This is a genomic window from Streptomyces sp. NPDC090021 (assembly GCF_044748225.1).
GTDB lineage: Bacteria > Actinomycetota > Actinomycetes > Streptomycetales > Streptomycetaceae > Streptomyces.
Genome location: NZ_JBIVFO010000007.1, coordinates 106737 through 160853, shown reverse-complemented (window position 1 = coordinate 160853; position 54117 = coordinate 106737). Strand labels below are relative to the sequence as shown.

The window sequence follows — 54117 nt, the reverse complement described above, 5'->3', positions numbered from 1 at the left end:
TAGCCGCATCCCGGACCCGGGCCGTAGCCCCGAGGCGTGCGGCCGGCTCGACGTCCGCCGGAGCGGCTGCCGGGACGGCCTCGCGCCCGGCCTCCGGCCCGGCCGTGTGCCCGGCCGTGTGCTCGGCAGCCGCTCCGGCGGCCTGCTCGGCGACCCGCTGCGCGTCCCAGGACGCCAGCAGGCGCAGGGCGTCCTCGGAGGCCGAGCCCGGCTCCGCGTGGAAGGTGACCAGGGCCTGCGTCGGATCGTCGGGGAGCGTCAGCGTCTCGAAGGACAGGCGCATCTCCCCGACGAGCGGATGCCTCAGCAGCTTCACCCCGTGCGTCTTGTCCGCCACCGTGTGCGCCGCCCACAGCCGCCGGAACTCCTCGTTCTTCACCGACAACTCCCCGACCAACGCCGACAACTGCTCGTCGTCCGGATGCTGGCCCGCGTACAGCCGCAGGTTGCTGACGACCCAGCACGCCTGGCACTCCCACTCCCCGTAGAGCTCGGCGGTCGCCGGGTCCAGGAACATCAGCCGGACCAGGTTGCGTTCCGCCGCGGGCAGCGCCCCGAAGTCCCCGAAGAGCGCCGCCGCCAGCCGGTTCCAGCCGATGACGTCCTGACGGTGCCCCACCAGGTACGCCGGTACACCGTCCATCGCGTCCATCAGCGTGCGCAGCGCCGGCCGCACCTGCTGGGGCCGCCGGCTCGGGCGGCGCCTGCGCGCCCTCGGCCGCGCCAGGTCCATCAGGTGCGCCCGCTCGGTGCCGTCCAGCCGCAGGGCCCGCGCGATGGCGTCCAGCACCTCCGCCGACACGTTGTGCCCGTCGCGCTGCTCCAGTCGCGTGTAGTACGCGACCGACACCCCCGCCAGTTGTGCCAGTTCCTCACGGCGCAGCCCCGGTACCCGCCGACGGCGCCCGTAGTCCGTCAGGCCCACGTCCTCCGGGCGCAGCCGTGCGCGGCGGGAGCGGAGGAACTCGCCCAGGCACGCTCGCTGATCAAGCTGGTCCATGCCGCCCAGTATCGCCGGGCGGGACACCGCACGGACGGCGTCAGCCTGACCCCACCAGTAGTAGGTTCGCCAGTCCTAGGAAGCACAGGGGGATGGGTGCCGGCGCGACGGACCGGCAGCGTGGTGCGTACCGCAGACACCACGGCTTCGAGGAGCACGCACCCCATGTCCGCCACCGCCACCGCCGCCCCGTACGCCCGGGTCGCCGCGTACGCCGCGCCCGCCCCGGGCGCCCCGCTGGAGCGCACCACCGTCCCGCGCCGCCCCGTCGGCCCGCACGACGTCCTCATCGACATCAAGTACGCAGGGATCTGCCACTCCGACATCCACCAGGCGCGCGACGGATGGGGCGAGGGCATCTACCCGATGGTCCCCGGCCACGAGATCGCCGGAGTCGTCGCCGAAGTCGGCGCGGACGTCACCCGGTTCACCGTCGGGGACCGGGTGGGCGTCGGCTGCATGGTCGACTCCTGCCGCGAGTGCGAGTACTGCCGCACCGGCCGGGAGCAGCACTGCGTACAGGGCATGACCGGCACCTACAACGCCCTCGACCGGAGCGGCGAACCCACCTACGGCGGCTATTCGGCCCGTCTCGTCGTCGACGAGAACTACGCCGTCCGCATCCCCGACGGCCTCGGCCTCGCCGAGGCGGCCCCGCTGCTGTGCGCCGGCATCACCCTCTACTCGCCGCTGAAGCACTGGCAGGCGGGCCCGGGCCGGAAGGTCGCGGTCGTCGGCCTCGGGGGCCTCGGCCACATGGGCGTGAAGCTGGCGCACGCGCTGGGCGCGGAGGTCACCGTACTGTCGCAGACCCTCCGCAAGGAGGCCGACGGCCGGCGGCTGGGCGCCACCCACTTCCACGCCACCGAGGACGAGTCCACCTTCGAGAAGCTCGCCGGGAGCTTCGACCTGATCCTGTCCACCGTCTCCGCCCCGCTCGGCCTGGACGCGTACCTGGGCCTGCTGAAGGTCGACGGCGCGCTGGTGAACGTGGGCGCCCCGGAGGAGCCCGTCTCCCTGAACCTCTTCTCCGTCATCGGCGGCCGCAGGACCCTCGCCGGATCGATGATCGGCGGGATCGCCGAGACCCAGGAGATGCTGGACTTCTGCGCGGAGCACGGCCTGGGCGCGGAGGTCGAAGTCATCGACGCGGACCGGATCAACGAGGCCTACGCCCGCGTCCTGTCCAGCGACGTCCGCTACCGCTTCGTGATCGACACCTCGACGATCTGAGCCCGTCCGCCTGCCGGCCGACCCGGCAGGCCGGTGGGCGGACGGGCGGGGCAGGGCAGGTCGGGAGCGGCACGGTTCGGCGTGCACGTCACGAGGGCGACGGAGTGGAAGACAGTGCCCTTCAGGTAGTGGCCGAGGGACACGTCCCACTTCCTCGCTCACGCCTATGGCAGTGAGGACCAGGTCCACGTCCTGGACGGTCGGTCGTACCTTGCCGGTCTCGATCTTCGAGAGCTTCCCGGCAGACATGGAAGCCCTGCGGGCCACCGCGTCACCCGTGAGTCCGGATGCGTCGCGCAGCGCCCGCAGGGCTTTCCCGATCGAGTCGGCGGTCAGTGGTGCCGCTCCCGGTAGTCCGCGAACGGCACAGCTTCGGCCAAGGCGCGGTCTCGGTAGTCCTGATACTCGGCAAGGCAGTGGGCAGGAAGCAGGTCGGCGCCGGTGAACGCACCTTCGGGCGTGTAGTGCATCCGGTACACGTCCTGGTCGTCGAACAACCAGAAGTCGTGATCGGGCAGGCCGGTCACGGTCTGCTCTGACAGGTCGATGATTCCGATGGTCTCGCCGGCCGCGATGTTGCCCGGATAGGCGGCCAGTTCGTACCGCAGGTAGTCGGTCAGCGGAGACCGGAGGACGTGGACGCGTGAGACCTGCTTGCCCTTGTCGGTCATCGACCGCACCCATGGGTTGTCGTACCAGTCAGGGCCCATGTCCCCGCCGGCCAGGAAGCGTTCGTACTCCTCGCGCTCCTCCTCCACGCTGTAGACGGAGAGCGTCTCCAGGCGGAAGGCGGTCCGCTCGAAGGTCTCGAAGAGACGGCCGAACTCCTCACCGCCCAGCACGGAAGTACTCCTCCAGCACCGCGGCCGGGATTCCGTTCCTGCGCTCCGGGTCACCGGACAGCTTCCGCAGCATCCTCGCCCCCACATGTCGGCGTACGCCTGTCGCGTTCGATGCTCCCGAGCTGGTTGCGGTGGGGTCAAGCACTGGTCCTTTCCAGAACGGGAAAGCAGCCCGCTCGGTGGGAATCGAGGATGCGCCGGGGTGTACGCGGCGGCTACAACGGCAGCATGACCGTCTTCCTGTGTGCCAAGTGCGGCGTCAGCCTCACGCCGGACCTGACGCCGCTGCCTGCCGTTCCCTCGGCGCCCGACGACGAGGAACGGGACAAGGGGAGCCGACTGGCGCCGGCCACCATGCCGCAGGGGCGCTACGCGATCGAGACCGACCCCTGGGGCGCTCCGTACGTGCCGCATCCGGACCAGGAAGAGGGCGGGCCCGCGCAGCCGCGTGGACCCTGGCGCAGTGACGAAGGGGTGCTCATGATCTCTGCCGGGCCGCTCGGCAACATCGTGATCCACCCCGAGGACGCGCCGGGCATCCAGCCGCTGCCGGACTGGGAGAACAGCGGCGGATGCTGCGGACCGTCAGGAGACAGCGGACTCAACCGTGCCTGCCCCTGTGGCGCCCGGGTGGCCACGCTCGCCGCGGACTGCTGGGGCCCGTACGAGCTCCATCTGGACGCGAAGCGGGTCTACGGCTACGACCCGTCCTGATCAGTACCCGGGTCAGCCGCTCGTGCGCCGGGTCCGGGAGCAGCGGGTCGCTCACTCCCCGGGGGCCGCGGCCACGCCGATCGGGCAGGAGACGCCCGTGCCGCCGATGCCGCAGTAGCCGCCCGGATTCTTGTCCAGGTACTGCTGGTGGGCCGCTTCCGCCGGCCAGAAGGGCCGCTCGGCCGCCGGGAGCACGGTTGTGGTGATCTGCCCGTAGCCCGAGGAGCCCAGGACCTGCTGGTAGGCCGAGCGGGAGGCCTCCGCCGTCGCCTGCTGGGCGGGGGAGTGCGTGTAGACCGCCGAGCGGTACTGGGTGCCCACGTCATTGCCCTGGCGGAAGCCCTGCGTGGGGTCGTGGGACTCCCAGAACAGCTTGAGCAGGGCCGCGTAGGAGACCTGCGCCGGGTCGAAGACCACGCGGACGACCTCGGTGTGGCCGGTCAGGCCCGAGCACACCTCCTCGTACGTCGGATTCTCCGTGAAGCCGCCCTGGTAGCCGGCCAGCGTGGTCCACACCCCGGGGGTCTGCCAGAACTTGCGCTCGGCGCCCCAGAAACAGCCCAGCCCGAAGTCGGCGACCTCCAGGTGGGCCGGATAGGGGCCGGCCAGCGGGTTGCCCAGCACGGTGTGCTTCTCGGGCAGGGCGAACAGCGGCTCCGCGCGGCCCGTCAGGGCCTCCTCGCGGGTGGGGAGCTCGGGCGTACGGCGGTACGAGAACATGGATTCCCTCCTTGTGGGAGGGACAACGCACGGAGGGCGGGCCGGGATTCCCCGGCCCGCCCTCCGCGCGTTGTCACGGTTCCATACCCGGCGTGACCTCGCGCACCGCCCAGTCCCGTGCGTGCACGTAGCGGGACTTCGGCCAGTAGTACCAGGGCATCGCCCCGATGTACCCGTCGATGTGCCGGAACTGCTCGACCGCCTCCGCGTCCCGGTCCTGCCAGAACAGGAACCAGGCGAGCAGGTGCCGCAGCCGGACCGTCCGCCGGTCGTCCGGGTCGGCCGCCGCCAGGTCCACGAGGGCCGCCTCCACCGCCGCGGCGACCTCCGGCTCCTTGAAGAAGGTCTCCGGCCTGAGGTCCGACTCGTGCAGTTCCTGCTCGACGTAGGCGATGAGCGGCAGCGCGGACAGCAGCTCACCCGGCTCGGCCCCGGCGGCGCACGCGCGGGCGAAGGCGAGCGCCCGCTCGTGCGAGCCGCGCCATTTCTGGCTCCAGTACTGCATGGCGTTGGTGTGGGCCGACAGGTTCTTCGGGTCACGCTTCGTGATCTGCGACCACAGCTGCTGGTACTGCTCGTGCGGGTACCCGAGGCCCAGGCTGACGGACTGCTCCACCATGTACGGAACCGGGTCCGCGGGATCGGCCAGCCGCTGGGCCTCCCACGCCTGCTCCTGGGCCTTGGCCAACAGCTCGTGGAAGATCCGGAACTGCTCCTGGGTGGTGTGGCTGGCCCGCGCGGAGCCCCGTACGTTCCAGGCCACCAGGACGCCCGTGTCGGCGTTCACCAGGGCCGCGGTCGCGTCGGCCGGCCGGGCCGCACGCCAGGCCAGCAGCCAGGCGTCGTCCTCGGCCGCCACCTCGGCCAGGGCGCGGACCCGCTGCCAGCGCTCCTCCCAGTCCTTCCCGCACGCCTCGACGTACGTGGCTCCCGCCTCCCAGTCGCCGCCGCGGACCGCGTCGAGCGCGGCCCTGCGCTCGGGCGGGACGGGCAGGGCGTTGTCGGTGTCGAGGTCCTCCTCGGCGACGAAGCCCAGCGCGACGACCGCGGCGGCCTGCCGGGCCTTCTTCTCGGCCTCGGCGGCGGCGGTGCGGCCGTCGGAGGCCACGGTCCGGCCCTCCAGGGCGGCCACCTCCGCCTCCAGCCGCTTCGCCTTGCGGATGTAGTAGACGCCGCGCAGCACCTTGAACGCGCCGAACAGCAGCATGGCGCCGAGGATGTACAGGCCGATCACGGGGCAAGCACCAGCTTCCGCAGGGGTTCGGTGTCGGGTACGTCGGCGACGACCGCGTCCAGGGCCAGGCGGAGCTGCTCCTCGAAGCCCTCGACCGGGTAGTGCAGCGAGGCCGAGTCGGACCACGACAGCTGCCAGCGGGCGTGTCCCCGACCCGTCAGCTCCACGGTGACCAGCTGGTTCAGGGCGCGCCGGACGACCGGGCGGGCGAACTCGCGGGCCGTGCGGCCCGTGGCGGCCGCGGCCTCCTCCGACTTCGGGAGGCGGTCGGCGATGCGCCAGCGCACCGCCGGGTCGGCGTCGACCGCGTCGAGGAGGGCGGGCAGCTCCGGGCCCGCGCCCTCGGCGGCGAAGGCCTCACGGATCTCCTCCGCGCCCTGGCCGACGTACCGCGTCATCGACTCGTGGACCAGGTCCTCCCAGTCCAGCCGCCGCAGGCCGAGGGCCTCCGGGGTGAGGACGGCCTGCTCCAGGGCGGCCAGCGCGGCACCCGCGTCGGTCAGCAGCGCCAGGGCGGGACGGGCGCTCTGCCCGGCGCGGCCGTCGTCGGGCAGGGCCTCGATACGGGCGACGCGCTCGGCGAGCGGGGGGTGCGAGTCGTACGGGGAGGCGGGCTCGGTCGACAGGTCCCGGCGCAGCCCGTCCAGCTCCTCCGCACGGGCGTCGAGCAGCTTGCGCAGGCCGCCGAAGACCTCGCCGGGGCGGGGCAGCAGACCGGCGCCGACGCCGAGGGTGGCGTAGGAGCTCATGTAGAAGCCGTGCGCGGAGTCGAGGGCGTTCAGCTCGCGCAGCGCCGAGGCGGCGGAGTCGCGGCCGGCGACGCGCACCGAGGCGAGGTCGGCGGCGAGCTCCTGGCGGCGGCCGGCGGTGTGGGTGGCCCGCATGTAGAAGTTGCCGTACGCCCTGTAGATCTTGGCCATGGCGCGGTACGTCGCGCCCTGGCCCGCGGTGTCGACGCCCTTGGCGCCCTTGCCCTTGGCGAGCCGCTTCTCGTCCCGCTTCTCCTGGCGGGCCCGCTCCTTGGCGACCTTGTTGTCGGCGCGCTCGTGGAAGTGGTCGATCGTACGGATCAGCTGGGCGCGGCCGCGGGCGATCAGCGGGGTGAGACGGGTGTCGAAGTTGGCGTAGTGGCCCATCTCGTGGGCGAGTACGGCGCGCAGCTGCATCTCGTCCAGGCCCGTCATCAGGGGCAGGCCGAGGTAGAGGCGGCGGGTACCGGGGCGCAGGCCGAGCAGCCGGGCGTCCTCGGCGACGGCCGCGTTCACCTCGTCGATCAGCACGATCTCGTCGGGGGCGCGGGTGCCGACCTGCTGCGCGACCTCGCGTACGGTCTGCCACAGCACGGGCTCCTGCGCCTCGGTGACGGTGACACCGGCCGGCGGCTCGCCCTTGGGGGTGCGGAGCATGAACAGGCCACGGACGATCGGGACGGCGAGGACGACCGACACGATGATGATCTTGAAGGCGGCCGGGCCGTGCAGCCAGGTGACGACGGCGAAGTCGATGCCGACGAGGGCGGCGAGCAGGATGACGCCGAGCAGGTAGAAGCCTGCGAGCAGGACGAGCGCGCGCACGGCGCGCAAAGAAGCGCCCATATGGACAGATCCCCCCACGGGATGAAGAAGAGCGGTGCTCAGACGCGTGGCGGGGGTCGACGGCCGCCACGCCGCATGATGCGGCTCAGAGAGTGTTTACGGCAACCTTATTCACCGCTCGCCGCCGCCGGCCGTGGGGGTACCCGCGGGTAGGGCTCGCGGGCGGAGCCGGCGGGCAGGCACCGCCTTCCGGTGCGGACGCCGGGTGCGGATGCCCGGCGCGGATGCCGGGCGGGCCGGCCCACGGACGTCCCGGCGGATGCTCCGGCGGGCGCCCCGGCGGGCGGACCGCCACCCGCCGGGACGGTGACCGGCTACCGCGCCGGGACGGTGACCGGCTACCGCTCCGGGACGGTGACCGGCTACGCCGCCGGGACGGTGACCGGCTACCGCGGAAGCGTCGCCGGGGAGCCGCCGTTGGCCTCGTAGCCCGCGACCGCCAGCGCCCGGTACACCGCGTACTGCGCCGCCGGGTCCTCCGCCGCCGACCACGGCAGGGCGCCGACGTAGCCGTCCACGTGCCGGACCTGCTCCATCGCCTCCGCCCACCGCTCCATGTTGACCAGGAACAGCAACAGCAGGTGCCGTACGTGCGCCAGCATCGGGTCGTCCTGGCGGGCCGTGTGCACCGAGTACAGCGCGCCCTCCACCGCCCGCGTCACGGCCTCGCTCCGGTAGAAGCCGGTGCTCAGGATCACGTCCGGCAGGTTCTCGTACAGCGCGAACAGCGGCAGCGCCGCCAGCAGCGAGCCCTGCGGGGCACGCGCCGCCGCGGCGTGCGAGAAGGCGTCGGCCTTCTCCCTCGAGCCGTGCCACTTCGCGCACCAGTAGTGCAGCGCCGCCAGATGCGCGCCCATGTGCTCCGGCGCCCGGTCGATGACCTTCGCCCACAGCTCGTCGAACTCCGCCTCCGGGTACGCCAGACCCCGGGCGATCGACAGCTCCGTGATGTACGGGACCGGGTCCCCCGGCGCCAGCAGCGCGGCCCTGCGGCACGCCTCCCGGGCCTCCTCCAGGATGATCCGGTGGTCCTCGGACCCGACACCGCCCGAATGCCGCCACGCCTGCTGCACCAGCAGCTCCGCGTGCACCTGCGCGCCGCCGGCATCCTTGTCCGCCTCCAGCCGCCACGCCTTCAGCCACTGCGCGCCCACCCCGGGCTGCGCCACCAGCTCCAGCGCCGCCGACCCGCCGAACGCCTGCACGCGCTGCCAGCGCAGCTCACCCTCCCGCGGGGTCCCGGCGAGCAGCTGCGAGGCCGCCTGCCACTGGCCGGTGCGCCGCACGTTGTCGAGCGCGTCGATCAGATCCTGGTCGGGTCCGGGGAGGCGGATGTCGAGGTCCTCCTGCCGGTCGAATCCGTAGTTCGCCGGGTCGGCCGCGTCAGGGCTGCCCGGCGCGACCAGGCGGACGCCGCCGCGGCGGCGCCGGACGTACGGTCCGACGATGAACACGATCATGAGCACCGCGAACAGCAACCACAGAATCTCCATGCCTCCAGCGAACCAGACCGAGGGGGGAAGAGGCGAACAGGGGGGTGCACGCCGGACCGGGGCATAGCATCTGACCATGAGCGACGACAGCCACGAGCACCAGAGCTTCGAGACCCGCGCGATCCACGCGGGCAACACCGCCGACCCGCAGACCGGCGCGGTCGTGCCCCCGATCTACCAGGTCTCCACCTACAAGCAGGACGGTGTCGGCGGCCTGCGCGGCGGCTACGAGTACAGCCGCAGTGCCAACCCGACCCGCACCGCGCTGGAGGAGAACCTCGCGGCACTGGAGGGCGGCCGGCGCGGCCTCGCCTTCGCGTCCGGACTGGCCGCCGAGGACTGCCTGCTGCGCACGCTGCTCTCCCCGGGCGACCACGTGGTCATCCCGAACGACGCCTACGGCGGCACCTTCCGCCTCTTCGCGAAGGTCGTCTCCCGCTGGGGCGTGGAATGGTCGGTGGCCGACACCTCCGACGCCGACTCCGTCCGCGCCGCCCTCACCCCGAAGACGAAGGTCATCTGGGTCGAGACCCCCTCCAACCCGCTGCTCGGCATCACCGACATCGCCGTCGTCGCCGACATCGCGCGGACCGCGGGTGCCAAGCTGGTCGTGGACAACACCTTCGCCTCGCCGTACCTGCAGCAGCCGCTGGCGCTGGGCGCGGACGTGGTCGTGCACTCGCTGACCAAGTACATGGGCGGGCACTCCGACGTGGTCGGCGGCGCGCTCGTCACCGCCGACGAGGCGCTGGGCGAGGAACTGGCCTACCACCAGAACGCGATGGGCGCGGTGGCCGGGCCGTTCGACTCGTGGGTGGTGCTGCGCGGCATCAAGACCCTGGCCGTGCGCATGGACCGGCACGCCGAGAACGCGGCCAGGATCGTCGAGGTGCTCACGCGCCACCCGAAGGTCACCAAGGTCCTCTACCCGGGCCTGCCCGAGCACCCGGGCCACGAGATCGCCGCGAAGCAGATGCGCAACTTCGGCGGCATGGTCTCCTTCCAGGTCGCGGGCGGCGAGGAGGAGGCCGTCGCGGTCTGCGGCCGCACCAAGATCTTCACGCTGGCCGAGTCCCTGGGCGGCGTCGAGTCCCTCATCGAGCACCCGGGCCGCATGACGCACGCGTCGGTCGCCGGTTCGGCGCTGGAGGTCCCGGCGGACCTGATCCGCGTCTCGGTGGGCATCGAGAACGCCGACGACCTGATCGCGGACCTCACCCAGGCCCTGGGCTGACACCCCGCCCCCGCCGGGCCCGGGCCTACCCCGGCGGGCCTGGTCCCGGCGGGCCCCAGCCCGGTCCCGGCGGGGCAGGCCGGGTCCCGGTCGCGGCGGGCCCGTCCCGCCTCCGGCCCGGCGGGGCAGGCCTGGTCCCGGCGGGGCAGCCGCAATGCCCCGGCTGCGCCGCGCGACCCCGGCTGCTGCGCCGGAGGCCGGCCTACCAGCCCTCCAGGGGCGGGGAGATGCCGCTCGGCGGGCCCGCCCAGGGGCGTGTCAGGGAAGCCCAGACCACGAAGGCCACCGCGGCGGCGAACAGCACCGCCCACCCGAACCTGCGCAGCGCCCGGCGCCGCCGCAGGAGCCGGTCCCCGCGGGCCGCCGCACCTGCGGCCAGGCCCGTCGGGACCACTGGGTACGGGCCCTCCAGGAGCTGCCTGACCTGGGCCTCCTTCCGGTCGGGAACCCCGCTCACGCCGCCTCCCGGGCCCTCAGCAGGGACACCGCCCGGTTGCACAGCACGCGGACCCGCTCCACCGGCATCCCGAGCTGCGCCGCCGTGACCTCCTCCGCGAGCCCCTCGTAGAGCCGCAGGACCACCACGAGCCGCTCCTGCGGGCTCAGCCGCGCCAGCACGCCGGTCCCGCCGTGGTGGTGCCGGCCGGTCCGGGCGAAGGCCGTGCACAGCTCGTGGCGGGTGAAGTCGTACGGGTCGTCCGCGCGCAGCCGCCGCCAGTGCGCGTACGTACGGGCCAGCGCGCCCGCGAGCAGCCGCCGGGCCGACTCCGGTTCGCCGGTCAGCAGCACCGCGACATGCAGCAGCCGCCCTGCCGCACCCGCGACGAAGGCTTCGAACTCCCCGTAGGAGCCCGACTGTTGATCAACCGCCCGCATGCACACATAGTGCGGCCGGTAGGACCGGTCAGGTCAAGAGGACGGACGCACTCCGCTCAGGAGGCGGGACCGGCTTCGGCCACGGCCGCCATCAGCTCCGACAGCGACAGGTTGAAGCGCGTCAGCAGCCCGGTGAAGGACTCGCGCTCGTCCTCGCTCCAGCCCTCGGTGACCCGCGCCATGAGCTCGCGCCGCGAGGAGCGCACCTCCTCCAGCCGCGCCAGCCCCCGCGGGGACAGCGCGAGGACCACGGCCCGCCCGTCCTCGGGGTGCGAGGTCCGCTTGACCAGGCCCCCGTCGACCAGCGGTGCGACCTGCCGGGTCACCGTGGACGAGTCGATCCCCATGCCGCCGGCGAGCGCCTTGACGCCCATCGGGCCTTCCAGGTCGAGCCGGTTGAGCAGCAGGTAGGCGGCGCGGTCCATCGAGTTGCGGGCCTGGCCCACGCCGCCCAGACGGGTCTGCTCGGCGCGGCGGGCGAAGACCGCCACCTGGTGCTGGAGCGCGTCGAGGAGACCGGCTCCGGCGGGCGCTTCGGCCTGCACGGGCAGATCGGAATTGGCCGGGGAGGAAGGCATGGCCGTGGGCTCTCTTCGCGTGGGTCCGACAAGGATGGGGGACAGCGTACGCGGCCCTGCGGCGGCTCGTACGCCGCGTACGAGAACTGATACGACCCGCCGGGGCGGCCGTCCCACAGGCGTTCCGGATGGCGAGATCTCGTCCCTGCGCCATCGGCCCGCCCCGGCCCCGCGGCCCGGGCCCGCCCAGGCCTCCGCCGCAGCCCGTCCCGGCCGTCGGCCGCAGAGCACCCCGGTCTCCGCCGCAGCCCGTCCCGGCCGTCGGCCGCAGAGCACCCCGGTCTCCGCCGCAGCCCGCCCAGGCCCCCGCGCCACGACCCGCCTCGGCCCTGCGGCACGGCCCACCCCATCCCGCGCCGCGGAGCGCCCCGGCCCCTTCCGGGGCTCCCGCGGACGCTCCCGGCCCGCCCGCCCCCGGGCTGCGAGACTGACGGCATGAACTACCGCGTGCCCCAGCCCGTCCCCCAGGTGATCCTCGACGACGTCCGGGGGGCCCAGAAGATGCTGTCCGGTGTCTCCCGGGTCACGCCGATGGAAGGCAGCAGGCACCTCTCCGCCCTCACCGGTTCGCCGGTCCACTTCAAGTGCGAGAACCTCCAGCGCACCGGCTCCTTCAAGCTCCGCGGGGCGTACGTGCGCATCGCGGGCCTGCGCCCCGAGCAGCGCGCCGCCGGAGTCGTGGCCGCCAGCGCCGGCAACCACGCCCAGGGCGTGGCGCTCGCCTCCTCCCTCCTCGGGGTCCGCTCCACCGTGTTCATGCCGGTCGGGGCACCGCTGCCGAAGGTCGCGGCGACCCAGGAGTACGGGGCCGACGTACGCATGCACGGCCAGGTCGTCGACGAGACCCTCGCCGCGGCCCAGGAGTACGCCGACCGCACCGGGGCCGTGTTCATCCACCCCTTCGACCACCGCGACATCATCGCCGGCCAGGGCACGGTGGGCCTGGAGATCCTGGAACAGTGCCCGGAGGTGCGCACCATCCTGGTCGGGATCGGCGGCGGCGGGCTCGCCGCCGGCGTGGCCGTCGCGGTGAAGGCGCTGCGGCCCGACGTACGGGTGATCGGGGTGCAGGCGGCCGGCGCGGCCGCGTACCCGCCCTCCCTCAAGGCCGGCCACCCCGTCTCCATCGACCACCCGAACACGATGGCCGACGGCATCAAGGTGGGCCGCCCCGGCGACGTCCCCTTCCGGATCATCGGAGAACTCCTCGACGACGTGCGAACGGTGTCCGAGGACGCCCTCTCCAGCGCCCTGCTGCTCTGCCTGGAACGGGCGAAGCTCGTCGTAGAGCCGGCCGGGTGCAGCACGGTGGCGGCCCTGCTCAGCGAGCCTGAACTGTACGGCGCGGGCCCGGTGGTGGCCGTACTGTCCGGTGGGAACGTCGACCCGCTCCTGCTCCAGCGGATCCTGCGGCACGGCATGGCGGCGGCGGGCCGCTACCTGTCGCTGCGGCTGCGCGTGACCGACCGGCCCGGCGCGCTCGCCGGACTCCTCGGGGTGCTGTCGGTGGTCGACGCCAACGTGCTGGACGTGAGCCACGTACGGACCGACCCGCGGCTGGGCCTCACGGAGGTGGAGGTGGAGCTGCAACTGGAGACGAAGGGGCCGGAGCACTGCGCGGAGGTCGCGCGGACGCTGCACGGCGCCGGGTACAAGGTGATGGGCTAGGGGCCGCCCTCATGCGTGATGCCCGGCCGGAGAACCGGCCGGGCATCACGCATGAACCAACAGTGACCGAGGGTGATCAGCCGGTGAAGGGCTTGACGTCCAGGATCCTGACCGAGGCCTTCTTGCCGTTCGGCAGCTCGTACTCGGCGTCCTCGCCGATCGACTTGCCCATGACGCCGGTGCCCAGCGGGGACTGCGGGGAGTACGTCTCGAAGTCCCCGGACGCGTACTCGCGCGACGCCAGCAGGAACTCCATCGTGTCGTCCTCGTCGCCGTCGAAGGCGATCTTCACGAGGGTGCCCGGTGCCACCACGCCGTCGGACGCGGGGGCCGTCCCGACCTTCGCGTTCTCCAGGAGCTGCGTGAGCTGGCGGACCCGGAGCTCCTGCTTGCCCTGCTCCTCCTTGGCCGCGTGGTATCCGCCGTTCTCGCGGAGGTCACCCTCCTCGCGGGCGGCTGCGATCTTCGCGGCGATCTCCGTACGGGCGGGACCAGAGAGGTAGTCCAGCTCCGCCTTCAGCTGGTCGTACGCCGCCTGGGTCAGCCAGGTGACGCTCTCGCTCGTCTGGGTCACGGGTGCTCCTCGTCGGTACAGGGGACTACACGCCCGCCAGCGGCGGACGAAACCACGAGCCTAACAATTCGGGAAGAAAAGGGGGAGGACCCCAGAGGGGCATTGCCCCGCGGGCCGCGCTCCCAAGCCTCGGCATGCGCCTCAGCCGACGGCATACGCCTCAGCCCACGGCGTACGCCTCAGCCGGCGGACGCCGCCGGCTGGCATCCCACCAGCTCGATCATGGTGGCCCGGCCGGTGGTCCTCACCGAGACGACCTCGTCGACCCGCGACTGCCGCTGGGCGAAGGTGAAGTCGGCACGGCCCACCTCGGCGTGCTGCTCGTCCTGCGAGACCATGGTGCAGACGCCGGTGACCGAAGCGTCCTTGCGGACCTCCAGGTGCACCTTCACCTCGGTGTCCGAGATCACCTGGAACTTGATCACCTCGGCGCTCACGCTCCGCCCCGCGACGTAGTCCCAGCCGATCCAGCCGATCATGCCCAGCAGCAGGACACCCAGCGCAGCGCCGATGATCTTGAGCTTCCGGTCCGTACGCTCGTCCGCCGACCGGCCGTACCGGCCCTCGGGCAGTCCCTCGCGCACCGCGCTCATGATCTTTTCCTCTCGCTGGGGAGGGTGGGCCATCCCTGGAATTTTCCGTCCCCCAGTTCGGTCACTATAGAAGCCGAGTGTCGCGCCCAATCGCAGAGGATCCTGTTTTGACCGAGCAGCTTCGACTGATGGCCGTCCACGCCCACCCCGACGACGAGTCGAGCAAGGGCGCGGCCACGATGGCCAAGTACGTGTCCGAGGGGGTCCCCGTGATGGTCGTCACCTGCACGGGCGGCGAGCGGGGCTCCGTACTGAACCCCAAGCTCCAGGGCGACAAGTACATCGAGGAGAACATCCACGAGGTACGCGCCAAGGAGATGGAAGAAGCCCGCCAGATCCTCGGCGTCCAGCAGGAATGGCTCGGCTACGTCGACTCCGGCCTGCCCGAGGGCGACCCGCTGCCCCCGCTCCCCGACGGCTGCTTCGCCCTCGCGGACGTCCACGAGGCCGCCGGCGAGCTGGTCAAGAAGATCCGCGCGTTCAAGCCGCAGGTCGTCACCACGTACGACGAGAACGGCGGCTACCCGCACCCCGACCACATCATGACCCACAAGATCTCCATGGTGGCCTTCGACGGCGCGGCGGACACCGAGAAGTACCCCGAGGCCGAATACGGCCCCGCCCACCAGCCGCAGAAGCTCTACTACAACCAGGGCTTCAACAAGCCGCGCACCATCGCCCTGCACGAGGCGATGCTCTCCCGCGGCCTGGAGTCCCCCTACGGCGAGTGGCTGGAGCGGTGGAAGGAGTTCGAGCGCAAGGAGCGGACCCTGACCACCCACGTCCCCTGCGCGGACTTCTTCGAGATCCGTGACAGGGCGCTCATCGCGCACGCCACGCAGATCGACCCGGACGGCGGCTGGTTCCGCGTGCCCATGGAGGTCCAGAAGGAGGTCTGGCCCACCGAGGAGTACGAACTCGCCAAGTCGCTCGTCGACACCTCCCTCCCCGAGTCCGACCTCTTCGCGGGCATCCGGGAGAATGCCTAGCCATGAGCGCTACGCAGGCAGCACTGACCCAGCTCCTTCCCCTGGCGGGTGACACCTTCGACAAGAACAAGGTGACCCCCGGCGTCCTGGGCTTCCTCGTGTTCGCGGCCCTCGCACTCGGCGTGTGGGCCCTGATGAAGTCCATGAACCGGCACATGGGCCGGGTCGACTTCGAAGAAGCCCCGGACCCGACGACGGCCACCCCCGCCACCCCCACGGCGAAGCCGACCAGCTAGGTCGTCCTGCCGTTGCCGGCCCGCCGCGAGGCGGCGGGCCGGCAATCCCGGCATGCCCACCGGCCGCCGACGCGGGCGGGTGCCGGGGCCGTGGCGGGCGGGTGGTCAGGGCCGGGGTCAGGAGCGGGGTACTCCCATGACCTCCCGCGAATGCAGGTTCGGTACCAGGCCCAGCCGCCACGCCTGCCAGCCCTCGGCCGGGTCCACGCCCCGGCCCAGGATCACCCCGTACGTCTCCAGGCACTCCTCCAGCCGGCCGTCACGCGCCGGATGCGGCGCCTCCGCCAGCCGCGCCAGCTCCGCCCGCGCCTCCTCCGGCACCCCCGGCCCCGCCAGCCCCACGTACGGCAGCAGCGTGCACCGCAGGAAACGGGCCCAGTCCTCCCCGCGCCGGTCCCCGTACGAGATGAACAACCGGACCGCCTCCTCGCACAACCCGAGCGCCTGCGACAGCCGCCCGTTGCCCGCGTCGACCACCGCCAGCTCCAGGCACGTCCACGCCTCCCCGTGCGCCAGCCCGATCCGCTGGAAATCCGCCCGCGCATCCACCAGCAGCTGCCGGGCGAAACCCGAGTTCTTCAGGTTCCCCGTCTGCGCCGCCCGCTGGTCCCGCGTCACCCGGCCCGAATGGTGGCGGGCGTGCGCCAACCCGTACACGTCCCGCATCCGCGAGAACATCGTCCGCGCCCGCTCCAGCTCCCGCACCGCCTGGTCCCGCTCCCCGCTCACCTCCAGCGCCTGCCCCAGGTAGTACTGCGTCCACGCCTCCCCCCGCGCGTCCTCCGCCTCCCGGTGCCGGGAAAGCGCCTCCCGCAGCCGCTCCACCGCCGGTCCCGGATCCCCGGCCACCACCCGCGCCCGGCCCAACTGCGTCAGCGCCCAGGCCTCACCACGGTCGTCGCGGGTCCGCCCGTACAACTGCAACGCCAGGTCCAGCTCCTTCTCCGCCCGCTCCACCTCACCGAACCGCAGGTGCACCTGCCCCAGCTGGAAGTGCGCCCACGCCTCCCCGTGCACGCTCTCGCTCTCCCGGTGCAGCTCCAGCGACGTCTCCAGCAGCCGCGTCGCCTCCGCCAGGTGCGCCAGATCCCGTTCCACCGCCGCCAGTGCGTGCAGCCCCCACGCCCGGTCACCCGCCAGCTCCGCGGGCTCCTGCAACACCAGCGCCTCACGGATGCGCACCGCCGCCTCCGGCAGATTCCCCTGGTGGTGCAGCGTGATACCGAGCGAGACCAGCGCCATCGCCGCCCCCGCCTCCTGATGGGCCTCCATGTACTGGTCCACCACCGACGTCAGCGTGGTCCGCGCCTTGTCCAGCTCACCCAGCTGCCGCGCCGCGATACCCGTACGCCACTGCACCGACCGCACCAGCCGACCCTGCGGCCCCGCCTGATCCCGCCGTCCCGCCGCGACCGCCTGCGTCAGCTCGTCGATCTCACCCAGCCGGTACAGGTCCCCGCGCAACAGACAGAAATCGCACAACGCCCCCAGCAGGTCCAGCACCGCCTGCTGATCGACCCCCTCCGAGTGCCGCAGCGCCGCCGTGATGAAACTCGACTCGTCGTCCAGCCACCGCAGCGCCGCGTCCAGCGAGACGAAGCCGTGCCCCCCGAACTGGTTCGCCCGCGTCGACATTTTCCCGTCGACCATCCGGATCACCGAGTCCGCGAGCTGCGCGTAGTCACGGATCAGCCGCTCGTGCGCCGCCACGACCTCCGCCCGGTCCTCGTCCGCCGCCAGCCGGGCCGCAGCGTACGCGCGCACCGCGTCATGCATCCGGAACCGCTGCCCCCGCACCCGCTCGATCAGGCCCGCCTCCCACAGCTCCTCCAGCGTCCGCAACGCCGCCTGCTCCGGTACGTCGGCCAGCGCGGCCGCCGCCGCACCCCCCAGCGAGGCCCGCCCCGCCAGCGGCAACCGCCGCAGCAGCAGCCGGGCCGGCTCGGCCAACCGGGCATCGGCCGCGCGCAGCGCCGCCTCCACCGGATGCACCCCGGTCCCCGGATCCACCCCGGCCACCGGATGCACCCCGGTCCCCGGATGAACCCCGGTCCCCGGATGCACCCCGGCCCCGTCACCGCCGCCCGAGGCCACCGACCCGGCCCCGCCCGCCACGGCCACCCCGTCACGCACCAGCGGAGCCAGCATCCGCAGCGCCAGCGGCAGCCCCCCGCTCACCTCCACCACCGAAGCCACCCCGGCAGCGGCCCCCGCGGCCGCCGCCTCCGGCGCCACCGCCCGCACCAACTCCGCCGACTCCTCCCCGTCCAGCCGCTCCACCGGCAGCTGATGCACCCACGCCGCCAGATCCCCCGGCAACTCCAACGGCTCCCGCGCCGTCACCAGCACCAGACTCTCCGAACGCTCCGGCACCAGCATCCGCACCTGCGCCGCATCCACCGCGTCGTCGAGCAGCACCGTCACCGGCAACCCCCGCAGATGCTGGTGGTACAGCTCGCCCAGCCGCCTCACCTGCTGCTCCGCCGACGCCCCCTCCCGGAACAACAATTGCTCACGCGGTGCACCCAGCCGGTTCATCAGGTGCAGCAACGCCTCCCGCATCGACAGTGGCGCCTCACCCGGCTCACCGCCCGTCGAACCACCCCGCATGTCCACCACACACGCACCCCGGAACTGGTCCCGCAACGCGTGCGCCGCCCGCAGCGCCAGAGCCGTCCGCCCCACCCCCGGCTCCCCGTGCAGCACCACCACCACCGGGCGGGTCTCCGTACTGGCCCGCGCCGCCTGCACCCACTGCGCGATCCGCGTCAGCTCCGCCCGCCGCCCCGCGAACCGGTCGGCCACATCCGGCAACTGCCCGAACGAATGCTCCAGCGCACTGCGCCGCCGCGCCTCCGCACTGCGATCCACCCCGCGCAACGGCGGCCCGGCAGCCCGCGCCGACGACAACGTGACCGGCCGCGTCGCCCGCGTCGCCCGCGGCGCACGCGCCGCCGCGGCCACCGCACGCTGCTGCTCCAGGAACGGACGTACCCCGCGCACCTCCAGCGCCGACAGCCACTGCAGCCTCAGCTGCTCCGCCCCACCGGGCCGCCCCCGCTCCCCGGCCCGCCGGTTCGCAGCCGGCACGTGCACCGCCGTCACCTTCGCCACGGTCGCCACCGCCCCCGCGATCCCCACGACAGCACCCGCCGTCAACGCCGTACCCGCCGCGACTCCCAGCGACAGGTCCGCCCCGACGGCCGCCGCCGCCGCGACCGCGGTCACCAGCACCGCCGTCGACGTGTCACCCCGCCGGAACGCCTCACCCAGCGACTGCTCCCCGGCCGCCGCCTCGTCCAACGCCCGTACGTACGCCTCGTACTCGGGAGCCGCACTCGCGGCGAGCGCATCCAGGGCCTCCCTGCCGCGCGTCAGCAGCGCAGCCCGGTCCACCGCCCCGCCCGCGGCGTCCGCCGAGCCCGCCCCCCGCCGGACCGCCTCGTCCACGGCCCGCTCCAACAAGCGCTCGGCTTCACCGCGATGGCTGTCCCGCATCGGCATCCCCCTCAGAGAGCTCCGGCAACGTGCCACAAGTGTCCTGCGGGACTCCGCCGCGCGCGAGGGAATCTGAGCTAGTTCAGAGGGAAGCGGTGACTCCTTCGTGCGGTCGAGTCGGAAAACACCAACTCCCTTAATACAGAGCGTCCATGACGCCATGAGAGATCCGCGCCGCGGCGGCCGCCCGCAAGCGGCACCGGATCGCCGAAACCGCCACCCCGACCTCACCATCCCACCCCCACCCCCGCACCCGCACCCACTACCCCCGCACCCGCCCGGACCCCTTCCTACGGACGACCTCTCGGCGCCCCCTACAGGGCCCCAAGATCGACCATGAAGGAAAAGGGTGCGGTGGCCTTCACCGTTCCGGTGAACACCTCGCCGCTCATCGTCTGAGTTGTCGACCTTCATCGGTTCGCGCTTCGGTGTCGTATGGTGCGCAACAGCCCCTGGCCCCCGGCGACACGCGGCTCCTTGTTCGGCGCGGACAGGCTTGAGCCGGTCAGCTTTTGAGGAACCTCGCATGCCGTTGCAGCACACCCTCATCTGTCACCGCAGGCTCTCCACATGGGGCGACGTCTCAGCCAGGGCCGCTATGGGATCGTGAAACCGGACCGGAGTGCCGGCGGCCGCTCGTGGTCTCACGGGTCAGGACGGCCGGTTTTCCGGAGAGCGAGCGGGCCACGAGCCGCCCCACTCCGGGCAGTCCGGACAGTCGCATGGCCGCCCGCCTGGCGCGCAGGCGCGACGGCGACGCGGGGAGGAACCACTCGGCCGCCGCCCTGCCCGCCTCCTGCTTGTCCAGGGTCACGGGGCGCCAGCGCTGCTCGTATGCGGCCAGCCCGGCCGCCACGGACGAGGCCCGGCCGAGTTCTTCGGCCAGCACGTACGCTCCCGCGACCCCGAGCGAGGCCCCCTGGCCCGCGAGCAGGGACACGGCGTAGGCGGCGTCTCCGACCAGCACCGTGCGCCCCCTGCTCCAACGGTCCATCACGATCTGCGCCACCTGGTCGTAGTACACCTCGCTGGACGGAGGGCACTTGCGCAAGGCGCGCGGGACGACCCAGCCGAGCCCGTCGTAGGCCTGGCGTACGGCTTCCCGGGTGTCACGTGGAACGTCTCCGCTCTCGGACCGGTGCACGCCAAAGGCGGCGACCCGCCCGTCGCGCAGGCCGTAGAGCCCCATCTGGCGATCGACTGTGTCGGTCAGGCAGAGCCGGCCCCGCACCTGCTCGAAGACGTCCGGGTCGTCGAAGACATAGGCGGCCGTGTGGAACCCCCGGTACTTCAGGAAGGACGCCTCGCCGCCGAAGACCAGCCCGCGCACGGTGGAGTGGACGCCGTCGGCGCCGACCAGCAGGTCGGCCCGTTCGACGCTGCCGTCGACCAGGGTCACGCGCACCTCGTCGGGCGTCTCCTCGATGCTCGCGGGGCCGGTACCGAAGCGCAGGTCCACGCCCGGAGGGAGCGTCTCGCGCAGCGCCAGCTCCAGGTCGGGTCGCATGATGCTCATCAGCCGCCCGCCGACCGCGCGCGAGAACTGGGTGTAGTCCAGGCCGGCGCGGCGACGCCCGTGCTCGTCGACGAAGCTCGCCTCGTCGATGCGGTAGGCCAGCTCCGTCAGCCGCGGGAGGAGCCCCATGGCCTCCATCGCGTCGTACCCCGGGCCGAAGAAGTCGACCATGTACCCCTGGGTTCGGGGGCCGGGGGCCTTCTCCAGTACCACGACGTTCCAGCCCAGCGCGTCCAGTCGACGTGCCAGGGCGAGCCCTGCGATCCCCGCCCCGCAGATCACTGCTTTCATGCCGTATCACCTGTTCCCTCGGCGGTCAGTCCTCCGCCGTAGACGGCCAGTACTTCCGGCGCCCAGCGTTCGAGGCCCGCGGCGGACAGTGGGTCGGTCCCCAGGACCTCGGTCAGTCGTGGTCGCAGGAGGAGCAGTGCGAGGTCGTTGACGAGCAGGAACGCGGCCCGCACCTGCGGATCGTGTCCGCGTGTGGCCTGACCGGCCCGCTCCATCTCCTCCAGGGTCCGCAGGCTGAGCTCGAAGAGCCGGCGGAAAAGGGTCCGGCCGGCTTCGGCGTCCGACATCAGCAGCCGCCCCAGGTAGGCGGGGACCGGCGAATCCTCGGGCAGATGACGCAGTACGGCGGCCCCGAGGGAACGCGCCTGCCCCCTGGTCTGCTCGGGGCCCTCGGGACCGTACGCCGAGACCTCGCCGAGCACCGCCTCGAAGACGGCGAGCACATGCTGGTCGACGTCCTGCCGCAGTCCGTCCTTCGAGCCGAAGTGGTGCAGTACGAGCCCCGGTGACACGCCGGCGGCCTGCGCGATCTGCCGTACGGACACCGCGTCGGGCCCGGACTCCGCGAAGAGTCGGAGGGCCTCGTCGCGCATGACGGCCCGGTTTGTCCGGTCGTTGTCGTCTCTCATGACTGAACGCATGTTCAGCATCTTAAACAGTCGTTCAGTCCGCGGGCAAGGGGATGTCGTGGCGGGGTGGGGGATCGGGGTGGAGCGTGGCCGTCGGGGCGTCGATGTGCCGTCGGCGGGGTGTCGGGTGACCGGGGTGCCGAGATGACACTTCTCGTGATCCGCAGACGGGGGAGAGCGGCGGTATGAACCGACTGGCAGACTCCCGGTCGCCGTATCTCCTCCAGTACGCCTCCAGTCCTGTGGACTGGCGGCCATGGGGAGAGGGGGTGATGCAAGAGGCCAAGCGGCGCGACGTTCCCATCCTTCCCTCGGTGGGCTGTTCGTCGTGCCACTCAGCCTGATGATCACTGGTGCCAGTGGCTTAACGCAACCAGGTAGTCCTGAACTGGGATTTTTCCGGAGAGTACTGGCGCAGATGCGTATGGTGCGCGACTGGGGCAGAACGTCAGCGCTTGGACCGAAGATCAGTGCACCCCCGCCACTCTTGCTGAGCCGACGCTCTCGCAGTGGCCCCGTATGAGACCGTGGCCCCATATCCTGAGAGGCGACGGGAAGGAGCCGTTGATGAGCGTCGACGCGGTCATGCACACCGAGTTCCCCGCCGGGTACGTGATCTTCTTCGGTATCGACGGGAAGGTGGTAATGACTCCGCAGAGCTTCGAGCACTCCAGCACGATCAAGTCGATGCAGATCGACTCGCTCTCGCTCGGCCGGCACGCGAAGACCGCCTCCGACGTCTGCCTGGACTTCCCCGCCGACGAGAACTCGGCCCCGGACTTCGCGATCCTGCGGGAGGACGCGCAGCGACAGGGCAAGCGCTACAGCTTCGAGGACGTCCTGTTGATCGCCGAGGTGGTGTCGGTCTCCTCCGCGCGCAGGGACTACGACGACTGCACCGCGAAGTACGGCCGCTACGGCATCCCGGTCTACGTGGTGGTGGACCCGTACGCCGCGGAGGTCGTCGTCCACACCCAGCCCACCGGCTCCGGCTACATCGCGGCGCACACCCACAAGTACGGCTCGGGCAAGTTGCCCATCGAGCTGGCCGACGGGCGGACTTACACCCTCGACCTTGACGAGCTGCCCCGGCCCGAGGCTGACGCGCGCTGACCGCACCACCTGGCTCATCGTTCCTGCAGCACCTTGCCGGCTCCGAGCGAGCAGGGCGATGGCTGCCATCGAGGCTGCCTCCCGCATACATCCGTACCCCGCCTGGGAATTCATCCACCGCGGGGATCTCGCCGGGTGCGCGGTGACGTCCAGTCAGCTGCCGGGTCAGGCTGCGGACGCCGTCCGCCACCTGGTGCAAGGTGTCCGGTTCGGCGGTGGTGCGGACGGCGGTCTCGACCAGGGCGCGCAGTTCGTGGCCGGGCGCCGCGATAGCTGCCCTCTGCCGCTTCAGGTCCTCGTCGGCCGGCGGCTCGGCGGCGGGGCGGGTCGCGGTGTGGTGGGTGAGGGGCGAGGTCATCGGGTTTCTCGGTGTACGGGGCCGGTGCTGTGGGATCAGGGTGTGGTGAGGTCGCGGACGAAGACGGGCTTGAGGTGCCGCTCGGGCAGTGCCGAAGGTAGGTCCTCCCAGTCGAGGACATGGGAGACGACCCGGGTGGGTTCGACGGTGCCGGAGCCGGCGAGGGCGAGGGCGTCGGGGATGTGGGCACGGACGTTGTCGCGGGCGATGCGCAGGGTGACGCCGGTGAGGTACATGTCGAGCAGTGGGAGTTCGCCGGGCCGGAAGTGGTTGCCCGCCGACTCGCAGAAGCCCTCCGGCGCCAGGGACTTGACGGCGAGTTCGAGTTGGCCGACGCGGCCGGTTGCCTCCACCGCGAGGTCGAAGCCGTGCCGGATCGGTTCGATCGCCTCGGCGGTGCGCGCCCCGTAGGTCTCGGCGAGTGCCCGGTGCGCGGGGTCGGGGTCGACGTACAGGACGTCGGAGGCGCCGAGGGCGCGGGCGATGTCGCACACGTACAGGCCGATGCTGCCGCGTGCGATGACCAGGACGCGGGCGCCGGGGCGGTCCTTCAGGTGGGGGGCGACCAGGCGCCAGGCCAGGGACCAGTTGTCGCTGGCGGAGGCCATGGCGACCGGGTCGAGGCCGGGCGGCAGCGGGACGAGCATGGCGTCGGCATAGGGGACGCGGACCAGGTCGGAGAAGAGCCCGCCCCAGGTACCGCCGATCGGTGCGCCGTACATGGCCATGTGCGGAACTGACGTGCAGTGCGCGGTGAGCCCGGTCCGGCACTGGTCGCACGTGCCGCAGCTGATGGACCAGGGGACGACGACCAGGGCGCCGGGGGCGACGGTGGTGACCTCGTCACCGGTCTCGATGACGCGGGCGACGCACTCGTGGCCGAGGGCGAAAGGCGGGTCGAGGAAGCCGTGGCCGGCGAGGATGGAGGAGTCGACGTCGCAGGAGGTGGCGGCGACCGGCGCGACGATCGCCTCCCGGTCGGAGGCGAGCGCCGGGTCCGGGGCCTCGCGCCACTCCACGGTGTTGCGCGCGACGTACGTCAGTTCACGCATCGGTGGCCGCCTCCTTCTTGGCCAGGGCGACCAGGTCGGCGTACCGGACGACGGAGCCGCCCGCGCCCCAGGTTCCGTCCGGCTGCTCGTGGATGAGCACCCACACGCGCAGCGCCTCGCCCTGGGGCAGGCCGGCCGCGTTCAGCACCGTGCGGGTCGCGTCCTCGACCAGGCCGGCCTTGCGGCGCTCGGACAGGGCGCCCTGGGGCACGGTGACCTCGACGAGGAAGCGCGGTGCGTCGTCCTCCGCGGTGACCTGCGCCCCGTGCGGCAGTTCGGTCAGGTAGCTCCACGCCTGGGCGCGGAAGAACGCGGTGTCGGGCGCGCCCTCCCAGCGCAGCAGCACGGAGGCGAGCTCGCGCTGCACACTCGCGCGGCCCTCCTCGGTGAGGGCGCCGGTGGGTGTGGTCAGCCGGATCATCGGCACGGTGGCTCTCCTCGCGGGTTGTCGCCGCCATCGGATTATGACGGTCGTTATAGACGGTGGCCACGCTAGACTATGACAAGCGTTATAACCAGAGGGGAGCAGGCACGTGCCCAAGACGAACCCGCAGGCGCGGGAGCGGATCGTGGCCGGCGCCGCCGACATGATCAGCCGGCGGGGCCTGAGCGCCACGAGCATCCGCGAAATGGCCAAGCACGCCCAGGCGCCGCTCGGCTCCACTTACCACTACTTCCCCGACGGCAAGCAGCAGTTGGCCACGGAGGCCGTCCGCTACACAGGCGAGTGGGTCGCCCGCAGCCTGCGCAAGGAGCTGGAGAAGGGCCCGGCCGCCGGGCTCCGGGCGTTCCTCGCGCTGTGGCGCAAGATCGTCGTGGACACCGACTTCCGCGCCGGATGTCCCGTGCTGGCCGTGGCCATCGAGGAACCGCCGACCGGCGAGATCCCGCCTGCCCTGGCCGCCGCGGCCGAGGTCTTCGACCAGTGGGAGTCCCTGCTCGCCGGCTCCCTGCGGGCCCACGGCGCCGAGCCCGACCAGGCCGCGCAGATCGCCACCCTCATCGTGTCCTCTGTCGAGGGCACCGTGGCCATGTGCCGGGCCAAGCGCACCATCGAACCCCTTGACCGGGTGGCCGCCCAACTCCAGGGACTCATCGGTCACGCCACCGGGACCTGAGCCGAGCGCCGCCCCAACATCGCACAAGGCCCCCAGTGCCGGTCGGCGTCCCGCCGGAAAGCGGGACGCCGACCAGGACGCCTGTCATGCACCGAGGGCGGCGCGGATCGCCTCGGCCTTCTCCTCGGTGAACACACCGCTCTCCAGCAGGGGGAGCACGGACAGCACGCCACCGCGCGAGCCCCAGCTGCCCTCGTCGATCACCCGGAAGTTGACCCACCAGGCCGGAGCCGGCTCCGGCAGGCCGCACGCCTCGGCCATCGCGGCCAGGACCCGCTCGACGACCTCCGTGCGCACCTCCTGGCGCCAGTCGCCGTCCATGACGGCGACGTCGATGACCATCACATCCAGGCCAGGCCCCGCATCGGCCAGCAGCCGGCCGCCGATCGCCATCATGTCGCTCTCGCGCTCGACGAAGTGCACCTGGAAGCCAACCCGCGCGGCGGGCGCGAACTGCCCGACCTCGGGCACCAGGGCTGCGTCCGTCAGCGTCTCGGCCAGCTTGCGGCGCTGCTCCTGGCTCAGGCGGCCCTTCGGGGTGTTCACGGTGATGATGGTCACGACTACCTCCTATGACGGTCGTTATAGAACGAGGCTACACCGACCTATAACGAGTGTCATATAAAGAGGTGGCTCCAGCGCCACGTCCCACGGCTGGACCCGGCGGACGCCAGTGGAACCAACCTCATGAGATGGCATGTCAGGAGGCCGGGCCTGCGGCAGCGCGTCGCAGACGGCTCGGTCTCACGCCGGGCCCGACGCCGGCTCCACCACCGTCACGTCCGAAGGCGCCCCGACCCGGGTCGGTGGGCCCCATGCGCCCGTGCTGCCCCGTGACACGTGCAGCTGGGTGTCTCCGTAGCGTTCGAGGCCCGCGACGGAACTACTCAAGCCCCGTGCGCCCGATCAGGCCCTGCGCGCATGGATGGACGAACTCGCCCGCTTCGCCGTCGCCAAGGTCGGCCTGTCGGAAGCGATGCGCCAGGTCCGCGGACGACGGACGGCCCCGCCCAGCCGGGATACGCGCTGGTCGGCGAGGTGATCGGGGCGCTCCTCGCCGCCAACCGCGAGGTCGGCGCCATCCGATTGGGAGTGACCCCCGACGACTTCATCCTGGCCGTCGCCGGCATCTGGCAGAGCGACTCCCGCGGCGACTGGCAGGCCCAGAGCACCCGCCTCCTGGACCTCGTCATGGACGGGCTGCGCACGGGAGTACCAGGACGAGGCTGACCTCCCGTCTCTTGGTCGGCTCGCCGGTCGGACCGGCGCCCGGCTCGCCGGCACGGCCCGTGCGGGTTCAGTCACCGTGGTTGTGCAGGAGGTGGGGCTTCCTCGTTGCTCACAGGGTCCCGAGGTCGACCGTTACAGGGAACGGTGCGGTGGCCTTCACCGTGCCGGTGAACACCTCGCCGTCCCGGTAGGACCTGTTGGCTGGGTCGAGGACGTAGGTGTAGACGATCGGGACGCCGGTGGCGGACTGCTCGACCCTCCAGTAGAAGGGGATGCCGGCCTTGGCGTACTGGTCCACCTTCACGACCCGGTCGGTGGTCTCCGAACCGGGCGACACGACCTCGACGACCAGGAGTACGTGCTCGGGACGAGTAGGCGTGAGGTCGATGGTCTCCGCCCGGTAGACGATGACGTCCGGACGGCGGTTGGTGAGCGGAACGTCCTGCAGGCGGACGTCGAAGTCCGTGTCGGCGTTCCAGTCCGGGCCTGCGGCGGCGTCCAGGGCATTGGCCAGGAGCCGAGCCAGCCGGCCCAGCCGCTTCGAGGCGCTCGGACCTACGACGACCGTCCCGTCCACGATCTCGATGCCGGCGCACTGCTCCTCGGACCAGGAGTCGTACTGTTCCGCGCTGATCTGCGTGTGCATCCACGCGGGCGCCACCATCTCGGCGGTCATGGAGTACCTCCTTCGAGGATGCGGTGCTGCTCGGCTCAGCGTACTGCCCGCTTCCAGTCAGGCACCGGCTTCGGGTCGGGGCGGAACCTCCAGCGTCGGCAGGGCGACCTGGGGTGCAAAAGGGGCGATCCGCATCCACCACGTGATGGCGCATGAGTGCAAATCGGCCAGGTAGGGCGGGGGCTTGCGGGCCGAACCGGCAGGGCCGTGTCGGCGTGAGAGGCTGGGTCTCATGAACCGGTTGGCTGGTACGACCTCGCCTTATCTGCTTCAGCACGCTGACAATCCGGTCGACTGGTGGCCGTGGGGACCCGAGGCGTTCGAGGAAGCGAAACGGCGCGATGTACCCGTTCTGCTGTCGGTTGGTTACTCTGCGTGTCATTGGTGTCATGTCATGGCGCACGAGTCCTTCGAGGACGACGACACCGCTGCGTACATGAACGAGCACTTCGTGTCCGTCAAGGTGGACCGTGAGGAGCGGCCCGATGTGGACGCCGTCTATATGGAGGCCGTGCAGGCCGCCACCGGACAGGGCGGCTGGCCCATGTCCGTGTTCATGACGCCGGACGGGGAGCCCTTCTACTTCGGCACCTACTTTCCGCCCGAGGCTCGCCATGGCCTGCCGTCCTTCCGCCAGGTACTCGAAGGCGTGCACCACGCCTGGACGAGCCGACGGGACGAGGTGGGAGAAGTCGCGGCGAAGATCACTCGGGACCTTGCCGGGCGGGAGCTGAGCACCCGGGGCGCCGGGACGGGGACGCCGACCGAGGAAACTCAGGCCCTGGCCCTCCTCCAACTGACCCGGGACATCGACCCCGCGAGCGGCTGGTTCAAGGGAGACACCAAGTTCCCGCCGTCGATGGTGATCGAGTTCCTGCTGCGCCACCATGCGCGGGCCGGTTCCGTGGCCGCGCTGGAGATGGCGGAGGGGCTGTGCGGCGCGATGGCCCGTTCGAGCCTGTACGACCAGGTGGGAGGCGGGTTCCACCGGTACGTGCTCACGCCGAGGCCCGGTGGGCCTTTGGTGCCGCACTTCGAGAAGATGCTCTACGACAACGCCCTGCTCTGCCGGGTCTACGCCCACCTGTGGCGGGCCACCGGTTCGGAGCTCGCGCGGCGGGTCGCGCTGGAGACCGCCGATTTCATGGTCCGGGAGCTGCGGACCGCCCAGGGCGGCTTCGCCTCGGCCCTCGATGCCGACAGCGAGGATCCGCTGACCGGGAAGCACGTGGAGGGCGCGTACTACGCCTGGACGCCCGCGCAGTTGCGGGAGGTGCTGGGGGAGGGCGACGGGGGGCTCGCCGCCGGGTACTTCGGGGTGACGCAGGAGGGGACCTTCGAGCACGGTGCGTCGGTGCTCCAGCTGCCGCAGGACGGGCCGGCGGTGGACGCGGAGCGGATCGCCGGAATCAGGGCGCGGCTGCTGGCCGCGCGGGCGGAGCGGCCCGCGCCCGGGCGGGACGACAAGGTCGTCGCCGCGTGGAACGGTCTGGCCATCGCGGCGCTGGCGGAGTGCGGGGCGTACTTCGAGCGGCCCGACCTGGTGGAGCGGGCGACCGAGGCCGCCGATCTGCTGGTGCGGGTGCACTTCGACGCGGCCGCCGGGCGGGCCCCCCGGCTCGCGCGGACCAGCAAGGACGGCCATGTGGGCGCCAACGCCGGGGTGCTGGAGGACTACGGCGACGTCGCGGAGGGCTTCCTCGCCCTGGCGGCGGTGACCGGTGAGGGGGTCTGGCTGGAGTTCGCCGGGTTCCTGGTGGACCTGGTCCTGGACCGGTTCACCGCCGAGGACGGGTCGCTGTACGACACGGCGCACGACGCGGAGAAGCTGATCCGGCGGCCGCAGGATCCGACCGACACGGCCGCGCCGTCCGGGTGGACGGCCGCCGCGGGCGCGTTGCTCTCGTACGCGGCGCACACCGGGTCCGAGGCGCACCGTACGGCGGCGGAGCGGGCGCTGGGGGTGGTGCACGCGCTGGGGCCGCGCGTGCCGCGTTTCATCGGGCACGGGCTGTCGGTCGCCGAGGCGTTGCTGGACGGGCCGCGCGAGGTGGCGGTGGTCGGGCATCCGGAGGATCCGGCGCGGGCGGCGCTCCACCGGGCGGCGTTGCTGGGGACGGCTCCCGGTGCGGTGGTGGCGGTCGGTCTGCCGCAGCCGACGGCGGGCGGGGGCGAGGGGGAATTCCCGCTGCTGGCCGAGCGCGTACTCGTGCACGACCTTCCGACGGCGTATGTGTGTCGGCATTTCGTCTGCGCGCGGCCTACGACGGACCCGGTCGAGCTGGGGGAACAGTTGGGTGCGGTCCGTCCCTGACGGGTCTGGAGCGCCGTCAATTCCGTTGGTGGATATGTCGATTCCGATGCGTGCGCTTCATCGGCACTGAGGCTGGATGCCATGTGCTCCGCGGTGTGCGGCCGACGGCGTCACCCTGACGAAGGCCCGCTGCGCGTGGCCGGGCCCCGCACCGGTGTCCGAATGCCGGACGGTCCGCATGCCCGACGGTGCGGAAGGGCCCGGCCGCGCGCGTGCGGCCGGGCCCCTTCTGCCGGGCCCCTTCCGCCGGGATCAGTGCTGGTAGGCGGCCAGTGAGATGCCGACGTAGTGGGCGACGAAGGCGGCGAGGGTCAGGGAGTGGAAGACCTCGTGGAAGCCGAAGAAGCGGGGGGAGGGGTTGGGTCGCTTCATGCCGTAGATGACGCCGCCGGCGCTGTAGAGGAGGCCGCCGACGATCACCAGGACCAGGACGGCGATGCCGCCGGTGCGCATGAAGTCGGGGAGGAAGAAGACGGCGGCCCAGCCCATGGCGATGTAGCAGGGGGTGTAGAGCCAGCGCGGGGCGCCGACCCAGAAGACGCGGAAGGCGATGCCGGCCGCGGCCGCGATCCACACCGCCCACAGCAGGGTCCGGCCGGTGGAGGGCGGCAGCAGCAGGACGGTCAGCGGGGTGTAGGTGCCCGCGATGATCAGGAAGATGTTGGCGTGGTCGAGCCGTCGCAGAATGGCTTCGCCGCGCGGGCCCCAGGTCCCGCGGTGGTAGACCGCGCTGACGCCGAAGAGCAGGCAGGCGGTGAGGATGTAGATCCCGCAGGCGACGCGTGCCCGGGTCGAGTCGGTGAAGGCCATCAGCGCGAGGCCGGCGACGATCACTGCGGGGAACATGCCGAGATGGAGCCAGCCGCGCAGCAGCGGTTTGGTCTCGATCGCGGATTCGACGGCCTCTGCGGCCTCGATGACCGGGGAGGCCGCTGCGGCCTCGGCGGCGGGGACGGCGGCGGCGTCGGAAGTCATGCGCGTCATGTTACCTACGGGTCCGTAGGTTTCTGGTCATCGTCTCTCCGGTCATCGTCTTTACGGAAGATTGACGGACGTGGCAATGCTCACGTGAGAGGCCCTCTGGACATATGCGCACATCCACCGGATGATCAGATGAGTGCGGTCGACACCGGATGAGCGGAGCGCGAAGCGTCCGGGTCGCAGCCCCCACGGGGCCAACACCAAACACACCCCTCAACAAGGAGCAATCGTGGCGCGCGACAACGCGGCTCCCACCGTCCCGACGACCCACCAGGAGCTGATCTCCTGGGTGGACGAGATCGCAGCCCTCACCCAGCCGGACCGCGTCGTCTGGTGCGACGGCTCCGAGGTCGAGTACGAGCGCCTGTGCGAGGAGCTCGTCGCCAAGGGAACGTTCAAGAAGCTCGACGAGACGAAGCGCCCGAACTCCTACTACGCCGCCTCCGACCCCTCCGACGTCGCGCGCGTCGAGGACCGGACCTACATCTGCTCCGAGAAGGAGGAGGACGCGGGCCCGACCAACCACTGGAAGGCCCCGGCGGAGATGAAGGAGATCTTCGCGGGAGAGAAGGGCATCTTCCGCGGCTCCATGAAGGGCCGGACGATGTACGTCGTCCCGTTCTGCATGGGCCCCCTCGGCTCCGAGCTCTCCGCGATCGGCGTCGAGATCACCGACTCCGCCTACGTCGCCGTCGCCATGCGCACCATGACCCGCATGGGCAAGGCCGTCCTCGACGAGCTCGGCTCCGACGGGTTCTTCGTCAAGGCCGTCCACACCCTCGGCGCTCCGCTCGCCGAGGGCCAGGCCGACGTGCCGTGGCCGTGCAACACCACCAAGTACATCTCGCACTTCCCCGAGACCCGCGAGATCTGGTCCTACGGGTCCGGCTACGGCGGCAACGCCCTCCTCGGCAAGAAGTGCTACGCCCTGCGCATCGCGTCCGTCATGGCCCGCGACGAGGGCTGGCTCGCCGAGCACATGCTGATCCTCAAGCTCACCCCGCCGGCCGGCGAAGGTGAGGCCGCCGAGCCGACGTACCTTGCCGCCGCGTTCCCGTCCGCCTGTGGCAAGACCAACCTCGCCATGCTGGAGCCCACGATCCCCGGCTGGACGGTCGAGACCATCGGCGACGACATCGCCTGGATGCGCTTCGGTGAGGACGGCCGCCTCTACGCGATCAACCCCGAGGCCGGCTTCTTCGGCGTCGCCCCCGGCACCGGCGAGCACACCAACGCCAACGCCATGAAGACGATGTACGCCAACACCGTCTTCACCAACGTCGCGCTCACCGACGACGGCGACGTCTGGTGGGAGGGCATGACCGAAGAGGCGCCCGCCCACCTGATCGACTGGAAGGGCAACGACTGGACCCCGCAGTCCGGGACCCCGGCCGCCCACCCCAACGCCCGCTTCGCCGTCCCGGCCTCCCAGTGCCCGACGATCGCCCCCGAGTGGGAGGACCCCAAGGGCGTCCCGATCTCCGCGATCCTCTTCGGTGGCCGCCGCGCCTCCGCCGTGCCGCTGGTCACCGAGTCCTTCGACTGGAACCACGGCGTCTTCATCGGTTCGAACATCGCCTCCGAGAAGACCGCCGCCGCCGAGGGCAAGGTCGGCGAGCTGCGCCGCGACCCCTTCGCCATGCTGCCGTTCTGCGGCTACAACATGGGCGACTACATGGCCCACTGGGTCAAGGTCGGCGCCTCCGCGGACGCCGCCAAGCTCCCGAAGATCTACTACGTGAACTGGTTCCGCAAGAACGACGCGGGCAAGTTCGTGTGGCCCGGCTTCGGCGAGAACAGCCGTGTCCTGAAGTGGATCGTCGGCCGCCTCGACGGCACCGCCGAGGGCGTCGAGACCCCCATCGGCATCCTGCCGACCAAGGACTCCCTCGACCTCGACGGCCTCGACCTCCCGGCCGAGGACCTCGACTTCCTCCTCACCGTGGACAAGGAGGTCTGGCGCGAGGAGGCTGCCCTGGTCCCCGAGCACCTGAACACCTACGGCGACCACACCCCCAAGGAGCTGTGGGAGCAGTACCACGCACTCGTGGAGCGCCTGGGCTGAGCCGGGACACGCCCTGAAGAAGGGCACGCCCTGCACAAGGGCACGCCCTGAACAAGGGCCGATGAACGTGGGAGCCCCCGACCAAGCGGCGTCCCACCGCTGTGGGAGCCCCCGACCAAGCGGCGCCCACCGCAGCACCGACCTGTCCTGTCAGGAGCGTCCGCGCTCCTCCAGGTAGGTCGTGTGCGTCTGCTGACGGCGGGCCTCCACCTCGTGGAGGCCCGCCGTTACGCGTCGCGCCTCCTCGCGCAGCAGCCCCAGCTGCCGCTCCAGATGCCGCTCCGGAGACTCCCCGCCCGGCGCCATCCGGCTCCACCAGCGCGTCCGGTGGTACGCGTCCACGCTCTCCGGCACGTCCTGGCGGACCGCGCGCGACACCGCGTGCACCGCCTCCGGCTCGGCGGCCAGCACCTCGGCCACCCACCCCGGCTCCAGCAGCGCCCCGTACAGCTCCAGCAGTTCCGCGACCATCTCCCCGGCCCCCGGCGGCAGCTCCACCCCGTCGACGTACCCCCGCAGCCGCCCGAAGTCCTCGCGCAGCACGCCGAGCTCCTCCCGCGGATCGAAGGACGGCGGCGCCGTCCGCTCCGGCGGGGCGATCAGCGCACCCGCCCCGTACAGCCCGGCGACCACCCACGGCCAGTACGCACCGGCCACCCCGGCCAGGGTGAGGGCCAGCCCGGCCACGCCGCAGGCGGAGCCGGCCAGGTTCTTCCGCGACTCCAGGTACCTCAGGGCCCCGGTCGCCCTACTGGTAGCCACGGATCTCCTCGAAGGCTCCGGCCAGCGAACCGGTCCCGCCGGTGGCGTCGAAGAGCCGCCCGCCGGTCAGCTCGGTGATGTGGGTGAGCTCCTTGCGGTCCGAGTCGCCGAACAGCACGGCGAAGACCGGCGTCCGCCTCTGCGCCTCGGGCAGCTTCGCGTAGAAGGTGTCGAAGTGCCTGGCCCCGACGCCCTCGGTGTTCTCGCCGTCCGTCATCAGCACGATCGAGGTGAAGGCGTCCGTGCCGCCGTTGCCGATCTGCTCGTACGCCGCCTCCAGGCTGCCGTAGACCGCCGTCCCGCCGTCAGGCTCCAGCGACTTCACGTCCCGGCGGATCGCGTCCAGGGCCGGCCCCGGATTGCCGGGCTCCACCACGTGCGTGACGAACACCGTGCCGGTCAGCTCGGCGTGCGCGGAGGAGCCGGCCAGCTGCTGCCAGGTGCGGTCCTCGGCGGCGGCCTTGAGGAAGGGGCCCATCAGCAGGGTCCCGGAGTTCTTGCCGGTCATGGTGGCGAGGCCGCCGGCGGCCAGCACCTGCGCGGCGCCCGGACGGGCGAGCACGACGAGCGGGGAGTGGAAGGGCTTGGTCTCCTGGGCTCCCTTGAGCCCGGCGGCCGCCGCGACCTCCTTGGCGGGTTCACTGCTGCCGGGGAAGGCGAAGTCGAACTCCCTGAGGGCGAGTTGGTCCATCGCCCAGGAGACCGAGGTCTCCGTCTTCACGATGTAGCCCTTGGCTGCAAGGGACTTGACGACGTCGGGGTCGCGGAAGAACTCGTACTTCTCCGAACCGATGACGCCACGCACGGTCTTCGTTGCCGTGGATTCCGGGCGATCCTGACCCTGCAGTGCGACGTAGAGCACGCCGCCGATCAGGAGGAGGCCCAGGACGATTCCCAGGATGCGTCTCACGGGAGCAGCGTGCTCACGGAAACCCACATTCCGCGCCCTCTTGAGTGAACGTCGGGTGACCAGGCGGTCCCACTTCGAAATGCTGTGTGAGTTCGCGGGTGCTGGTGGGCGGGGCGGCCGCCCGGGAGGATCGGGGCATGGGCGTGAGCGCGTTGAAGTGGCAGGGCTGGCTGGTCGGTCTGGTGACGGTCGCCGGGCTGCTGGTGTTCGCCCCGCTGGGCCTTTACGTGTGGGCGAGCGGCGGTGAACCGCGGCAGGAGCCGCCGCGGGCGGCGGCGGAGGACGTACGGGTGACCGGATGCCGTGTCGATCCGGCCAGTCGGCGGGTGGTGGCCGCGGTGGAGGCGACCGGGCGGGCCGAAGGAGTCGGCGCGTACGTCGTGACGGTGGAGTTCCGCGACCGCGCCGAGGCGGACCCGGGACGGCGGGCGGCCCAGGCGCTGGTGCGCATCCCGGGCGTGGCCCCGGGCGCGACCGAGTACGGGGAGGCGGTCGGCCCGGTGTGGCCGGTGGCCACGGTGCCCTGGTGCGGGGTCGCCGGCGCGGAGTTCGCGCAGCCGACCCCGACACCGGGGCTCCCGTAGCGGGTGGGGCGGTTGCCCGTCAGCCGTTCTTGTTCACCTTGACGACGACGGTGCTGCACACCTTGTCGGCGAAGGTCTGCTTCTTGGCGTCCCACAGCGGCCACAGCCAGCCGAGGTAGCAGGCGAAGCTGTCCAGGGCGTGCGCCAGCTTGCGGACGAAGGCCATGCCGAAGCCGAGCGTGGCGCCGTCGGCCTCGCGGTGCAGGCTGATGCCGACGACCTTCTTGCCGAGCGTCTGGCCGGTGGTGCCTTCCTTGTAGAGCTGGAAGATGGCCATGCCGAAGGCGTACAGCATGCCGATGAGGGCGAACACACCGGCGATCGAGTCACCCGTCTCGTCGCCGGCGAACGCCGCGCCGATGCCGATCAGCGCGTACATCGGGACGGCGATGACCAGCAGGTCGAGGACGTACGCGCCGACGCGCAGGCCCCAGTGGGCCAGCGGCGGCATCCCGACGGGCATGCCGGGCATGCCCGGGGGCGGGTACGCGCCGTAGTCCGCCGACGGCGGGGTCTGCTGCGGGTAGCCGTACTGCGGGGCCGCGCCCGGCGCCGGCTGCTGCGGGTAGCCGTACTGCGGGGGGACGCCCTGCGGGGCCTGCTGGCCGTAGCCGGGCTGGCCCTGCGGGGGCTGCTGGCCATAGGGGTTGTTCGGGTCGCCGAAGCTCATGGGCGCATCTCTCCAGGGTGCTCGATCGGGGACGAAGCGGAGTGGAGGAGATGGTTCATATGAGCGGCCTCCCCCGTGCTGCCGCCGTGTTTCAGCCAACATCGTGTTCGGAGCGCCGGGATCTGTCCAATTCATTGGCCGCACGGCGGGCGGCGGAGCGGCCCGGAAGGGTCGTCCGCAGGGGGCGTCCGCAGGGGTCGTCCGCAGGGGTATGGCGCCCGGTCCGGAGCCTCCGCGGCCCCGGACCGGGGCCGTCTAGAGGGCGCCGGCCAGGTCCAGGGAAGCCAGGGCGGCGGCGTGCGCGTCCATGCGCTCGGCGGCGAGGATCGCGACGGTGGTGTCGGCGCGGGACGCGGCGACGAGGAGTGCGCGGGCCGCGAGGTCGTGCGCGCGCCGGTGCAGCGCGGCGGCGTCCCCCGCGGGGCCCTGGGGCGCCCGGGCGGGCTGGGCCCCGCGCAGCCGGGCGACCTGGGCGGCGATCCCTGCGGCGGCCTCGTCGAGGCCGAGCTCGTCGGTGACGGCCAGCAGGGCCGCGAGGTGGCCGGCGAGCTGGATGTCCAGCGCTTCGCCGCGGCTGCTGTGGGGGTAGTCGACCGTGGTGCCGCCCATCCGCTGGACGACCGGCTTGGTGCGGATCGGCTCGTACATGAGATGGCCTCCTGCGTGGTCAGGAGACCATCCTACATTGGATTGGGTCTAATTTTGAGTTCGATCCTGGTGTTGGCCGAGTATGTTCGCTCCGGCCGGCGGCCGGCCCTCGTCCCGCACCGCCTCAGGCCTGGCTGTAGCCGTCCAGGAAGTTCCCGATCCGGGTCACGGCATCGGCCAGGTCCTTGGCGTTGGGCAGGGTCACGATCCGGAAGTGGTCGGGCTCGGGCCAGTTGAAGCCCGTGCCGTGCACGACCATGATTTTCTCGGCCCGCAGCAGGTCCAGGACCATCTGCCGGTCGTCCTTGATCTTGTAGACGGCCGGATCCAGCCGGGGGAAGGCGTACAGCGCGCCCTTCGGCTTCACGCAGGTGACGCCCGGGATCTGGGTGAGCAGGTCGTGGGCGATGTTGCGCTGCTCCAGGATCCGCCCGCCGGGCAGGACCAGGTCCTCGATGGACTGCCGGCCGCCGAGCGCGGTGGCCACCGCGTGCTGCGAGGGCATGTTCGCGCACAGGCGCATGTTCGCGAGGATCGTGAGGCCCTCGATGTAGTCGGCGGCGTGGCTCTTCGGGCCGCACACCGCCATCCAGCCGGCCCGGTATCCGGCGACCCGGTAGTTCTTCGACAGGCCGTTGAAGGTCAGCGTCAGGACGTCCGGGGCGATGGCGGCGGTGTTGATGTGCTGGGCGCCGTCGTAGAGGATCCGGTCGTAGATCTCGTCCGAGCAGACGATCAGGTTGTGGCGGCGCGCGATGTCCGTCAGACCGCGCAGCATCTCCTCGTCGTAGACGGCGCCGGTCGGGTTGTTCGGGTTGATGATCACGATCGCCTTGGTGCGGTCGGTGACCCTGCGCTCGATGTCGGCGAGATCCGGCATCCAGTCGGACTGCTCGTCGCAGCGGTAGTGCACGGCCGTGCCGCCGGCCAGGGAGACGGAGGCCGTCCACAGCGGGTAGTCCGGCGCGGGTACCAGTACCTCGTCGCCGTCGTCGAGCAGCGCCTGCATCGACATCTGGATCAGCTCGGAGACGCCGTTGCCGAGGTAGATGTCCTCGACGTCCAGCTCGATGCCCTTGGTCTGGTAGTGCTGCATGACCGCGCGGCGCGCGGACAGCAGGCCCTTCGCGTCGCCGTATCCGTGGGCGGAGCCCAGGTTGCGGAGCATGTCCTCAAGGATCTCCGGCGGGCAGTCGAAGCCGAAGGCGGCGGGGTTGCCCGTGTTGAGCTTGAGGATGCGATGACCTGCTGCTTCGAGTCGCATGGCCTCTTCGAGCACGGGGCCGCGGATCTCGTAACAGACATTGGCGAGTTTGGTTGACTGGATCACCTGCATGACGGGAGCTTACGGGCCCGGGTGCGGGGTCGACCTGCGTTTTCGCGGGGAGGCTCGAAGGTTGTTTTGTCCCGTTTGGCGGGATGGACGGGTAGGGGTGCGCTCTTCCCTTGGAATCCGGGGCCGCGGCCACGCTCCGGCCTGCGGAATGGGTGAGCCCGACGGCGCGAAAGTGCTGCATGTTGCCCTCGTCACCTTGAGGGGGTTCGCGGGGGACGCGGGGTGACTGAGTACCCGGGCTGAGTACCCGCACTCATGCGGCCGCCCGGCCCGCGGTGGAGGCTGGGGTTCTGGACCAGGGCGAGTGATGCCTGAACGGCGGCAACCAAGGAGCGCGGGGCAGTGGAGTTCGTAGTCGGTGACATGGCGATCACCACGATCGGCACGGATGGCGACGACCGGGCGATCGAGTTCCTGGTCAGGCCCGAGGGGACCCTGGAGGAGGGCCACTTCGCGATCTTCCGCGAGTACGGCCGGGGCTGGGAGGACGCCCGCCTGACCATCGACCCGGCGGCGGGCGGCGTTCCGGTGGCCGCGATCGAGTGGGCGGTGGAGTTCGCCCGCGAGTACCTCTGAGGCTCCGAGGCCCACGGGCCCCCTTCGCGCGGCTGAGGAGTACGGGGCTCTCCTCGGCCGCCGCCCCATCCCTGATGCCGCCCGAGTGGCCCCTGCCCCCCCCCCCCCCAACGCCGCTGCCGCGCTTTTCGTCCCGTACTCGGCGTCGGCGTCGGCGTCGGCGTCGGCGTCGGTGCTTGGTGCGGAGCCGGTCAGGTGCGTTGGCCCGGGTGGAATCCGGTCGACTGGATGTTGGCGACTGCCGTGGAGAACTCGGACTCACTCCTGCTCACTGATTAGGAACGGTGTGTACCTCGCCCGACGGGCGACTGCGGCGGCCGAGTCCCGGCAGCCCGACCACGCCGTCGAGATCGCCCGCGCGGCCGTCGAGATCGCGAGGGAGACCCGTTCCGCCCGCATGCTGCGTGAACTCAGCGCTCTGGAGCGGGCCATGGGGCCGTGGCACGATGCCCCGGTGGGCCGGGACCTCGCCGGAATCCTGGCACCTGTGACCGAGGGGAGCTGACATGGGCGTACCGAAGGCGTTGTCCGACGAGGAGATCGCGGACCATCTCGCGGGCCTGCCCGGCTGGGAGCGGGCAGGCCATGCGATCACCCGAACCTACGAGATCCGGTATCACGCCGCAGTGGCGGCGATCGTGACCATCGCGGACCGGTCGCGGCGGATCAAACACCACACGGACCTTGATCTCCGCATGGACCACCTGCGTGCGTCGATCACCACCCATGACGCCGGGCACCGGATCGCCGCTGCGGACTTCGATCTGGCGCACCGCATCGACGCCATCGTCACGGCGCATCAGGCCCTCCCGCTGGACTGACCCCCTGTCGTTGTCGGTGGGGCGGCGTAGCGTCGGGGGATGGAGATTTTGAGGGTCGTTGCCGGGGACGCGACGAGTCCGCAGGCCAAGGGGCCGAAGATCGTCGCCCATGTCTGCAATGACATCGGCGGGTGGGGAAAGGGCTTCGTGCTGGCCGTTTCGAAGCGGTGGGCGGAGCCGGAGGCGGCGTACCGGGCCTGGCACCGGGGGCGCAGCGGGAACGACTTCGGGCTGGGTGCCGTGCAGTTGGTGCGGGTGATGCCCGACGTGTGGGTGGCGAACATGGTCGGACAGCGCGGCATACGCACCGGGAGCGGGGGACCGCCGATCCGCTACGACGCCCTGGAACGCTGCCTGGCCGCGCTCGCCGGGCACGCCGTCGAGCTGGGGGCGAGCGTGCACATGCCGAGGATCGGCTGCGGGCTCGCCGGCGGCTCCTGGACGCGGGTCGAGCCGCTGATCACCGGCACGCTGTGCGAGCGCGGCGTGGACGTGACCGTCTACGACCGGGGGTGAGCCGCCGCCCGCCCGCTCCGGCGCGGGCCGGGCGGGCGGGCCCCGGGCGGGCGGGCCGGCTCAGTGACCGGTGAGGCGTTCCAGGATCACCAGGGGGATCTCGCGGGGGCGGGCGGCCGCCTGGTCGTCCTCGAAGGGGGGCCACAGGGCGGTCATCATCTCCCAGTACACCTCTCGTTCCGTCGCGGTCGCCGTGTGCGCCGTCGCCCCGACGCCGGCGGCGCCGACCTGGAGGCGGACCTCCGGGTGGGCGGTGAGGTTCCGGTACCAGCGGGGGTGGTCCGGGGCGCCGTCGGCGGAGGCCACGACGAGGAACCGGCCCGCCTCCTCGCCGTAGATCAGCGGAGTGCGTACCGTGTTGCCGGTGGTGCGGTCGAGCGTGGTGAGCAGCAGCGTGGGGACTCCGTGCCAGAGGTGCCCGTCGGCGCCGGCGGTGCTCACGTAGGCGCGGACGTGGTCGAGCCGTGGGCCGGGTCGCGGGTCCGTGGGGTGGTCCCAGTCGACTTCGAGTGTGTGCATTCAACTGTCCTTAGGGTTGTGGCCCCCTGGCGGCTAACGAGCATTAACGATTCTGGATGCGTACGACCCGTAGCGCACGTCTGCAGGTCTGGACCAAGCTCTTCGTATGGATCTGGAGCTGAGGCATCTCAAGATCATCAGGGCCGTCGCCGACGCCGGGAGCCTGACCCGGGCCGCCACCGCGCTCGGCCTGGCGCAGCCCGCGCTCAGTGCGCAGCTGAAGCGGGTCGAGCGGGCGCTGGGCGGCACGCTGTTCGTGCGGGGGCGGGAGGGCGTACGGGCCACCGCGCTGGGGGAGCTGGTGCTGGAACGGGCGAGAGTGCTGCTGCCCGCGGTGTGCGAGCTCCAGGAGGAGGCCCAGCGGTTCGCCCGGCAGGGGGCGCACGGCTACCGGCTCGGCGGGACGCACGGCCCGCTGCTCGGCGGGCTCGTGGACCGGCTCGCCCGCGAGGAGCCGGGCGTGCCGGTGACGACCTACACGTCCTGGTCGGAGAGGGAGATCGCCGGGAGTGTCGCCGACGGCCGCCTGGACTTCGCGCTGGTCGGGGTCTGCGGGGAGAGCGCGCCCCCCGAACCGGGGCGGCTCGCCTGGATGGAGGTGGCCCGCGACCCGGTGCACGTGATGCTCGCCGAGGACCACCCGCTGGCCCTGGCCCGGGGCCCGCGCGAGGAGATCGAGCTGGCCGAGCTGGCCGCCGAGGCCTGGACGGACGTCCCCGGCGACGGGTGTTTCGGCGACTGCTTCGCCGCGGCCTGCGTGCGTGCGGGGTTCGCGCCCGCCTGCGTCTACGAGACCGACACCGCCTCCTGCGTGCACCTGGTGCAGGTGGGGCGGGCCGTGGGGTTGTGCCGGGCCACCTTCCCGGCGACCCCGGGGCTGGTCACCCGGCCGCTCGCCGGGACCCCGCTGGTGTGGCGGCACGTGCTGGGGTGGCATCCCGCCGCGCGGGTCGCTGCGCGGGCCGCGGGTGTGCTGGAGCATGCGAGGGCTGCGCATGCGGAGGCTCTGGCGAGGGCGGGCGGGGGATCAGGCCCGGCCGGGACCGGGGCCGGGGCCCTGCGGGCGGCTGCGGTGCGGTCGCCTGCGGCCTAGCTGCGGTGCGGCACCGTTGCGGGGGCGCTGCCCCCATGCCCCCGCGCCTCAATCGCCGGCGGGGCTGAAAGGGGTGCGGCGGGGCTGAAGGGCGCGGCGCCGTTGTGGGGGCGCTGCCCCCGTGCCCCCGTGCCTCAATCGCCGGCGGGGCTGAAGGGGGTGCGGCGGGGCTGAAGGGCGCGGCGCGGCTGGGGGTGCTGCGGGGCTACAGGGCGGGGCATGGGGGTGTCCCGGAGGCCGGGGCGTGGGGGTGGCCCCCGGCGGGGCCGGGGGCGGGTGGGGCAGCCCTCGGGCTGCCTGCCGCGGCTACGGCAGGTAGCGCTCGATGACCTGCGGGCCCTCCTTCTCGATCAGCTTCCGGGCCTTCTCGACCCGCTCCGGAGTCGGGTCGTGGCCTGTCGCCATCACGAGGTCCTCGGGGTCGTACGGTCGTTCCCCGCCCGTGAAGAGCCGGTCCGACCGCGTGGGCTGCTCGTCGGGTTCACTGACCATCGCGTACCTCCTACGTCGTTCCCCTGGCCCCATACTCCGGCCGCCGCCCCATGAACGCACGTCGGCCGCCGCGCGGCCGCGGGCATAACACCGGGGGAGGGGCCAACCGGCAGCTCCCGTGCGCTGGTTCGGATTTCTACGGTTTCCGCAGACCCCCACCGGAAACCGAGGAGATCCCCCATGCTCAAGCGTCACGCCCGCGCGGCGTGTACCGCCCTGGCCGCCGCCGGGCTGCTGCTGGCCGGGACGGGCGGCGCCGTCGCCGACCCCGCCCCCGTCGTGCCCTCGGCGGCAACCTCCCTCCGCACCTCCGACGCGTCCCCCGAGCTGCTCGCCGCCATGCAGCGCGACCTCGGCCTGACCCCCACGCAGGCCAAGGCCCGTCTCGCGCACGAGGCCGAGGCCGGCGCCACCGCCGCCCGCCTCCGGGACCGGCTCGGCGCCGCCTTCGCCGGGGCCTGGGTGGACGGGGCCGACGCCGCCGTGCTCACCGTGGCGACCACCCGGGCCGCCGACACCGCCGCGATACGGGCCACCGGCGCCCGCGCGAAGCTGGTCACCCGTACCCTGGCCGACCTCGACGGCGCCAAGGCCGCGCTGGACCGGGCCGCGGGCCCCGCGACCCCCGTCCGCTACGTCGACCCGCGTTCCAACACCCTCGTCGTCGAGGAGACCGAGGCGGGTGCGGCCGCCCGGCTGCTCTCCGCGACCGGTACCGACGCGGCGCTGGTGACGGTGGTCCGCACGGCCGAGGCCCCGCGCCCCCTCTACGACCTGCGCGGCGGCGACGCGTACTACATGAACGGCAGCGGCCGCTGCTCCGTCGGCTTCCCCGTGACCAAGGGGACCGTGAACGGCTTCGCCACCGCCGGGCACTGCGGGCGCGCCGGGACCACCACCACCGGGTTCAACCAGGTCGCCCAGGGCTCCTTCCAGGCATCCGTCTTCCCCGGGAACGACATGGCCTGGGTCGCCGCGAACAGCAGCTGGACCTCGACCCCTTACGTGAAGGGCAGCGGCGGCGCGAACGTGCAGGTCGCCGGCTCGGTGCTGCAGCCGGTCGGGGCCTCGGTGTGCCGGTCCGGCTCGACCACCGGATGGCACTGCGGCACGATCCAGCAGCACAACACCAGCGTCACCTACCCCGAGGGCACCATCTCCGGCGTGACCCGTACGACCGTCTGCGCCGAACCGGGCGACTCCGGCGGCTCCTACATCTCCGGGAGCCAGGCCCAGGGCGTGACCTCGGGCGGCTCCGGCAACTGCTCCCGCGGCGGGACCACCTTCTTCCAGCCGCTGAACCCGATCCTGTCGGCGTACGGGCTGACCCTGAAGGTCACGGGATCCGACCCGGGCCCCGGTCCCGGTGAGCCCGAGCCGGGCGGCACCTGGAAGGCCGGAGCCGTCTACGCGGCCGGTGCGACCGTCACCTACGGCGGCTCGACCTACCGCTGCATCCAGGGGCACCAGGCGCAGACCGGCTGGGAGCCGCCGAACGTCCCCGCGCTCTGGCAGCGGGTCTGACCGGCCGCGCGAAGCCGGGAACGCGAAGCCGGGAAGAGGTGCCGTGACTGCCAAGGGGGGAGTCACGGCACCTTCCCCGTCTCCCCCTCGCCCCCGGGCGTGGTCTCAGACGAGGACGGCGGCCAGCGTGCCGAGCGCACCGAAGACGGCCAGCAGGCCGCAGATCACGAGGTTCACCGTCCGGTGCTCCCAGAAGACCGCGACGAACTCCCGGATGGTGGCGCTCGGCCAGTAGTACTTCGCGGTGGGGGAGCCCAGCACCTGCCCGTTGACGCCGGTCTTGCGCGCCAGCATCGCGGCCCGGAAGGCGTGGAAGTTGTTGGTGACCACCACGCACCGGTAGGCCGGATCGTGCGCCTCCATGATCTCCCGGCTGAAGCGCATGTTCTCCTCGGTCGTCGTGGACCGGTCCTCCAGCACGATGTGCTCCGCCGGAACGCCCTCCGCTATCAGCCAGTCCGCCATGGCCCGGGCCTCCGCGACCTTCTCGTCCGAGCCCTTGCCGCCCGAGACGAGCAGCACCGGCGGCCGGCCGCCGCGGGCCAGCTGGCGCTCGTAGATCTGCCGGCCCTTGCGCAGGCGCGACGCCAGCAGCGGCGGCACGCGGTCCCCGCCGATCAGACCCGAGCCCAGCATCACCACGTGGTCGATGTCGCCGCGCACCTTGATCCGGCCGTAGAGGAAGGCGTAGCCGAGGAAGCAGAAGAAGACGAAGGAGACGTAGCCGGCGACGACGGTGAGGGTGCCGGCGATGCCGCCCAGGACCGGGGAGCCGACCACGGCGACCAGGACGAGCAGGGCGATCAGGGCGAAGATCGCGAGGCCCGCCAACATCGACAGCAGGTTGGCCGGACGGAAGCCCTCCTTACGGATCATGGTCATGCCGTTGCGGACGAGGAACACGCCCAGCGCCACGATGCCCAACGCGGGCGAGGCGAAGGCGAGTACGGCGACCGTGACCGCGGCCCAGACGGGCAGCTTGGCCACCTGGAGGAAGAGGGCCGAGAAGGCGGTGAGGAAGGTCAGTCCCAGGAGCACGGCATTGCTGAAGCGGCGCCGGTCCCGCCGGACGCTTATGCAGAACGCGAGGAAGAGCAGGGCGGCGAGGGCGAAGGCGACCATGGCGCCATCGTAGGTGCCGGATTCACCGCGGACCGCGCCCGGTTCGGCGTACCGACCGCCCGGCCAGCACCTGGGTCCGGCGCCCGTCGCGCATGACGAACCGTCCGTCGATCAGGACGTGCGGGATCCCGGCGGGCAGGGTGCGGGGCCGCTCGTACGTGGAGCCGGCCGCGACCGTGTCCGGATCGAAGAGGACGAGGTCGGCGCGGTGCCCCACGCGGACCAGGCCCCGGTCGGGCAGCCGCAGCCGCGCCGCGGGCCGGCCGGACAGGTGGGCGACGCACTCCTCCAGGGAGAGCAGGCCGAGTTCGCGGACGTAGTGGCCGAGGTAGTGCGGGAAGGTGCCGTAGGCCCGAGGGTGGGGTTTCGCGCCCTGCAGGATGCCGTCGGAGCCGCCGGTGTGGGCGCGGTGGCGCATGATCGCCCGGACGTTGTCCTCGTGGCCGACGTGCTGCAGGACCGTCGGTGCGAGCCGGTCACCGATCAGGAGCCGGCGGGCGGTGTCCCAGCCGTCCAGGCGGGTGCCGACGCGGGCGGCGTACGCGGGATCGGCGACCCCCGAGATCTCGATCGTCGACCAGTCGACGGGGACGCCGTGGCAGCCGTCGGCCCCCTCCTGTTCCAGGACGTGGCGGATCCGCCGGGCCTGGTCGTCGTCGCGCAGCCGGGCGAGGACCGCCTCCGGACCGCCCTCGTTCGCCCAGCCGGGCAGCAGCGCGACGAGGGTGGTGCAGCCGGGGGTGTACGGGTAGCTGTCCAGGGTGATGTCGGCGCCCCCGTCCAGGGCCGCGTCGAGGAGGGCGAGCAGTTCGGGGGCGCGGCCCTCGTTCTCGCCGAAGTTCATGGTGGCGTGCGCCAGGTGCAGGGCGCAGCCGGCCCGCCGGGTCAGGTCCACCATCTCGGCGTAGGCGGCGAGGGCGCCCCGGCCGTAACTGCGGTGGTGGGGGCAGTAGTAGCCGCCGTAGTCGGCCACCACCCGGCACAGTTCGGTCAGTTCGGCCCCGGAGGCGTACATGCCCGGCGTGTAGGTGAGCCCGGAGGACATGCCGACGGCGCCCTGGGCGAGGCCGTCGGCGACGAGCCGCCGCATCCGGTCCAGCTCGGCCGCGCTCGCCCGGCGGTCGTCCCAGCCGACGACGTGGGCGCGCACGGTGCCCTGGGGGACGAGGTAGGCGGCGTTGACGGCCACGCCCTCGCCGCCGAAGCCGCGGTCGAGCCGGTCGAGGTACTCGCCGACCGTGCGCCAGTCGAAGTCGACGTCGTCGCCGGGGCCGTTCCAGCCGGCGATCGCGGCGCGTACCGTCTCCAGGGTCCGGTCGTCGACGGGCGCGTACGACAGGCCGTCCTGGCCGAGGACCTCCAGGGTCACGCCCTGCGCGGCCTTCGCGCTGTGGTCCGGGTCGCGCAGCAGGGCCAGGTCGCTGTGGGCGTGCATGTCCACGAAGCCGGGGGCCAGGGCGAGACCGTGCGCGTCGACGGTCTCGCGTCCCCCGGACAGCCTGCCGACGGCGGCGATCCGGCCCTCGTGGACGCCGACGTCGGCGGTGTACGAGGGGCCGCCCGTGCCGTCGACGACACGGGCGCCCCGGAGGACCAGGTCCACGGCCGGGTCTAGAAGAAGGTGCGGACGTAGTCGGTGACGGTGCCGTCGTCCTCCACGACCGGGATCAGCGGCCACTTCTCGAAGATGGTGCAGGGGTGGGCCATGCCGAGGGAGACCCAGTCGCCGACCTCCAGCGCGGTGGCGTCGTCGTCCGTCTCGATCCAGGCGTGCTGGTCGGACAGCTTGGTCACCCGGATGCCGGCCGCGGTGCGCTCGACGCCGTCGCGGGCGCTGCGCACGGCGAGCACCTCGGGCAGGCCGAGGTCGTAGGCGATGTCGCGCTTGCCGGCGTTGACGAAGGCCTGGCCGGGCGTGGGGCGGGAGACCACCTGGGTCCACAGCCGGAAGGCGGGCAGCAGGCCGCCCTCCTCGGGGAGGCGGTTGAAGGGGGTCAGGCCCGAGTACCACCCGTGGTCGTGGGAGACGTACGCGCCGGAGCGCAGCAGCGGCAGGACGGGCAGCGACAGCTGCGGGATCCCGGCGAAGACCTCGGCGACGGCGTCGAACCATTCGCTGCCGCCGGCGCTGACGATGACCTCGTCCAGGCCGGTGCCGGTGAAGTGGCCCCGCTCGTCGAGTTCGGCGGCGAGCGCGGTGAGGCGGCGCAGCCATGCGCGGACGGTGTCGGCGTCGGCGCCGGGCATGGTGGCCTCATAGCCGGCCACACCCGCCAGGCGCAGGGCGGGGGACGCGGCGACGGCTTCGGCGACGGCCCGGCATTCGGCGTCGGTACGGATGCCCGTGCGCCCCTCGGCGCCGGCGCCGAGTTCGAGGACGACGTCGAGGACGGCGTCGTGGCCACGCAGGGCGGCGTCCATCAGCTCGACCCCGCGGACGGAGTCGACGTAGCAGACGAACCGGAAGCCGGGGTCGGCGGCGAGCTCGTCGGCGACCCAGCGCAGGGCGGGAGCGTCGACCAGCTCGTTGGCCAGGAAGATCGTCCGGATGCCGAAGGCGCGGCAGACGCGGGCCTGGTGGGGCATGGCGACGGTGATGCCCCACGCGCCGTGGTCCAGCTGGCGACGGAAGAGCTGCGGGGCCATGCAGGTCTTGCCGTGCGGGGCGAAGGCGAGGTCGTGGCGGGCGGCGTAGGTACCGAGGGCGGCGAGGTTGTGCTCCAGCGCGCCCGCGTCGAGGGTCAGGACGGGGGTGCTGAACCCGCCGGTGTACAGGTCCCGGCGCTGGGCCGCGAGCTGCCCGACGGTGAGGCCGCCGGCCTGGGCGTCCAGGGGGAGACCCTTGAACCGGTGGTCCACCGGCTCGTCGGCGAGGTCCTTGACGGGGTCGCTGGCGCTGGCCATGCGGATACCTCCCGGGTGTGTTGCGTCGGCTGCAACGGTCGTTGCGTGTGCCACTGCGTGCTGTCTAACATCCCCGGTGACGACGGGTCAACGTGATCCGGTTCGGCGTCGCTGCGGTGCTCCGCCCCGGCGGCCACGGAAGGACGGCGGATGAGCCAGTCGGTCGAAAGGGCACTTGGCATCCTGCCGTTGCTCGCGCGGGGGCCCGCCGGCCTCGGGGCGGTCGCCGACGAGCTCGGCGTCCACAAGAGCACCGCGCTGCGCCTCCTGCGCACCCTGAACGAGCGCGGGTTCGTCTACCGCTGCCCCGACGGCCGCTACCGCCTGGGCGCACGGCTCTTCGCGCTCGCCGCCGAGGCCATCGAGAACCTCGACGTCCGCGAGGTCGCCCGCCCTCATCTGGTGGAGCTGAACCAGGCCACCGGGCACACCGTCCACCTCGCCCTGCACCAGGACGACGAGGTGGTGTACGTCGACAAGGTCGACAGTCGCAACCCGGTGCGGATGTACTCCCGCATCGGCAGGCCCGTGCCCCTCACCGTCGCCGCCGTCGCCAAACTGCTGCTCGCCGACCTCCCCGAGGCAGAACGCCGGGCCCTCGCCCACCGCATCGACTACCCCCGCCACACCGCCCGTTCCACCCCGGACGCCGAGGCCTTCCTGCGCGAACTGGACCTCGTGCGCGAGCAGGGCTGGGCCACCGACCTCGGCGGCCACGAGGAGTCGATCAACTGCCTGGGCGCGCCCGTGCGCGGTCCCGAAGGGCGGGTGGTCGCCGCGCTGTCCGTCTCCGCGCCGGGTGTGGTCGTCACCGCCGAGGGGCTGTTCGAGCTGCTGCCGCAGGTGCTGCGTACCGCCGGTGCCATCAGCCGGGACTATTCAGGAGTACAGGAGACAGCGTGACCGAGAAGACCGCCATCACCCCCGCCACGCACACCGTCCCGCCCGCGCGGTTCTCGCACGGCGTGCGCAAGGGGAACATCCTCCAGGTCGCCGGCCAGGTCGGCTTCCTCCCGCACGTCGACGGCCGGCCGCCGACCCCGGCGGGGCCGACGCTGCGCGAGCAGACCCTCCAGACGCTGGAGAACGTCCGCTCGGTCCTGGAGGCCGGCGGCGCGGGCTGGGACGACGTCATGATGATCCGCGTCTACCTCACGGACACGGCGCACTTCGCCGAGATGAACGGCATCTACAACGCCTACTTCGAGGAGCAGGGCCTGAAGGAGGCCCCGGCCGCCCGCACCACGGTGTACGTGGGCCTGCCGGACGGGCTGCTCGTCGAGATCGACGCCCTGGCCGTCCTGGGCTGACGCCGTAGCGCCGTAGCGCCGTAGCGCCGTAGCGCCGTGACGCTGTGGCGCCGTGGCCGTCCTGGGCTGACGCCGTGACGCCGTGGCCGTCCTGGCTGACGCCCTGACGGGCCAGGTGTCACGACGCGCAGGACGCCCCGCCGCAGGGGAAGGGGACGCCCCCCTGGCGGCGGGGCGCCCCAGGTTCAGGTGCCCGCCCGGCCCGCTACGAGCAGTACTGGGCCTCCTTGCCGATCGAGCGGTACATGCAGTCCGCGTTTTCCAGCAGCTGGAGCACCGCGTCCTTGTTGCGGGCGGTCTCGCGGTCGATCACCTCGTCCGGCGGGTAGAAGCCGCCGCCGCCGCTCCTCGGGTACATCTCGAAGGTGTAGCCGAAGATCTTCTGGCTGCCCCACAGCCAGTCGTCGATCGTCCCGTCCGTGATGTACAGGTCGCTCGACTGCTCCGGCGTGTAGCCGTTGCTGGCCGCCATGCTCGTGCCGATCTTCTTGAAGACGGCGAGGTCGTCGGCGGTCAGGCCCGGGGCGGTGTCGCTGTAGGTGTAGCCGAAGGGCCACAGCACGAGTTCGCTGTAGGTGTGGAAGTCGATGGCGGCCTTGATCTGCTGCTTGCCGCCGACCACCCGGCTGCGTACGAAGTCCGAGACGGCCTTGACCTCGGGCGCCGACTCGGCGGCCGGACCCCGGTAGGTCTCGGAGCTCCTGCTGCCGCTGGAGCCGCCGCAGCAGCCCCACTTGTAGTTCCAGTTCCGGTTCTCGTCGGTCCCGACGTAGGAGGATCCGGAGTTCGGCTGCCGGTTCTTGCGCCAGGAACGGTAGGAGCCGGTGGCGATGTCGTACTCGCCGCCGTCCGGGTTGAGGTCCGGGACGATCCAGATCTCGCGGCCGTTGACCGCGTTGGTCACCCGGGATTCGGTGCCGTACTTGGAGGTGAACTCCTTGAGCAGGTACAGCGCCATCTCGACGGTCAGGTGCTCGCGGGCGTGCTGGTGCGCGGTGAAGAGCACTTCGGGCTCGGACTCGTCCGTGCCGACGTTGTCGCTGATCTTGATGGCGAGGAGGTCCCGGCCCTGGTACGAGGTGCCGATCACCCGCTTGGAGGCGATCGCCGGGTACTGCGCGACGAGCTGGTTGATCTCGGCCGTCGCCTCGGCGTAGTTGTGGTACCTGGAGTCCGCGGAGGGGAAGTCCATCGGGCTCGCCGCGATGCCGGGAACCGAGCGGTCCGGGGGGCCGGGGAGGGCGGTCAGCCGGTAGCCGAGCTCCCTCAGCTTCCTGGCCTGCATGGGGTCGGCGCTGACCACGACCGTGTGGTCGTCCACCTCGTCGATCGAGACGCCCGTGCCGAGCAGGGCGGTGCGGTCGGAGACGGTGGAGGGGCCGTGGATCCGGTACTGGACGATGGCCTCGTCCTGGGTGGCGGTGGAGGGGCTGGGCGGTGGTGATGCCGTCGCGCTCATGCCGTAGGCGGGTGCGCCGAGCGCGAGCGCCAGCAGGGCCGCCGTCAGGCCGGCCCTCCGACGGGTATGGAGCCGCATGCGTTCTCCTGGGTGGGGAGTGTGGGGGTAGCCGTGCGGACGCGCTCAGCGTCCTCTCGTGGCATGTCCCGGTCAATAACCTCAGGTGTCGGCCGAACCGTTCCGGCCACCCCCACACGTGTACCGCCTACGGCAGCCCGTGGACCTTGGGACCCACCGAGTTCGACCAAGCGCTACCCGCCTTGGCGTCCCAGTTGGTGGACCAGGTCATCGCGCCGCGCAGTCCGGGGTAGGTCTTCGACGGCTTGAAGGATCCGCAGTTCGTGCCGCGGGTCAGGCAGTCCAGGGCGTTGTTCACGACGGTCGGGGAGACGTAGCCGCTGCCCGCGCCACTGGGGGAGGCCGGGACGCCGATGCCCACCTGGGAGGCGTCGAGGCCGCCCTCCAGCTGGATGCAGGCCAGCGCGGTGAGGAAGTCCACCGAGCCCTGGGAGTAGACCTTGCCGTCGCAGCCGTTCATCGAGCCGCTGTTGTAGTACTGCATGTTGACGACGGTGAGGATGTCCTTGATGTTGAGCGCCGTTTTGAAGTAGCCGCCCTGCGTGGACTGCATGTCGATCGTCTGCGGGGCCATGGTGATGACGAGCGAGGGGCCCGCCTTCGCGGACAGGGCGCGCAGCGCCTGCGTCATGTAGGTGGGGTTGAGGCCGTTCTCCAGGTCGATGTCGATGCCGGTGAAGCCGTACTCCCGCATCAGGGCGTACGCGGAGTTCGCGAGGTTGGTCGCGGAGGCCGAGTCGTTGACCGTGATGGTCCCCTTCTCGCCCCCGATGGAGAGGATCACCGACTTGCCGGCCGCCTTCTTCGCGGCGATGTCAGCCTTGAACTCGGCGACCGTGTAGCCGCCGAGGCCCGCCGAGTCGAGGTTGAAGGCGATGGCGCCGGGCGTGGCGGTGGCGTCGGCGAAGGAGACGGCGATGATGTCGTACTGCGCGGAGACGTCGGAGATCTTCTGGACCGTCGCGCCGTTGTTGAAGTTCTGCCAGTAGCCGGTCAGGGCGTGCTTGGGGACGGCCGGGTTGCCCGGGTTCCCGCCGCCGGTGGTGGTCCCGGTCACCGGTGCGGACTTCGGCCCCTCGCCCGCCGCGTTGTACGCGCTCACCTGGAAGGAGTACGAGGTGGCGGGCGTCAGCCCGGTGATGGTGGCGGAGGTCCCGGTCACGGTCTGCACGCGGACGCCGTCCTGGTGGACGTGGTAGCCGGCCGCTCCGCCGACGGCGTTCCACGAAAGGGTGAGTCCGTTCGCGCTCTGGCCGGAGACGGCAGTCCCGGCGGGTGCGCCCGGGATGACCGGGCCGGGGTCGGTGCCCCCGCCGCCGTCCGGGCCGAAGACGCTGAAGTCGTCGACGACGTAGGCCGGCTGGCCGTACCAGCCGTGGGTGTAGACGGTCACCCGGGTCGTGGAGGGGCCGGTGGTGAAGGTGGTGGACAGTTTCTGCCAGCCGCCGCCCGACCCGGGGGTCCAGGTGGAGACGTCCTGCGTGCCGGTCCCGGTCGCGCCGAGATAGACGTAGCTGCCCTGCACCTGCGTGCTCAGCGTGTACGTCGAATTCGGCTTGACCGTGACGGTCTGGCTGCAGCGGGCGTTGTCGGATCCGGCCGGTGTGGCCTTCAGGGCGCCGGCTCCGGCGTACACCGGTGAGGAGACGGCGGCGCCGCTCCCGCCGGAACAGGACCAGTCGGCGAGGCCCGACTCGAAGCCGCCGTTGCGGGCGACGTTGATGTCCGCGGCCTGTGCGGTGCCCGCGGCGAGGGCCGTCAGGGCCCCGGCGGCGACGGTGACGGCGAGGGGCAGGGAGAGGGAGCGTATGCGGTTCACGTGGGCTCCGTGGGGGGAGGTGTCGTGGGGAAAGGGGAGCCGGGCCGTGTGGGGCGGGGCCGACTCACCGCGTGCGCTGCCAAGTTGGTCCAGACCAATCCCCGTGTCAAGAGTCTTCGCAAAGTGGCTTGAAATGGCCCAATGTGCGATCCCTGTTGTCCGGGTTTCCCGTCGCCTGTGACCGCTGCCTTACGCACGGGAATCACCAAGCCCCTGACCTGCCAGGGGTGACGCGGTTATGGTGCTGGGGCAAGGGGGGATGGACGGCGGCCGTCCGCGATCGCGCACCGGTGCGCGCACGCGACGCGGCCGCGACGCGTCCCCGTCGAGCGCGCGAGAGTCCGGACGTACGGGGAAACGTGGGGAACGGGGGAATGCGCGTGCCGACCGCCATCGCTGTCACGAGCGACGACCTGGTACTGCCGGCCCCTGACCGGCACACGCCCGGGGCCGCACTGCTGCACCCGCCCGAACAGCACGACCTGGAGTCCGCACTCGCCGGCACCAGTGCCCTCCTGGAGCGGCACGGCCACCTCGTGGCCCTCGTGCCGCCTTGGCTCCCGCGCGCCACCGTCCAGCGGCTGCACACCGTCCGGGCCATCCTGGAAACCGACCGGATCGCGCTGCTCGACATCGATCTGCCCCCGCTGGGAACGGCTCTGCTGGCCCGTCAGCTGCGCCAGCTCAGCGTCTGCGACTTCAGCCCCGGAGTCGTCGCTTCCGCGGCCCGGCTGCTGTCGCACTACATCTACGCGGGCGCCCTGCTCGGCTCGGTCGCCAAACTCGACCGGGTCCGCGTACCCGTGGGGCTCGGAGCGCACGCCCGGTCCTGGTCGCCGGGCGCGCAGTTCGCCGTACTCGCCCACCCGACACCGCACCTCGCCAGGCTGGGATCCACCGGCGCAGGGCGCGGCGCGCGCAGTGGGCGCGGTGGGCGCGGTGGGGCGCACGGCGGGGGCCACGGGGGCCGGGGCGGCCCGCCGGGCGGCTCCCCGGCCGGTCCGCAGGACGCGGCGGCGGCGGTCCTGCCCGCCGGCCCCGACTTCGCCACGCACCTCACGTTCGCGCGCGGCCAGCTCACCTCCGACTGGGTCGCCGCCGAACTCGCCCCCGGCTGGCAGGTGCAGGGCGTCATGGAGAACCCGCTGCCGGCCGCCTCACCTGCCTGGTGGGGCACCCCCAAGCTCGTCGAGTTCGCCGCCGGCATCCCCGACTTGTCCGTGCTCTACCAACTGGTCGCCTCGGTCCGCCGCGAGCAGTGCCGCTGGTGCGGCCTCGAACTCATCGGCGACCGCTGCGGCTTCTGCGCCGCCCCGCTCGCCGCCCCACCGCCGTCCGCGGCGGCGCCGACGGGTACCGGCCGCTCCAGACCCTGACCGACGACCGAACGTACGGATGAAGAAAGAACGGCGAGGTAGTACGGCCTATGAACTCACGCCAGCGCCGCGGCGTCATTCTGCTGCTCCTGTCGGTCCTCTGCGCCCTGGGGGCCTTCGCCGGAGTCCTCGTGGTGATCGGCGACGTCAACTCCAAGGTCGGCTCCGAGGTCGTCGCCTACCGCGTCAAGGCCGACATAGCGCCGTACAGCCCCCTGGCGGCCGGCCAGTTCGAGGAGGTCAGGATCCCCGAGCGGTGGCTGTCCGCCACCGCCGTCACCGACCTCGGTGCACTCAAGGACAAGATCGCGCTCACCACCCTGAAGAAGGGCTCGCTGCTGCAGGCGGACATGTTCGTCGACCGGCCGCAGCTGCAGCCCGGTGAGCAGGAGATCGCCATCATGATCGACGCGGCGACCGGCGTGGCCGGGAAGATCACCTCCGGCGCCAAGGTCAACATCATCGCCACCTTCAAGGGCGCCAAGGACACCGAACCCTCCCGTTCGGTGATCATCGTCGCCAACGCGCGGGTCCTGAACGTCGGCAGGCTCACCGCCCTGGAGAAGGACAGCGACCGCAAGGGCCCCTCCGAGGCCGTCCCGATCACCTTCGCCCTCAGCACCAAGGACACCCAGCGCGTCGCGTACGCCGAGTCCTTCGCGGAGCACGTGCGCCTGGCCCTCGTCGCCCCCGGCACCGACTCCGCGCCCGCCGCCGGCGACCGTACGTACACCCTCGACGGGGACAAGTGAGGCCCGGATGACCACCCGAATCCTCCCCGCGGTCGGCGACCCGGACGCCGCCCGCATCTTCTCCACCCTGCTCAGCCAGCTCCCGTCGGCGGAGCCCGCCACCCCCGTCCCCGACTCGACCACCCTGCTGGACACCCTCGCCCGGCTCGCCGTCGACTCCCTCGACGAACTGCCCGAGGTGGTCCTCGTCCACGAGCGAATCGGCCCGGTGCCCGCACTGGAACTCATCCGGGAAGTAGCGCTCCGCTTCCCGGCGGTGGGCGTCGTCCTGGTCTCCTCGGACGCCGGCCCGGCGCTCTTCTCCGCCGCGATGGACTCCGGCGCCCGCGGCCTCGTCGGCCTGCCGCTGTCCTACGAGGAACTCGCCGCCCGAGTCCAGGCCGCCGCCCAGTGGTCCGTGGGCGTCCGCCGCCACCTGGGCAGGGG

At 72.1% G+C, this 54117-nt stretch carries 54 protein-coding genes and 4 pseudogenes (3 of these 58 only partly in view); 25 read left to right on the top strand and 33 right to left on the bottom strand.

What is annotated here, in order from left to right:
• Positions 1-3 carry the 3' portion of a GNAT family N-acetyltransferase gene (locus ACIPXC_RS07620; protein WP_401614523.1) on the top strand. It extends 981 nt beyond the left edge of the window, so 3 of the gene's 984 nt are visible here — the last part of the coding sequence; the start codon falls outside the window, past its left edge; its stop codon occupies positions 1-3.
• On the opposite strand, the gene ACIPXC_RS07615 is transcribed toward ACIPXC_RS07620, so the two are convergent.
• A protein-coding gene (locus ACIPXC_RS07615; protein ID WP_401614521.1) for a helix-turn-helix domain-containing protein crosses the window boundary here: on the bottom strand, positions 1-1000 show its 5' portion. The gene continues 8 nt to the left of window position 1, outside the view; the window shows 1000 of its 1008 coding nt (coding positions 1-1000); its start codon is at positions 998-1000; the stop codon falls past the left edge of the window. The genes ACIPXC_RS07620 and ACIPXC_RS07615 overlap by 11 nt on opposite strands.
• Before the next feature lie 165 nt (positions 1001-1165).
• Between ACIPXC_RS07615 and ACIPXC_RS07610 the strand changes: the two genes are divergently transcribed.
• Entirely contained in the window at positions 1166-2233 is a 1068-nt protein-coding gene (locus tag ACIPXC_RS07610) for an NAD(P)-dependent alcohol dehydrogenase (RefSeq protein ID WP_401614519.1), read from the top strand.
• A 162-nt stretch (positions 2234-2395) separates the two neighbouring features.
• On the opposite strand, the pseudogene ACIPXC_RS07605 reads toward ACIPXC_RS07610, so the two are convergent.
• A pseudogene (locus ACIPXC_RS07605) lies at positions 2396-2542 on the bottom strand (helix-turn-helix domain-containing protein); the annotation flags it as partial.
• 23 nt (positions 2543-2565) lie between these two features.
• Positions 2566-3075, bottom strand: coding sequence for a DUF6879 family protein (locus tag ACIPXC_RS07600; protein WP_401614517.1), 510 nt, complete (start codon positions 3073-3075; stop codon positions 2566-2568).
• Between the two features lie 228 nt (positions 3076-3303).
• On the opposite strand from ACIPXC_RS07600, the gene ACIPXC_RS07595 reads away from it, so the two are divergent.
• Positions 3304-3789: a hypothetical protein gene (locus tag ACIPXC_RS07595; RefSeq protein ID WP_401614515.1), complete on the top strand. Its 486-nt coding sequence runs from the start codon at positions 3304-3306 to the stop codon at positions 3787-3789.
• Positions 3790-3840: 51 nt separating this feature from the next.
• On the opposite strand, the gene msrA is transcribed toward ACIPXC_RS07595, so the two are convergent.
• The 4 genes from msrA to ACIPXC_RS07575 all read right to left on the bottom strand — a co-directional run bounded on the left by msrA (position 3841) and on the right by ACIPXC_RS07575 (position 8831).
• Positions 3841-4509, bottom strand: coding sequence for a peptide-methionine (S)-S-oxide reductase MsrA (gene msrA, locus ACIPXC_RS07590; RefSeq protein WP_401614513.1), 669 nt, complete (start codon positions 4507-4509; stop codon positions 3841-3843).
• 73 nt (positions 4510-4582) lie between these two features.
• On the bottom strand, positions 4583-5743 hold the full coding sequence (locus ACIPXC_RS07585; RefSeq protein ID WP_401614511.1) for a hypothetical protein: 1161 nt from the start codon (positions 5741-5743) through the stop codon (positions 4583-4585).
• The gene (locus ACIPXC_RS07580) at positions 5740-7338 is read right to left on the bottom strand and encodes a M48 family metallopeptidase (RefSeq protein WP_401614509.1); all 1599 of its coding nucleotides are present in this window, start codon (positions 7336-7338) and stop codon (positions 5740-5742) included. The genes ACIPXC_RS07585 and ACIPXC_RS07580 overlap by 4 nt, the downstream gene beginning before the upstream one ends.
• A gap of 386 nt (positions 7339-7724) precedes the next feature.
• Entirely contained in the window at positions 7725-8831 is a 1107-nt protein-coding gene (locus ACIPXC_RS07575; RefSeq protein WP_401614507.1) for a hypothetical protein, read from the bottom strand.
• A 76-nt stretch (positions 8832-8907) separates the two neighbouring features.
• Here ACIPXC_RS07575 and ACIPXC_RS07570 point away from each other — a divergent pair, with 76 nt between their 5' ends.
• Positions 8908-10065: a cystathionine gamma-synthase gene (locus ACIPXC_RS07570; protein ID WP_401614505.1), complete on the top strand. Its 1158-nt coding sequence runs from the start codon at positions 8908-8910 to the stop codon at positions 10063-10065.
• Positions 10066-10267: 202 nt separating this feature from the next.
• Here ACIPXC_RS07570 and ACIPXC_RS07565 read toward each other — a convergent pair whose 3' ends face one another.
• Genes ACIPXC_RS07565 through ACIPXC_RS07555 form a run of 3 tightly spaced genes read right to left on the bottom strand, consistent with a single transcriptional unit; the run spans position 10268 to position 11519 of the window.
• Positions 10268-10522, bottom strand: coding sequence for a hypothetical protein (locus ACIPXC_RS07565; RefSeq protein ID WP_401614503.1), 255 nt, complete (start codon positions 10520-10522; stop codon positions 10268-10270).
• Positions 10519-10941, bottom strand: coding sequence for a sigma factor-like helix-turn-helix DNA-binding protein (locus ACIPXC_RS07560; protein WP_401614501.1), 423 nt, complete (start codon positions 10939-10941; stop codon positions 10519-10521). The genes ACIPXC_RS07565 and ACIPXC_RS07560 overlap by 4 nt, the downstream gene beginning before the upstream one ends.
• 56 nt (positions 10942-10997) lie before the next feature.
• Entirely contained in the window at positions 10998-11519 is a 522-nt protein-coding gene (locus ACIPXC_RS07555; protein WP_046779115.1) for a MarR family winged helix-turn-helix transcriptional regulator, read from the bottom strand.
• A gap of 435 nt (positions 11520-11954) precedes the next feature.
• Here ACIPXC_RS07555 and ilvA point away from each other — a divergent pair, with 435 nt between their 5' ends.
• Entirely contained in the window at positions 11955-13187 is a 1233-nt protein-coding gene (gene ilvA / locus ACIPXC_RS07550) for a threonine ammonia-lyase (RefSeq protein WP_401614498.1), read from the top strand.
• Positions 13188-13263: 76 nt separating this feature from the next.
• Here ilvA and greA read toward each other — a convergent pair whose 3' ends face one another.
• Positions 13264-13761, bottom strand: coding sequence for a transcription elongation factor GreA (gene greA, locus ACIPXC_RS07545; RefSeq protein WP_030964565.1), 498 nt, complete (start codon positions 13759-13761; stop codon positions 13264-13266).
• 179 nt (positions 13762-13940) lie between these two features.
• A complete protein-coding gene (locus ACIPXC_RS07540; protein WP_401614496.1) occupies positions 13941-14354 on the bottom strand; it encodes a DUF4307 domain-containing protein in 414 nt (137 codons plus the stop codon).
• A gap of 107 nt (positions 14355-14461) precedes the next feature.
• Here ACIPXC_RS07540 and mca point away from each other — a divergent pair, with 107 nt between their 5' ends.
• Positions 14462-15343, top strand: a complete 882-nt coding sequence (gene mca, locus ACIPXC_RS07535) for a mycothiol conjugate amidase Mca (RefSeq protein ID WP_037881454.1) — start codon at positions 14462-14464, stop codon at positions 15341-15343.
• Positions 15344-15345: 2 nt separating this feature from the next.
• Positions 15346-15579: a hypothetical protein gene (locus ACIPXC_RS07530; RefSeq protein ID WP_401614494.1), complete on the top strand. Its 234-nt coding sequence runs from the start codon at positions 15346-15348 to the stop codon at positions 15577-15579.
• A 117-nt stretch (positions 15580-15696) separates the two neighbouring features.
• On the opposite strand, the gene ACIPXC_RS07525 is transcribed toward ACIPXC_RS07530, so the two are convergent.
• From ACIPXC_RS07525 to ACIPXC_RS07515, 3 genes are all read right to left on the bottom strand, one after another.
• Entirely contained in the window at positions 15697-19077 is a 3381-nt protein-coding gene (locus tag ACIPXC_RS07525; RefSeq protein WP_401614492.1) for a tetratricopeptide repeat protein, read from the bottom strand.
• Between the two features lie 583 nt (positions 19078-19660).
• Complete coding sequence (locus tag ACIPXC_RS07520) at positions 19661-20884, bottom strand: FAD-dependent oxidoreductase (protein ID WP_401614490.1); 1224 nt, start codon at positions 20882-20884, stop codon at positions 19661-19663.
• A complete protein-coding gene (locus ACIPXC_RS07515) occupies positions 20881-21525 on the bottom strand; it encodes a TetR/AcrR family transcriptional regulator (protein ID WP_401614488.1) in 645 nt (214 codons plus the stop codon). Before ACIPXC_RS07515 ends, ACIPXC_RS07520 begins: the two co-directional genes overlap by 4 nt.
• Before the next feature lie 173 nt (positions 21526-21698).
• Between ACIPXC_RS07515 and ACIPXC_RS07510 the strand changes: the two are divergent.
• Positions 21699-21848 (top strand): annotated as a pseudogene (locus ACIPXC_RS07510) (DUF255 domain-containing protein); the annotation flags it as partial.
• 232 nt (positions 21849-22080) lie between these two features.
• A complete protein-coding gene (locus ACIPXC_RS07505; protein ID WP_401614486.1) occupies positions 22081-22626 on the top strand; it encodes a Uma2 family endonuclease in 546 nt (181 codons plus the stop codon).
• 393 nt (positions 22627-23019) lie between these two features.
• On the opposite strand, the gene ACIPXC_RS07500 is transcribed toward ACIPXC_RS07505, so the two are convergent.
• Together ACIPXC_RS07500 and ACIPXC_RS07495 are read right to left on the bottom strand one after the other, a co-directional pair.
• Complete coding sequence (locus ACIPXC_RS07500) at positions 23020-24036, bottom strand: zinc-binding dehydrogenase (RefSeq protein ID WP_401614484.1); 1017 nt, start codon at positions 24034-24036, stop codon at positions 23020-23022.
• The gene (locus ACIPXC_RS07495; RefSeq protein ID WP_401614482.1) at positions 24029-24463 is read right to left on the bottom strand and encodes a 4-oxalocrotonate tautomerase family protein; all 435 of its coding nucleotides are present in this window, start codon (positions 24461-24463) and stop codon (positions 24029-24031) included. Before ACIPXC_RS07495 ends, ACIPXC_RS07500 begins: the two co-directional genes overlap by 8 nt.
• Before the next feature lie 106 nt (positions 24464-24569).
• On the opposite strand from ACIPXC_RS07495, the gene ACIPXC_RS07490 reads away from it, so the two are divergent.
• Positions 24570-25154, top strand: a complete 585-nt coding sequence (locus ACIPXC_RS07490; protein ID WP_401614480.1) for a TetR/AcrR family transcriptional regulator — start codon at positions 24570-24572, stop codon at positions 25152-25154.
• 84 nt (positions 25155-25238) lie between these two features.
• Here the strand turns inward: ACIPXC_RS07490 and ACIPXC_RS07485 are convergent, their stop codons facing one another.
• Together ACIPXC_RS07485 and ACIPXC_RS07480 are read right to left on the bottom strand one after the other, a co-directional pair.
• A complete protein-coding gene (locus ACIPXC_RS07485) occupies positions 25239-25715 on the bottom strand; it encodes a 4-oxalocrotonate tautomerase family protein (protein ID WP_401614478.1) in 477 nt (158 codons plus the stop codon).
• Between the two features lie 183 nt (positions 25716-25898).
• A pseudogene (locus ACIPXC_RS07480) lies at positions 25899-26036 on the bottom strand (metallophosphoesterase); the annotation flags it as partial.
• Here ACIPXC_RS07480 and ACIPXC_RS07475 point away from each other — a divergent pair.
• Positions 26029-26384, top strand: a pseudogene (locus ACIPXC_RS07475) (TetR/AcrR family transcriptional regulator); the annotation flags it as partial. The pseudogenes ACIPXC_RS07480 and ACIPXC_RS07475 overlap by 8 nt on opposite strands.
• Positions 26385-26493: 109 nt before the next feature.
• Here the strand turns inward: ACIPXC_RS07475 and ACIPXC_RS07470 are convergent.
• Positions 26494-27060 (bottom strand): Uma2 family endonuclease, encoded by a 567-nt coding sequence (locus tag ACIPXC_RS07470; protein WP_401614476.1) that lies wholly within the window; start codon positions 27058-27060, stop codon positions 26494-26496.
• 232 nt (positions 27061-27292) lie between these two features.
• Here ACIPXC_RS07470 and ACIPXC_RS07465 point away from each other — a divergent pair, with 232 nt between their 5' ends.
• On the top strand, positions 27293-29374 hold the full coding sequence (locus ACIPXC_RS07465) for a thioredoxin domain-containing protein (protein WP_401614474.1): 2082 nt from the start codon (positions 27293-27295) through the stop codon (positions 29372-29374).
• Positions 29375-29626: 252 nt separating this feature from the next.
• Here ACIPXC_RS07465 and ACIPXC_RS07460 read toward each other — a convergent pair whose 3' ends face one another.
• On the bottom strand, positions 29627-30358 hold the full coding sequence (locus ACIPXC_RS07460) for a hemolysin III family protein (RefSeq protein ID WP_401614472.1): 732 nt from the start codon (positions 30356-30358) through the stop codon (positions 29627-29629).
• Positions 30359-30584: 226 nt separating this feature from the next.
• On the opposite strand from ACIPXC_RS07460, the gene ACIPXC_RS07455 reads away from it, so the two are divergent.
• The gene (locus ACIPXC_RS07455) at positions 30585-32420 is read left to right on the top strand and encodes a phosphoenolpyruvate carboxykinase (GTP) (protein ID WP_401614470.1); all 1836 of its coding nucleotides are present in this window, start codon (positions 30585-30587) and stop codon (positions 32418-32420) included.
• 150 nt (positions 32421-32570) lie between these two features.
• On the opposite strand, the gene ACIPXC_RS07450 is transcribed toward ACIPXC_RS07455, so the two are convergent.
• Together ACIPXC_RS07450 and ACIPXC_RS07445 are read right to left on the bottom strand one after the other, a co-directional pair.
• Complete coding sequence (locus ACIPXC_RS07450) at positions 32571-33182, bottom strand: hypothetical protein (protein WP_401614468.1); 612 nt, start codon at positions 33180-33182, stop codon at positions 32571-32573.
• Positions 33169-34092, bottom strand: coding sequence for a hypothetical protein (locus ACIPXC_RS07445; protein WP_401614466.1), 924 nt, complete (start codon positions 34090-34092; stop codon positions 33169-33171). Before ACIPXC_RS07445 ends, ACIPXC_RS07450 begins: the two co-directional genes overlap by 14 nt.
• 143 nt (positions 34093-34235) lie before the next feature.
• Between ACIPXC_RS07445 and ACIPXC_RS07440 the strand changes: the two genes are divergently transcribed.
• On the top strand, positions 34236-34676 hold the full coding sequence (locus ACIPXC_RS07440; protein WP_401614464.1) for a hypothetical protein: 441 nt from the start codon (positions 34236-34238) through the stop codon (positions 34674-34676).
• A gap of 19 nt (positions 34677-34695) precedes the next feature.
• On the opposite strand, the gene ACIPXC_RS07435 is transcribed toward ACIPXC_RS07440, so the two are convergent.
• The 3 genes from ACIPXC_RS07435 to ACIPXC_RS07425 form a co-directional block, all read right to left on the bottom strand.
• Positions 34696-35346, bottom strand: coding sequence for an RDD family protein (locus ACIPXC_RS07435; RefSeq protein WP_401614462.1), 651 nt, complete (start codon positions 35344-35346; stop codon positions 34696-34698).
• Positions 35347-35601: 255 nt separating this feature from the next.
• Positions 35602-35994, bottom strand: a complete 393-nt coding sequence (locus ACIPXC_RS07430; protein WP_401614460.1) for a hypothetical protein — start codon at positions 35992-35994, stop codon at positions 35602-35604.
• A gap of 124 nt (positions 35995-36118) precedes the next feature.
• A complete protein-coding gene (locus tag ACIPXC_RS07425; protein ID WP_401614458.1) occupies positions 36119-37330 on the bottom strand; it encodes a pyridoxal phosphate-dependent aminotransferase in 1212 nt (403 codons plus the stop codon).
• Positions 37331-37672: 342 nt separating this feature from the next.
• On the opposite strand from ACIPXC_RS07425, the gene ACIPXC_RS07420 reads away from it, so the two are divergent.
• From ACIPXC_RS07420 to ACIPXC_RS07405, 4 genes are all read left to right on the top strand, one after another.
• The gene (locus tag ACIPXC_RS07420) at positions 37673-37906 is read left to right on the top strand and encodes a hypothetical protein (RefSeq protein WP_401614456.1); all 234 of its coding nucleotides are present in this window, start codon (positions 37673-37675) and stop codon (positions 37904-37906) included.
• Between the two features lie 286 nt (positions 37907-38192).
• Positions 38193-38411, top strand: coding sequence for a hypothetical protein (locus ACIPXC_RS07415; RefSeq protein WP_401614454.1), 219 nt, complete (start codon positions 38193-38195; stop codon positions 38409-38411).
• Position 38412: 1 nt separating this feature from the next.
• Positions 38413-38727, top strand: a complete 315-nt coding sequence (locus tag ACIPXC_RS07410) for a 4a-hydroxytetrahydrobiopterin dehydratase (protein WP_401614452.1) — start codon at positions 38413-38415, stop codon at positions 38725-38727.
• A gap of 39 nt (positions 38728-38766) precedes the next feature.
• Positions 38767-39243: a macro domain-containing protein gene (locus ACIPXC_RS07405; RefSeq protein WP_401614450.1), complete on the top strand. Its 477-nt coding sequence runs from the start codon at positions 38767-38769 to the stop codon at positions 39241-39243.
• A gap of 60 nt (positions 39244-39303) precedes the next feature.
• Here ACIPXC_RS07405 and ACIPXC_RS07400 read toward each other — a convergent pair whose 3' ends face one another.
• Complete coding sequence (locus tag ACIPXC_RS07400) at positions 39304-39762, bottom strand: nitroreductase/quinone reductase family protein (protein ID WP_401614448.1); 459 nt, start codon at positions 39760-39762, stop codon at positions 39304-39306.
• 106 nt (positions 39763-39868) lie between these two features.
• Between ACIPXC_RS07400 and ACIPXC_RS07395 the strand changes: the two genes are divergently transcribed.
• Positions 39869-40855, top strand: a complete 987-nt coding sequence (locus tag ACIPXC_RS07395; protein WP_401614446.1) for a LysR substrate-binding domain-containing protein — start codon at positions 39869-39871, stop codon at positions 40853-40855.
• A 306-nt stretch (positions 40856-41161) separates the two neighbouring features.
• Here ACIPXC_RS07395 and ACIPXC_RS07390 read toward each other — a convergent pair whose 3' ends face one another.
• Positions 41162-41347: a hypothetical protein gene (locus ACIPXC_RS07390; RefSeq protein ID WP_030034983.1), complete on the bottom strand. Its 186-nt coding sequence runs from the start codon at positions 41345-41347 to the stop codon at positions 41162-41164.
• A 180-nt stretch (positions 41348-41527) separates the two neighbouring features.
• Between ACIPXC_RS07390 and ACIPXC_RS07385 the strand changes: the two genes are divergently transcribed.
• Positions 41528-42871: a carbohydrate-binding protein gene (locus tag ACIPXC_RS07385; protein ID WP_401614443.1), complete on the top strand. Its 1344-nt coding sequence runs from the start codon at positions 41528-41530 to the stop codon at positions 42869-42871.
• Positions 42872-42976: 105 nt separating this feature from the next.
• Here the strand turns inward: ACIPXC_RS07385 and ACIPXC_RS07380 are convergent, their stop codons facing one another.
• The 3 genes from ACIPXC_RS07380 to ACIPXC_RS07370 are packed head-to-tail and all read right to left on the bottom strand — an operon-like array spanning position 42977 to position 46897.
• Positions 42977-43993: a YdcF family protein gene (locus tag ACIPXC_RS07380; protein WP_401614441.1), complete on the bottom strand. Its 1017-nt coding sequence runs from the start codon at positions 43991-43993 to the stop codon at positions 42977-42979.
• A 22-nt stretch (positions 43994-44015) separates the two neighbouring features.
• Positions 44016-45596, bottom strand: coding sequence for an amidohydrolase family protein (locus ACIPXC_RS07375; protein WP_401614439.1), 1581 nt, complete (start codon positions 45594-45596; stop codon positions 44016-44018).
• 8 nt (positions 45597-45604) lie between these two features.
• The gene (locus tag ACIPXC_RS07370; RefSeq protein WP_401614437.1) at positions 45605-46897 is read right to left on the bottom strand and encodes an amino acid deaminase; all 1293 of its coding nucleotides are present in this window, start codon (positions 46895-46897) and stop codon (positions 45605-45607) included.
• A 150-nt stretch (positions 46898-47047) separates the two neighbouring features.
• Between ACIPXC_RS07370 and ACIPXC_RS07365 the strand changes: the two genes are divergently transcribed.
• Positions 47048-47800: an IclR family transcriptional regulator gene (locus ACIPXC_RS07365; RefSeq protein ID WP_401614435.1), complete on the top strand. Its 753-nt coding sequence runs from the start codon at positions 47048-47050 to the stop codon at positions 47798-47800.
• On the top strand, positions 47797-48207 hold the full coding sequence (locus ACIPXC_RS07360) for a RidA family protein (protein ID WP_401614433.1): 411 nt from the start codon (positions 47797-47799) through the stop codon (positions 48205-48207). The genes ACIPXC_RS07365 and ACIPXC_RS07360 overlap by 4 nt, the downstream gene beginning before the upstream one ends.
• Positions 48208-48412: 205 nt before the next feature.
• Here the strand turns inward: ACIPXC_RS07360 and ACIPXC_RS07355 are convergent, their stop codons facing one another.
• Both ACIPXC_RS07355 and ACIPXC_RS07350 read right to left on the bottom strand, forming a co-directional pair.
• Positions 48413-49744, bottom strand: coding sequence for a M14 family metallopeptidase (locus ACIPXC_RS07355; RefSeq protein ID WP_401614431.1), 1332 nt, complete (start codon positions 49742-49744; stop codon positions 48413-48415).
• Between the two features lie 127 nt (positions 49745-49871).
• The gene (locus ACIPXC_RS07350) at positions 49872-51563 is read right to left on the bottom strand and encodes a chitinase (protein ID WP_401614429.1); all 1692 of its coding nucleotides are present in this window, start codon (positions 51561-51563) and stop codon (positions 49872-49874) included.
• A 374-nt stretch (positions 51564-51937) separates the two neighbouring features.
• On the opposite strand from ACIPXC_RS07350, the gene ACIPXC_RS07345 reads away from it, so the two are divergent.
• The 3 genes in view from ACIPXC_RS07345 to ACIPXC_RS07335 are tightly spaced (at most 50 nt apart) and all read left to right on the top strand, a layout consistent with a single transcriptional unit that may run on beyond the window.
• A complete protein-coding gene (locus tag ACIPXC_RS07345; protein WP_401614427.1) occupies positions 51938-52939 on the top strand; it encodes a hypothetical protein in 1002 nt (333 codons plus the stop codon).
• Positions 52940-52989: 50 nt separating this feature from the next.
• Positions 52990-53691, top strand: a complete 702-nt coding sequence (gene cpaB, locus ACIPXC_RS07340) for a Flp pilus assembly protein CpaB (RefSeq protein WP_401614425.1) — start codon at positions 52990-52992, stop codon at positions 53689-53691.
• A 7-nt stretch (positions 53692-53698) separates the two neighbouring features.
• Positions 53699-54117 carry the start of a CpaE family protein gene (locus ACIPXC_RS07335; RefSeq protein WP_401614423.1) on the top strand. Its footprint extends 850 nt past the window's final position, so only the first 419 of its 1269 coding nucleotides appear in the window; it begins with the start codon at positions 53699-53701; the stop codon falls past the right edge of the window.

What these genes read in the sequence shown, in the direction of transcription:
- ACIPXC_RS07610 (WP_401614519.1), top strand. Translation starts at nt 1,166, where the DNA reads ATGTCCGCCACCGCCACCGCCGCCCCGTACGCCCGGGTCGCCGCGTAC.
- ACIPXC_RS07595 (WP_401614515.1), top strand. Translation starts at nt 3,304, where the DNA reads ATGACCGTCTTCCTGTGTGCCAAGTGCGGCGTCAGCCTCACGCCGGAC.
- msrA (WP_401614513.1), bottom strand. Translation starts at nt 4,509, where the DNA reads ATGTTCTCGTACCGCCGTACGCCCGAGCTCCCCACCCGCGAGGAGGCC.
- ACIPXC_RS07580 (WP_401614509.1), bottom strand. Translation starts at nt 7,338, where the DNA reads ATGGGCGCTTCTTTGCGCGCCGTGCGCGCGCTCGTCCTGCTCGCAGGC.
- ACIPXC_RS07575 (WP_401614507.1), bottom strand. Translation starts at nt 8,831, where the DNA reads ATGGAGATTCTGTGGTTGCTGTTCGCGGTGCTCATGATCGTGTTCATC.
- ACIPXC_RS07570 (WP_401614505.1), top strand. Translation starts at nt 8,908, where the DNA reads ATGAGCGACGACAGCCACGAGCACCAGAGCTTCGAGACCCGCGCGATC.
- ACIPXC_RS07560 (WP_401614501.1), bottom strand. Translation starts at nt 10,941, where the DNA reads ATGCGGGCGGTTGATCAACAGTCGGGCTCCTACGGGGAGTTCGAAGCC.
- ACIPXC_RS07555 (WP_046779115.1), bottom strand. Translation starts at nt 11,519, where the DNA reads ATGCCTTCCTCCCCGGCCAATTCCGATCTGCCCGTGCAGGCCGAAGCG.
- ilvA (WP_401614498.1), top strand. Translation starts at nt 11,955, where the DNA reads ATGAACTACCGCGTGCCCCAGCCCGTCCCCCAGGTGATCCTCGACGAC.
- ACIPXC_RS07540 (WP_401614496.1), bottom strand. Translation starts at nt 14,354, where the DNA reads ATGAGCGCGGTGCGCGAGGGACTGCCCGAGGGCCGGTACGGCCGGTCG.
- ACIPXC_RS07530 (WP_401614494.1), top strand. Translation starts at nt 15,346, where the DNA reads ATGAGCGCTACGCAGGCAGCACTGACCCAGCTCCTTCCCCTGGCGGGT.
- ACIPXC_RS07525 (WP_401614492.1), bottom strand. Translation starts at nt 19,077, where the DNA reads ATGCGGGACAGCCATCGCGGTGAAGCCGAGCGCTTGTTGGAGCGGGCC.
- ACIPXC_RS07520 (WP_401614490.1), bottom strand. Translation starts at nt 20,884, where the DNA reads ATGAAAGCAGTGATCTGCGGGGCGGGGATCGCAGGGCTCGCCCTGGCA.
- ACIPXC_RS07515 (WP_401614488.1), bottom strand. Translation starts at nt 21,525, where the DNA reads ATGCGTTCAGTCATGAGAGACGACAACGACCGGACAAACCGGGCCGTC.
- ACIPXC_RS07505 (WP_401614486.1), top strand. Translation starts at nt 22,081, where the DNA reads ATGAGCGTCGACGCGGTCATGCACACCGAGTTCCCCGCCGGGTACGTG.
- ACIPXC_RS07500 (WP_401614484.1), bottom strand. Translation starts at nt 24,036, where the DNA reads ATGCGTGAACTGACGTACGTCGCGCGCAACACCGTGGAGTGGCGCGAG.
- ACIPXC_RS07470 (WP_401614476.1), bottom strand. Translation starts at nt 27,060, where the DNA reads ATGACCGCCGAGATGGTGGCGCCCGCGTGGATGCACACGCAGATCAGC.
- ACIPXC_RS07465 (WP_401614474.1), top strand. Translation starts at nt 27,293, where the DNA reads ATGAACCGGTTGGCTGGTACGACCTCGCCTTATCTGCTTCAGCACGCT.
- ACIPXC_RS07460 (WP_401614472.1), bottom strand. Translation starts at nt 30,358, where the DNA reads ATGACGCGCATGACTTCCGACGCCGCCGCCGTCCCCGCCGCCGAGGCC.
- ACIPXC_RS07435 (WP_401614462.1), bottom strand. Translation starts at nt 35,346, where the DNA reads ATGAGCTTCGGCGACCCGAACAACCCCTATGGCCAGCAGCCCCCGCAG.
- ACIPXC_RS07430 (WP_401614460.1), bottom strand. Translation starts at nt 35,994, where the DNA reads ATGTACGAGCCGATCCGCACCAAGCCGGTCGTCCAGCGGATGGGCGGC.
- ACIPXC_RS07425 (WP_401614458.1), bottom strand. Translation starts at nt 37,330, where the DNA reads ATGCAGGTGATCCAGTCAACCAAACTCGCCAATGTCTGTTACGAGATC.
- ACIPXC_RS07410 (WP_401614452.1), top strand. Translation starts at nt 38,413, where the DNA reads ATGGGCGTACCGAAGGCGTTGTCCGACGAGGAGATCGCGGACCATCTC.
- ACIPXC_RS07405 (WP_401614450.1), top strand. Translation starts at nt 38,767, where the DNA reads ATGGAGATTTTGAGGGTCGTTGCCGGGGACGCGACGAGTCCGCAGGCC.
- ACIPXC_RS07400 (WP_401614448.1), bottom strand. Translation starts at nt 39,762, where the DNA reads ATGCACACACTCGAAGTCGACTGGGACCACCCCACGGACCCGCGACCC.
- ACIPXC_RS07395 (WP_401614446.1), top strand. Translation starts at nt 39,869, where the DNA reads ATGGATCTGGAGCTGAGGCATCTCAAGATCATCAGGGCCGTCGCCGAC.
- ACIPXC_RS07390 (WP_030034983.1), bottom strand. Translation starts at nt 41,347, where the DNA reads ATGGTCAGTGAACCCGACGAGCAGCCCACGCGGTCGGACCGGCTCTTC.
- ACIPXC_RS07385 (WP_401614443.1), top strand. Translation starts at nt 41,528, where the DNA reads ATGCTCAAGCGTCACGCCCGCGCGGCGTGTACCGCCCTGGCCGCCGCC.
- ACIPXC_RS07380 (WP_401614441.1), bottom strand. Translation starts at nt 43,993, where the DNA reads ATGGTCGCCTTCGCCCTCGCCGCCCTGCTCTTCCTCGCGTTCTGCATA.
- ACIPXC_RS07370 (WP_401614437.1), bottom strand. Translation starts at nt 46,897, where the DNA reads ATGGCCAGCGCCAGCGACCCCGTCAAGGACCTCGCCGACGAGCCGGTG.
- ACIPXC_RS07365 (WP_401614435.1), top strand. Translation starts at nt 47,048, where the DNA reads ATGAGCCAGTCGGTCGAAAGGGCACTTGGCATCCTGCCGTTGCTCGCG.
- ACIPXC_RS07355 (WP_401614431.1), bottom strand. Translation starts at nt 49,744, where the DNA reads ATGCGGCTCCATACCCGTCGGAGGGCCGGCCTGACGGCGGCCCTGCTG.
- ACIPXC_RS07345 (WP_401614427.1), top strand. Translation starts at nt 51,938, where the DNA reads ATGCGCGTGCCGACCGCCATCGCTGTCACGAGCGACGACCTGGTACTG.
- cpaB (WP_401614425.1), top strand. Translation starts at nt 52,990, where the DNA reads ATGAACTCACGCCAGCGCCGCGGCGTCATTCTGCTGCTCCTGTCGGTC.